General features: G+C 66.7%; 40 protein-coding genes, 3 tRNA genes and 1 pseudogene. 14 read left to right on the top strand and 30 right to left on the bottom strand.

The features are described 5' to 3' along the window. The first annotated feature begins 138 nt into the window (after positions 1 to 138). Together AC1DO7_RS15115 and AC1DO7_RS15110 are read left to right on the top strand one after the other, a co-directional pair. Positions 139 to 345 carry a hypothetical protein gene (locus tag AC1DO7_RS15115; RefSeq protein ID WP_441616841.1) on the top strand — a complete coding sequence of 69 codons (207 nt, stop codon included), beginning with the start codon at positions 139 to 141 and terminating at the stop codon, positions 343 to 345. 148 nt (positions 346 to 493) lie between these two features. Continuing rightward, complete coding sequence (locus tag AC1DO7_RS15110) at positions 494 to 1471, top strand: tripartite tricarboxylate transporter substrate binding protein (RefSeq protein WP_441616842.1); 978 nt, start codon at positions 494 to 496, stop codon at positions 1469 to 1471. Between the two features lie 12 nt (positions 1472 to 1483). Here AC1DO7_RS15110 and AC1DO7_RS15105 read toward each other — a convergent pair whose 3' ends face one another. Further along, entirely contained in the window at positions 1484 to 2455 is a 972-nt protein-coding gene (locus AC1DO7_RS15105; RefSeq protein WP_441616844.1) for an alpha/beta fold hydrolase, read from the bottom strand. Between the two features lie 11 nt (positions 2456 to 2466). Beyond that, positions 2467 to 4095, bottom strand: coding sequence for a flavin-containing monooxygenase (locus AC1DO7_RS15100; protein WP_441643243.1), 1629 nt, complete (start codon positions 4093 to 4095; stop codon positions 2467 to 2469). A gap of 246 nt (positions 4096 to 4341) precedes the next feature. On the opposite strand from AC1DO7_RS15100, the gene AC1DO7_RS15095 reads away from it, so the two are divergent. Beyond that, positions 4342 to 5010: a TetR/AcrR family transcriptional regulator gene (locus AC1DO7_RS15095; protein WP_441616848.1), complete on the top strand. Its 669-nt coding sequence runs from the start codon at positions 4342 to 4344 to the stop codon at positions 5008 to 5010. Positions 5011 to 5156: 146 nt separating this feature from the next. Further along, positions 5157 to 5342: a hypothetical protein gene (locus AC1DO7_RS15090; RefSeq protein WP_441616850.1), complete on the top strand. Its 186-nt coding sequence runs from the start codon at positions 5157 to 5159 to the stop codon at positions 5340 to 5342. A gap of 112 nt (positions 5343 to 5454) precedes the next feature. On the opposite strand, the gene AC1DO7_RS15085 is transcribed toward AC1DO7_RS15090, so the two are convergent. Together AC1DO7_RS15085 and AC1DO7_RS15080 are read right to left on the bottom strand one after the other, a co-directional pair. Beyond that, positions 5455 to 5530 (bottom strand) — tRNA-Met (locus tag AC1DO7_RS15085). A 112-nt stretch (positions 5531 to 5642) separates the two neighbouring features. After that, positions 5643 to 5873, bottom strand: coding sequence for a hypothetical protein (locus AC1DO7_RS15080; protein WP_441616852.1), 231 nt, complete (start codon positions 5871 to 5873; stop codon positions 5643 to 5645). A gap of 211 nt (positions 5874 to 6084) precedes the next feature. On the opposite strand from AC1DO7_RS15080, the gene AC1DO7_RS15075 reads away from it, so the two are divergent. Beyond that, positions 6085 to 6438 (top strand): hypothetical protein, encoded by a 354-nt coding sequence (locus AC1DO7_RS15075; protein WP_441616854.1) that lies wholly within the window; start codon positions 6085 to 6087, stop codon positions 6436 to 6438. Positions 6439 to 6546: 108 nt separating this feature from the next. Here the strand turns inward: AC1DO7_RS15075 and AC1DO7_RS15070 are convergent. After that, a pseudogene (locus AC1DO7_RS15070) lies at positions 6547 to 7104 on the bottom strand (TetR/AcrR family transcriptional regulator); the annotation flags it as partial. Positions 7105 to 7417: 313 nt separating this feature from the next. Between AC1DO7_RS15070 and AC1DO7_RS15065 the strand changes: the two are divergent. Both AC1DO7_RS15065 and AC1DO7_RS15060 read left to right on the top strand, forming a co-directional pair. After that, entirely contained in the window at positions 7418 to 9160 is a 1743-nt protein-coding gene (locus AC1DO7_RS15065) for a nitrite/sulfite reductase (RefSeq protein ID WP_441616858.1), read from the top strand. Further along, on the top strand, positions 9153 to 9692 hold the full coding sequence (locus AC1DO7_RS15060; protein WP_441616860.1) for a DUF934 domain-containing protein: 540 nt from the start codon (positions 9153 to 9155) through the stop codon (positions 9690 to 9692). The genes AC1DO7_RS15065 and AC1DO7_RS15060 overlap by 8 nt, the downstream gene beginning before the upstream one ends. Positions 9693 to 9738: 46 nt before the next feature. Here the strand turns inward: AC1DO7_RS15060 and AC1DO7_RS15055 are convergent, their stop codons facing one another. Genes AC1DO7_RS15055 through AC1DO7_RS15025 form a run of 7 tightly spaced genes read right to left on the bottom strand, consistent with a single transcriptional unit; the run spans position 9739 to position 16992 of the window. Then, positions 9739 to 11202 carry an efflux transporter outer membrane subunit gene (locus AC1DO7_RS15055; protein ID WP_441616862.1) on the bottom strand — a complete coding sequence of 488 codons (1464 nt, stop codon included), beginning with the start codon at positions 11200 to 11202 and terminating at the stop codon, positions 9739 to 9741. Continuing rightward, positions 11199 to 12116: an efflux RND transporter periplasmic adaptor subunit gene (locus AC1DO7_RS15050; RefSeq protein WP_477116288.1), complete on the bottom strand. Its 918-nt coding sequence runs from the start codon at positions 12114 to 12116 to the stop codon at positions 11199 to 11201. Before AC1DO7_RS15050 ends, AC1DO7_RS15055 begins: the two co-directional genes overlap by 4 nt. After that, complete coding sequence (locus AC1DO7_RS15045) at positions 12113 to 12325, bottom strand: DUF1656 domain-containing protein (RefSeq protein ID WP_441616866.1); 213 nt, start codon at positions 12323 to 12325, stop codon at positions 12113 to 12115. The genes AC1DO7_RS15050 and AC1DO7_RS15045 overlap by 4 nt, the downstream gene beginning before the upstream one ends. Further along, positions 12312 to 14363, bottom strand: coding sequence for an FUSC family protein (locus AC1DO7_RS15040; RefSeq protein WP_441616868.1), 2052 nt, complete (start codon positions 14361 to 14363; stop codon positions 12312 to 12314). The genes AC1DO7_RS15045 and AC1DO7_RS15040 overlap by 14 nt, the downstream gene beginning before the upstream one ends. A 56-nt stretch (positions 14364 to 14419) precedes the next feature. Next, positions 14420 to 14557, bottom strand: a complete 138-nt coding sequence (locus AC1DO7_RS15035; RefSeq protein ID WP_441616870.1) for a DUF2474 family protein — start codon at positions 14555 to 14557, stop codon at positions 14420 to 14422. Further along, positions 14557 to 15564 carry a cytochrome d ubiquinol oxidase subunit II gene (gene cydB / locus AC1DO7_RS15030; RefSeq protein ID WP_441616872.1) on the bottom strand — a complete coding sequence of 336 codons (1008 nt, stop codon included), beginning with the start codon at positions 15562 to 15564 and terminating at the stop codon, positions 14557 to 14559. The genes AC1DO7_RS15035 and cydB overlap by 1 nt, the downstream gene beginning before the upstream one ends. Positions 15565 to 15570: 6 nt before the next feature. After that, positions 15571 to 16992 (bottom strand): cytochrome ubiquinol oxidase subunit I, encoded by a 1422-nt coding sequence (locus AC1DO7_RS15025; RefSeq protein WP_441616874.1) that lies wholly within the window; start codon positions 16990 to 16992, stop codon positions 15571 to 15573. 330 nt (positions 16993 to 17322) lie between these two features. Between AC1DO7_RS15025 and AC1DO7_RS15020 the strand changes: the two genes are divergently transcribed. The 4 genes from AC1DO7_RS15020 (at position 17323) to moaA (ending at position 19394) form a co-directional block, all read left to right on the top strand. After that, positions 17323 to 17538 carry a helix-turn-helix domain-containing protein gene (locus tag AC1DO7_RS15020; RefSeq protein WP_441616876.1) on the top strand — a complete coding sequence of 72 codons (216 nt, stop codon included), beginning with the start codon at positions 17323 to 17325 and terminating at the stop codon, positions 17536 to 17538. A 141-nt stretch (positions 17539 to 17679) separates the two neighbouring features. Then, the gene (locus AC1DO7_RS15015; RefSeq protein WP_441616878.1) at positions 17680 to 18024 is read left to right on the top strand and encodes a hypothetical protein; all 345 of its coding nucleotides are present in this window, start codon (positions 17680 to 17682) and stop codon (positions 18022 to 18024) included. A 79-nt stretch (positions 18025 to 18103) separates the two neighbouring features. After that, complete coding sequence (locus AC1DO7_RS15010) at positions 18104 to 18298, top strand: hypothetical protein (RefSeq protein WP_441616880.1); 195 nt, start codon at positions 18104 to 18106, stop codon at positions 18296 to 18298. Between the two features lie 37 nt (positions 18299 to 18335). Further along, on the top strand, positions 18336 to 19394 hold the full coding sequence (gene moaA / locus AC1DO7_RS15005; RefSeq protein ID WP_441617100.1) for a GTP 3',8-cyclase MoaA: 1059 nt from the start codon (positions 18336 to 18338) through the stop codon (positions 19392 to 19394). A gap of 33 nt (positions 19395 to 19427) precedes the next feature. On the opposite strand, the gene AC1DO7_RS15000 is transcribed toward moaA, so the two are convergent. The 6 genes from AC1DO7_RS15000 to AC1DO7_RS14975 form a co-directional block, all read right to left on the bottom strand. After that, positions 19428 to 19724: a transcriptional regulator gene (locus tag AC1DO7_RS15000; protein WP_441616882.1), complete on the bottom strand. Its 297-nt coding sequence runs from the start codon at positions 19722 to 19724 to the stop codon at positions 19428 to 19430. Positions 19725 to 19727: 3 nt separating this feature from the next. Then, entirely contained in the window at positions 19728 to 21152 is a 1425-nt protein-coding gene (locus AC1DO7_RS14995; RefSeq protein ID WP_441616884.1) for an aminotransferase-like domain-containing protein, read from the bottom strand. A gap of 55 nt (positions 21153 to 21207) precedes the next feature. Then, positions 21208 to 22413, bottom strand: a complete 1206-nt coding sequence (locus AC1DO7_RS14990) for a molybdopterin molybdotransferase MoeA (RefSeq protein ID WP_441616886.1) — start codon at positions 22411 to 22413, stop codon at positions 21208 to 21210. Beyond that, entirely contained in the window at positions 22407 to 23279 is an 873-nt protein-coding gene (gene fdhD, locus AC1DO7_RS14985) for a formate dehydrogenase accessory sulfurtransferase FdhD (RefSeq protein WP_441616888.1), read from the bottom strand. Before fdhD ends, AC1DO7_RS14990 begins: the two co-directional genes overlap by 7 nt. A gap of 145 nt (positions 23280 to 23424) precedes the next feature. Beyond that, positions 23425 to 23889, bottom strand: a complete 465-nt coding sequence (locus AC1DO7_RS14980; RefSeq protein ID WP_441616889.1) for a phosphate-starvation-inducible protein PsiE — start codon at positions 23887 to 23889, stop codon at positions 23425 to 23427. 5 nt (positions 23890 to 23894) lie between these two features. Next, entirely contained in the window at positions 23895 to 26219 is a 2325-nt protein-coding gene (locus tag AC1DO7_RS14975; RefSeq protein ID WP_441616891.1) for an FdhF/YdeP family oxidoreductase, read from the bottom strand. Positions 26220 to 26597: 378 nt separating this feature from the next. Here AC1DO7_RS14975 and moaD point away from each other — a divergent pair, with 378 nt between their 5' ends. Further along, complete coding sequence (gene moaD, locus AC1DO7_RS14970) at positions 26598 to 26855, top strand: molybdopterin converting factor subunit 1 (RefSeq protein WP_441616893.1); 258 nt, start codon at positions 26598 to 26600, stop codon at positions 26853 to 26855. Between the two features lie 34 nt (positions 26856 to 26889). Here moaD and cynR read toward each other — a convergent pair whose 3' ends face one another. Continuing rightward, the gene (gene cynR / locus AC1DO7_RS14965) at positions 26890 to 27771 is read right to left on the bottom strand and encodes a transcriptional regulator CynR (RefSeq protein ID WP_441616894.1); all 882 of its coding nucleotides are present in this window, start codon (positions 27769 to 27771) and stop codon (positions 26890 to 26892) included. Positions 27772 to 28040: 269 nt separating this feature from the next. Here cynR and AC1DO7_RS14960 point away from each other — a divergent pair, with 269 nt between their 5' ends. Both AC1DO7_RS14960 and pstS read left to right on the top strand, forming a co-directional pair. Next, on the top strand, positions 28041 to 29984 hold the full coding sequence (locus AC1DO7_RS14960) for a PAS domain-containing hybrid sensor histidine kinase/response regulator (protein WP_441616896.1): 1944 nt from the start codon (positions 28041 to 28043) through the stop codon (positions 29982 to 29984). 662 nt (positions 29985 to 30646) lie between these two features. After that, positions 30647 to 31678, top strand: coding sequence for a phosphate ABC transporter substrate-binding protein PstS (pstS, locus tag AC1DO7_RS14955; RefSeq protein ID WP_441649719.1), 1032 nt, complete (start codon positions 30647 to 30649; stop codon positions 31676 to 31678). A gap of 125 nt (positions 31679 to 31803) precedes the next feature. Here pstS and AC1DO7_RS14950 read toward each other — a convergent pair whose 3' ends face one another. From AC1DO7_RS14950 to AC1DO7_RS14900, 11 genes are all read right to left on the bottom strand, one after another. Then, positions 31804 to 32034: a hypothetical protein gene (locus AC1DO7_RS14950; RefSeq protein ID WP_441616900.1), complete on the bottom strand. Its 231-nt coding sequence runs from the start codon at positions 32032 to 32034 to the stop codon at positions 31804 to 31806. Positions 32035 to 32073: 39 nt separating this feature from the next. Continuing rightward, entirely contained in the window at positions 32074 to 32349 is a 276-nt protein-coding gene (locus tag AC1DO7_RS14945) for a DUF3562 domain-containing protein (RefSeq protein WP_441616902.1), read from the bottom strand. A 94-nt stretch (positions 32350 to 32443) separates the two neighbouring features. Next, positions 32444 to 33319: a YceI family protein gene (locus AC1DO7_RS14940; RefSeq protein WP_477116287.1), complete on the bottom strand. Its 876-nt coding sequence runs from the start codon at positions 33317 to 33319 to the stop codon at positions 32444 to 32446. A 456-nt stretch (positions 33320 to 33775) separates the two neighbouring features. Further along, a tRNA-Arg gene (locus AC1DO7_RS14935) sits at positions 33776 to 33852 on the bottom strand. Between the two features lie 125 nt (positions 33853 to 33977). Beyond that, positions 33978 to 34874, bottom strand: a complete 897-nt coding sequence (locus AC1DO7_RS14930; protein WP_441616906.1) for a hypothetical protein — start codon at positions 34872 to 34874, stop codon at positions 33978 to 33980. A 339-nt stretch (positions 34875 to 35213) separates the two neighbouring features. Further along, a tRNA-Leu gene (locus AC1DO7_RS14925) sits at positions 35214 to 35300 on the bottom strand. Positions 35301 to 35427: 127 nt separating this feature from the next. After that, entirely contained in the window at positions 35428 to 36699 is a 1272-nt protein-coding gene (locus AC1DO7_RS14920) for an amidohydrolase family protein (RefSeq protein WP_441643247.1), read from the bottom strand. 33 nt (positions 36700 to 36732) lie between these two features. After that, the gene (locus AC1DO7_RS14915) at positions 36733 to 37695 is read right to left on the bottom strand and encodes an ABC transporter permease (protein ID WP_441616910.1); all 963 of its coding nucleotides are present in this window, start codon (positions 37693 to 37695) and stop codon (positions 36733 to 36735) included. Further along, positions 37695 to 38786 carry an ABC transporter permease gene (locus AC1DO7_RS14910; RefSeq protein ID WP_441616912.1) on the bottom strand — a complete coding sequence of 364 codons (1092 nt, stop codon included), beginning with the start codon at positions 38784 to 38786 and terminating at the stop codon, positions 37695 to 37697. Before AC1DO7_RS14910 ends, AC1DO7_RS14915 begins: the two co-directional genes overlap by 1 nt. After that, on the bottom strand, positions 38776 to 40350 hold the full coding sequence (locus AC1DO7_RS14905; RefSeq protein WP_441616914.1) for an ABC transporter ATP-binding protein: 1575 nt from the start codon (positions 40348 to 40350) through the stop codon (positions 38776 to 38778). The genes AC1DO7_RS14910 and AC1DO7_RS14905 overlap by 11 nt, the downstream gene beginning before the upstream one ends. Positions 40351 to 40458: 108 nt before the next feature. Further along, positions 40459 to 41466 carry a BMP family protein gene (locus tag AC1DO7_RS14900; RefSeq protein ID WP_441616915.1) on the bottom strand — a complete coding sequence of 336 codons (1008 nt, stop codon included), beginning with the start codon at positions 41464 to 41466 and terminating at the stop codon, positions 40459 to 40461. Between the last annotated feature and the right edge of the window lie 126 nt (positions 41467 to 41592).

Below are 41592 nucleotides of genomic sequence, written 5' to 3'. Positions count from 1 at the left end.
GCACTACAATGCCGCAGCACAACAAGGATACCCATTCCGGGAAACGCCCTCATCGCCGTCAGACTACACCAGCGGAGACTGGAAAGATCCTCAAGAGGCGCGGATCCGGCACAGGAAACTGACACAGGAAGCAAGGCAATGACGTTTTATCTTCTGGGGTTCCTCGCTTTCGAAGCTATCTGGTTCCTTCCGCTCAGGAAGGTTTTCCGCGCCGCGCACTTCAGCACGACGTATGCCTACCTGGCGCTGATTCCACTGGTCGGGCCCCTGCTGTGCATCTGGATCCTGGCGGCACGGCCGTGGCCGCTCAAGAACAAGCTGGTGCGAACGTTCTCGGCGTCCTGAAGCGCCGCAGCACCGGGCGCCCGCCGATCCCGGCACCATGCATGGGATCGTAGCAAGGGTATCGCCCGATTCCGCCGGAAGTCGAACGTCCATGACCATGTAGCGGGGCCAATAGCGCCCATACATGCCTTAGACAGGAGACATTTACGTGGATCGACGACAATTCCTCGCCGCCGCCGCGGCCATGGCCGCGGCTGGTGCCGCACCCGCCGTGGCGGCCAACTGGCCCAGCCGCCCGCTGCGTCTTGTGGTTGCCTATCCCGCCGGTGGCGGCACCGACGTGGTGGCCCGGCTGTTCGCGGACTTCCTGGGCAAGGCGCTCGGCCAGTCGGTGGTCGTGGAGAACAAGCCCGGTGGCGCCACGATCCCCGCCACCCAGGATGTCATCCGCGCCAAACCCGATGGCCATACCCTGCTGATGACGCTGGGATCGTCCGCCACCTCGGGCGCCCATATCAACAAGGTGCCCTACGACCCGATCACTGACCTGACCGCGCTGGCCGAGGCGGCACGCGCGCCGGTACTGCTGGTGGCGAACAAGAACGCGCCCTTCTCCACGCTGGCCGAGATGATCGCCTATTCCAAGGCCGCCAAGGCACCGGTGCACTCGGCCTCGTACGGGCCGGGCACATCCTCGCATTTCGGTCCGCTGCTGCTCAACAAGCTGTCCGGCAGCCGGCTCGAGCCGGTGCTGTACAAGGGCTCGGCACCCGCCACGCAGGACCTCGTCGGTGGCGTGGTGCCGGTGATGATCGACGGGCTGACCACGGCCGTGCCGCTGTACCAGTCCGGCAAGACCAAGCCGCTGGCCATCACCACGCCGGAGCGCTCCGACATGGCGCCGGGCGTGCCCACGTTCCGCGAACAGGGCTTCGCTGGCATGGAGCAGCTCAGCGGCTACTTCGCGCTGTTCGGCCCCAAGGCCATGCCGGCGGATGTGGTGGCGCCGGTGTCGGCGGCGATCCAGAAGGTGCTCACCGACCCGGCCTATCACAAGCGTCTGTTCGCGGTGGGCGTGCTGCCACCGCAGGCCATCACGCCACCGGTGTTCGCGGCACAGGTCAAGGCGGACTATCAGCGCTGGGGCGAGTTCATCAAGGAGATCGGCTTCAGCCTCGACGCCTGAAGCCGAACGGCGTCATGCGGGCGCGAGGGTACTGCGCGTGCGCTCGACCGCCGCCGAAAGCCAGGCCGCGGCCTGGTCAGGAATGGTGACCGGCAGCATATGCCCGCCGGGCACCAGTTCCAGCTCCAGCGCCGGCAGCTTGTCCTTCATCGCCTGGCCGTGGATGCGCCAGTCGAGCACGGCGTCGGCCGTGCCGTACAGGATGCTGATCGGCAGGGCCAGCGATGCGTAGCGCCCAGCCATGGAGGGCAGATCCTCTTCCAGGCTGTTCATGTCGGTCGACGCGGCATAGAAAGCGCCCGGCCGCAGGCCAAGCAGGCCGCCGCCGGCCGTGCCGAAATCCGCCGGCGGCCGCTCCGGGCTGAACACGAATTCGACCATCGCGCGCCCGCGCAGGATCGACCGCGGGATTGCCAGCGTCCAGGCGACCACGCGCCGCAGCGCGGCCGGGGAAACCGCAAGCGCGCGGAACGAGGCCGGCACGCCTTGCACCGGATGGGTCAGCGGCGCGATCAGCGCCAGGCCGGCCGCCGTGCCGGGATGATCGAGCGCCACGCCCAGCGCCACGGCGCCACCCAGCGAATGCCCTACCAGCAGGGGATCCTCCAGCTCCAGCGCCCGGATGAACCTGGCGATGACTTCGCTTTGCTTGCTCAGGCGCGCCGACATTCCCGCCGGCCGGGTCGAGTATCCCGAGCCGGGCCGGTCGACCAGGATCACGCGGAAGCGCGAGGTCAGTCGTTCGAGCAAGGCATACGAGAAATTCCCGGTCTGTCCGCCCAGCCCGTGCACCATCACGATGGCCGGACCCTGGCCCTGGTCGATGTAGTGCAGGCGGGCGCCATCGATTTCGATGAACTTGCCGCGCGGCGGCAGCGCCTTTTCCACCTTGCGCGCGATGAGGGCGCTAAACGCCACCAGGCCAAGGATGACGATGGCGGCAATGGCAATAACAATGGCAATGCAGGCAATCAGGATGGTCATGGTGTCGCTCCTCAGCCCTGCACCGATTCCGCCGCCCGGGCAGGCGCCGCCTGCGCGCGCGGCGCGGCAGTGCCGGCCCGCCCGAACACCATCGCATCGTCCTCCACCTTGCCGAACTTGAGCGCCATCAGGTCGAACAGGTAGTTCTGGTGGACCTTCCACGGGCGCTTGCTGCCCTGCCTGGGCAGGATGCCGTTGGCGCGCTGCACGTAGCCGGAGGTCAGCGACAGCGACGGCTCGTCGTCGCCGGACGCATCGCCGCGCCGCGGCACGCACCAGGCATGGCCGGCGGCGTCCATGTGGTTGAGCAGGCGGCAGACATACATCGACGACAGCTCCGCCTTGAGCGTCCACGACGCATTCACGTAGCCCATCGCCACCGCCAGGTTGGGCATGTCGCTATACATCATGCCCTTGTACATGAAGGCCTGCGCGGGCGTGGCCGGCACGCCGTCCACGCCGAGCTGGATGCCGCCCGCCACCTTGAGTTGCAGGCCCGTGGCCGTGACGATCACGTCGGCATCGAGCTTCTCGCCCGAGCGCAGCCGCAGCCCGGTTTCGGTGAAGGATTCGATATGGTCGGTGACGACCGAAGCCTTGCCCGCGCGGATCGACTGGAACAGGTCCGAGTCCGGCACCAGGCACAGGCGCTGGTCCCACGGCTTGTAGGCGGGCGTGAAATGCTTGCCGATGTCGTAGTCCGGGCCGAGTTGCGCGCGCGTTGCCTCGATAATCTTGCGCTTGACCAGTTCCGGCTTCTTGCGCGCGAGGTTGTAGAAGTACATGCCGAGCAGGACGTTCTTCCAGCGCGTCACGCGGTGCGCCATGCCAGCCGGCAGCTTGCGCTGCAGCCACGCGGAGACGCGATCGCTGGACGGCCGCGCCACCACGTATGTGGGAGAGCGCTGGAGCATGGTCACGTGCGCCGCGCGCTTGGCCATCTCCGGCAGCAGCGTCACGGCGGTAGCACCGCTGCCGATCACCACCACGCGCTTGTCGTCGTAGGCCAGGTCCTCGGGCCAGTGCTGGGGATGCACCACGCGGCCCTGGAAGCGCTCCATGCCCGGCCAGCCCGGCATATAGCCGTCGGCGTAGTCGTAGTAGCCGCTGCACAGGTAGAGGAAGTTGCAGGTAAAGCGCGCCGGCGCGCCCTGCGGGCCCACGCTGGCTTCCACCGTCCACCGGGACGTCCCGGACGACCACGAAGCGTGCGTGGCGCGATGGCCGAAGCGGATATGGCGCTCGATATCGAAGGCCTTGGCGGTGCCGCGGATGTATTCGAGGATGGCGCCGCCATCGGCGATCGACTTCTCGCTGCGCCATGGCCGGAAGCTGAAGCCGAGCGTGTACATGTCCGAATCGGAACGCACGCCGGGATAGCGGAACAGATCCCAGGTACCGCCGATGGCGTCGCGACCTTCCAGGATGGCGTAGGTCTTGCCCGGGCAACTGGCCTGCAGGTGGTAGGCCGCGCAGATGCCGGAGAGGCCCGCGCCTACGACCAGCACATCGAAGTGACGGGCGGGCTCCCGCTGCGCCGCCTGCTGCTCCGGAGTGGCGGCCTGCGCCCTGGGGTGCGCCTGGTCGTGCCCCTGGTCGTGCGCGTGCTCGTGCGCCTGATCCGCGTTGCCTGCTAGCATCGTTTGTCTCCTGTTGGCCAGATCCCGCCGGAAGCTTCTCGCATGGGCATTCCCTTGGTGCGTCCGTGCAGTGCTCCGACTAGACTAGGGTGTTCACCCTAATTAATCAACCCAGATTCCTCTAACCAGGGATTTCCCTTAAGCCCGCATACGCCCGGACGCTGTTCCGCCACCACCCGAGATGCCAGAAATGCAGCATACGAAACACCGCCGGCCACGCACCGCCACGCGCAGGGGCCTCGCAACATGAGCGCGGACCACACGCCGGCGCGGCGGCCCAAGACCCGCGAACGCATTCTCGAAACCTGCCTGAGCCTGTTCAACGAACGCGGGCCGATGCTCGTGACCACGGCGGAGATCGCCGCGGCGGTCGGCATCAAGGAAGGCAACCTCCATTACCACTTCAACCGCAAGGAACAGATCCTGGAAGCGTTGTTCGGTGCTTTTGAAAGCGCGCTGCGCGCCACCGCCGTGGCGGATCTTGCCAAGGGCGATAGCCCGGACCGCTTTGCCGGCTACCTGAGCGGCTGGTTCAACCTGATGTGGGAATGGCGTTTCTTCTATCGCGACTCGGCTTCGATCCGCGCGCTGGCGCCCGCGCTGCGCGCGCGCACCGAAGCGCTGGCCGATGACGGACAACGCCATGTGCGGCGCGTGTTCGACGGCATGGAAGCGGCGGGGCTGCTGCGCGCCACGCCGGCGCAGCTCGATCACCTGGTGGTCAACAGCTGGATCGTCTCGACCTACTGGATCGACTACCTGCGCTCGCGCCACGGTATCGATGCGCTCAAGCGCGAACATATCAGCTGGGGCGCATCGCAGGTGATGAGCCTGTTCGGGCCTTACCTCACCGAGACGGGGCTGGCGCAGCTGAATATCGACGCGGCGCGCGATCCGCGCACCGGCGCGCACTAGCCGCCATGCGCGTGCCGGCGAGCCATCGTCATTGACGTCAGGCAAGCGCGGCAAAGGCGCCTAAGGTTAAAACTTGCCCCGCTTGCACGCACCGGCAGGCGGATCCATTGATTCACAATTCCTTGAGTCACTTACCGGAGATGAACATGACAGTGACGCTCAGGTATTGGTCAGAAGACGGCGATGAGGAAACCGTCGATGTACCTTCCGCACGGGTCTTGTCCCAGATGGCGCCCCATCCCCCCTCGCAGGCGCCGAAGCGCACGCCCGACACCGAAGACAAGCCACCAAAGTGGACCATTCCAGACGACCCTCCGGGCGATTTCGCCTGAGAGGCATTCGAGTGGCAGGCAAGGCAAGGCGATGCGACCGAAACATCGTCGGCTGTTACGAATTGGAAAGCAAAAAGCCCGTGCGGCAAGGACCGGACGGGCTTCGGGAAAGTGGTTGCGGGGGCAGGACTTGAACCTGCGACCTTCGGGTTATGAGCCCGACGAGCTGCCAACTGCTCCACCCCGCGGGGCGAAATATACGCGGATCGGTGGCATCTGGATACCCCTTCTTGGAAATAAACCGGAAAGTGGTCGTTACGCGGGCGCCGGGCGGCTTGCGGGGCGCCCTGTGCCGGCAATTCAGCTATTGCCGTCGATCCATTGGCGTGCCCACGCATAGGCAGCCGCTGTCGCATCCGCGGGCGTGGCGTGGTTGTGCCCTACCGCCCTCGCATCCTGGACGATCGCCCCATCCTCCCAGATCGCGCACGAGGCGATGTGCAGCCCGTCCTTGATGGTCTTGCAGAACACGTGGATGACGAATCCTTTGTACTGCGCCTTGTATTCCGTGACGTTGCTTTGGTTTTGCATCTGGCTTTGCTGGTCTGGCCGCCTGTTCTCGCCCCGCGGCGAATCCTGCGGCGCATCCTAGCATGGGCACCCCGGGCCGGTTTTTCCATCGCCGCCGTCCCGCCGGCAATCATCATCGTCCTCCGCACCAGGGAGCCCGCGACCCGCTTGCCAAAACCAGGCAGCTCGTTATACTGTATATCCATACAGTACCCTGTAAGGCAACCACCTCATGTTCAGCTGCGATCCCGGCACCCTCTATCTCTACAGCCAAAGCCCCGCCGCGGCCAGGCTGTCGATTCGCTGCCCGCTCCTGACCGTGGACGATCCCCTGCTCACGGCTGACACCTGGAACCCCGAGGCCGAAGCGGCCGCACAGGCGGCCGGGGCAACGCTATACCTCTCGGGCATCGACACCTCGGCACTGAAGGCGCTTCCCTGGACCATCGACGCGCTGGCGTTCGAGCGCGACGGCGCGCGCATCAGCTTCTGCCTCGCTGAAGGCATGGAGTTTCTCAGCCCCATCACACTTCGCTTGCGCAGCCGCGGCGAACGCCACTATGCCACTTTGCAAGAGCCGGCGTGAAGTCGATCAGCCCGGCGCCCTGGCGCGACGGTGGACGCGGCGCCGCTGCAGGAATCCTGCTAGCCGGTCAGCCCGCGGCCTGCGCCCGGGCCTGGTGAATCCGCGGCGCTAGGCGGCGATGGCGCGCGGACTGGCGGCGGCCGTGGCCTGCTCGATACGCGCGAGCAGCCGCTTCCCGGAAGCCACCACGGCAGGATCAGCGGTCATCTGGTAACGCACGATCATGCCTTCGACGCAGAGCATGGCCTCCTCCGCGACTTCGTCGGGCGTCGCCAGCTTCAGTCTCTGCGCAAGCTCCGCGATATACGCCTTCAGTGACACCTTGTGCGCGGTGGCCTGCTCCAGATGTCCAGGGGCACCGGTCGAGCCGGCCTCCGCAACCACGTTGATGAACGCGCAGCCGCGGAACGTTTCCTGACCGAACCACACGCCCAGCGCATCTGCAATCGCCCCGAGGCTGGGCGCGGAAGCAAAGCGCGACTCCACCTCCTCGATGAACCAGGACATCCAGAACTCGTGGCGCCGGTCGAGAAATGCGGAGATCAGTTCATTCTTGGAAGCGAAATGCCTGTAGAGCGACATCTTCGCCACGCCCGACTCGGCAATGATCTTGTCGATGCCCGTCGCCCGAAAGCCGTCTTGATAGAACAAGCGGGCTGCCGTGTCTCCTCCGTCTCCTCCGTTTCCATTACGCGGGCTTCTCCGGCTTTCCTTATTGGGGCCCTGTCGAAGAGCTGAGTCTTTCGCGCTTCGCGGGCGGGCGTGAGATCGATCGCAAGCGTGGTGCATCCATGGCGAGAAGCCACCCGTAGCGCCGCCATCAGCGCAGGCGGCACTGCCGCACGCCCTATTCGCGCTGGTATGCCCTAATTCACCCGAACTGATCCTGTTCGGCCCGCGGGCCAGGCGCTAGCCTTGCTTCTCCTCCTATTCAAGCGTTCGGGACCTGCCGCGCGGCAGCACCTGTCGAGACTTCCCCATGTACTTGTATGACTCCATAGACCAGCAGGTGGTCGACCAGCGCGTCGCCCAGTTCTCCGACCAGACCACGCGTTTCCTGGACGGCCGGCTCACCGAGGACGAGTTCCGCGTGCTGCGGCTGCAGAACGGCCTCTATATCCAGCGGCACGCGCCAATGCTCCGCGTGGCCATCCCCTACGGCATGCTCGTCAGCCGGCAGTTGCGCAAGCTCGCCGGGATCGCGCGGCGCTGGGACCGCGGCTACGGCCACTTCAGCACGCGGCAGAACATGCAATTCAACTGGCCGCGCCTGGAAGACGCGCCCGCCATCCTGGCCGAACTGGCCACCGTGCAGATGCATGCGATCCAGACCAGCGGCAATTGCATTCGCAATACCACCACCGACCACTTTGCCGGCATCGCCCCGGACGAGATCGTGAACCCGCTGGTCTGGTGCGAGATCATCCGGCAATGGTCGATGCTGCACCCCGAGTTCGCCTTCCTGCCGCGCAAGTTCAAGATCGCCGTAAGCGGCGCCCGCACGGACCGGGCCGCGGTCGGCGTGCACGATATCGGCCTGCAGGCCGTCAGCAAGGATGGCGAGACCGGATTCCGCGTATGGGTGGGCGGTGGCATGGGCCGCACGCCGATCGTGGCCAAGCTGATCAACGAATATGTGCACTGGTCGGATCTGCTGACCTACCTGCAGGCCACGCTGCGCGTCTACAACCTGCACGGCCGCCGCGACAACAAATACAAGGCGCGCATCAAGATCCTGGTCAAGGACCTGACACCGGCCGTCTTCGCCCGGCAGGTCGACGAGCAATGGCAGCGCATCCGCGGCGGCCCCGACACGGTGAGCGCCGAGTTCGTGCAGGAGATCGCGGGCCGCTTCACCGCGCCTGGCTATGACCCCGCGGCGGCGAACGACGAAGATGCCTCGGCGAGCTTCGCCGAACAGAATCCCAGGTTCCGCCGCTGGCTGCGCAGCAACGTCCAGGCTCACCGCGTGGCGGGCTATTGCGCGGTGACTGTTTCGCTGAAGGCCACCGGCATGCCTCCCGGCGATATCACGGCCGACCAGATGGACGCCGTCGCCGACCTGGCAGACGCCTACGGCCTTGGCGAGCTGCGTGTCTCGCACGAGCAGAACCTGATCCTGGCCGATGTGCGCCGCACCCATCTGCACGAAATCTGGGAACGGCTGGACGGCCTGAATCTCGCCACGCCGAACATCGGCCTGCTCACCAACATCATCGCCTGCCCGGGCGGCGATTTCTGCTCGCTGGCAAACGCCGTTTCCATTCCGCTGGCCGAGGCCATCCAGCAGCGCTTCGATGACATGGATTTCCTGCACGATATCGGCGAACTGGATCTCAACATCTCCGGCTGCATCAACTCCTGCGGGCACCATCACGTGGGGCACATCGGCATTCTCGGCGTCGACAAGGCCGGCGAGGAGTGGTACCAGGTGACCGTCGGCGGCCGCCAGAACGGGGCACTGTCGGCCGGGCGGCACGACGAGATGGAAGGCGCCGGCGGCGCGGCCATCGGCAAGATCATCGGACCGTCCTTCGCGCGCGGGGAAATCCCGGATGTGGTGGAACTCCTCGTGCAGACCTACTTGTCGCTGCGCGACAGCGATGCCGAACGCTTCATCGATGTCGTCGAACGCACCGGCATCGAACCGTTCAAGACCGCCGTCTACAGCGACGCCCGGATCGTCAAGCGGAAACAGCAAGCGGAGAGCGCACGTGCCTGAAACCAAATCGCAAGACCTGGCGCCCAACGTCATCCGCAACGGTGCGCTCGAAACCGACAAATGGCGCGCCTTCATCTCAGATGACGGCCCGGCATCCGCCGCGTTGCCACCCGACGAGGATGGCTGGCTGGTTTCCCTCGGCGCATGGCAGGCAGCAAAGGCAAGCCTGCGGCAACGGACCCATCCGGTTGCGGTGTACCTGGTGCCCGACGCCGACCCCGAGGCGCTGCTCGATCCCGGCGCAGCCATCATCGATCCGACCGGCATTGCCCACCTGGCCATCGATTTCCCCGTCTACACGGACGGGCGCGGCTACTCGCTCGCGCAGTTGCTGCGCACGCAGTACGGATGGGCCGGCGAGCTGCGCGCCGTGGGAGACGTGATGATCGACACGGTGCACTACATGGCCCGCTGCGGCTTCGACAGCTTTGCCGTCAAGCCCAGCCACGATCCCCAGGCAGCCCTCGAGGCGCTGGGTACGTTCACGGTCCACTACCAGAAAGGCTACCGGCGGCCCGCCGCGCCGGGGTGAGCCGCGCCAATCCTCTCCATGCCGCGCGATTCCGCGCTATTCCTTGCTATTCCGCGCTGGCCACTTCCTTCGCCTGCGCCGCATGCGTACTCTGCCAGCCGCCGCCGAGCGCCTGGAAGAGGTTCACCTGGTCCGTGGCCACCTTCGCATCGGACGCCGCCAGCGCCGCCTCCGCGCGCGCCAGGGCGCGGTCCGCATCGAGACTGGCGAGATAGGGCTGGCGCCCTCCCGCATAGAGCTGCCGGTGCTCGCGCGCCACCACCGACGCGGCGTCGCGTGCCTTGCGCAGGCCCTGGTTGCGTTCGAGCTCGTTGGTGTAGCTGGCCAGCGCGGTCTGCGTTTCCTCCAGCGCCTTGAGCACGACCCCGTCGAAGCGCGCCAGGGCCGCATCCGCGCCGGCTTCCATGCCATGGATGCGCGGCCGCACGCCATTGGTCGGGAAGTTCCAGGTGATCAGCGGACCGAACCCCCAGTGCGCGGTGGGACCCGTTCCCAGGTCCGCCAGCAGGCCGGTCGCGCCGACCGAGGCACCAATGCGGATCGAGGGATAGAGATCGGCCGTCGCCACGCCGATCCTGGCCGTCGCCGAGGCCAGCTCCCGCTCGGCCTGCCGCACGTCGGGCCGCCGGCGCAGCAGCGCCGCGCCATCCCCGACCGGAATCGCTTGCCGCGGCCGGGGCTCCTCGCGGCATGCCGCCTGCGCCCCGGAATCCGCCCCGGGCGGCTGCCCCAGCATGACCGACAGCCGATAGGCCGCCGCCGCCTGCTCTGCCCTGAAATGCGGCAGCGCCGCCCGCAATCCTTCTGCCTCGCCCTGCGCCTGCGATGCGTCGCTGGGCTGGCTGCGCCCGGCAGCGACCAGGCGCCTGACCACCTCGGCGCCGCGCTCCTGCAATGCCAGCTGGCGCTGCGCCACCTCGAGCTCATGCGTGGCGGCGCAGCCCTCGACGTAGGCGCGCACGGTCTGCGCCACCACGCTCACCCGGGCGGCATCCAGCGCTGCCTGGCTGGCCTGCGCACTCGCCAGCGCAGACTCGTCGGCACGCGCGAGCTTGCCGAAGAAGTCCACCAGGTAGGAGACGGAAAGGCCGTAGTCGCCAAGATTGAAGACCGGCACCTTTTCCTTGATCAGCACGCTTTCGCCAGACAGCTGCGCGCGTTGCACGCTGGCCGAGATGCCGCCCTGCACCAGGTTCTCCGCCTCGACCTCGTGATAGTTCGCGATGGCGCGGCGCAGGTTGGCTGACGCCACGCGCAGGTCCGTATTCGCGGCAAGCGCCTTCTGCACCAGTCCATCGAGCTTCGGATCGTCGTAGAGCCGCCACCAGTCGTCCGGCAGCGGCGCAACCGAGATGGCCGGATCGCTGGTGCCGAAGAGCGGTCCATTGGCCTGCACGGCCTTCACCGCGGCCTGGTCGGGCACGCGGTAGTCGGGGCCCACCGCGCAGGCGTAAAGCAAGGGCACGGATGCCGTCATCAGCGCAAGCCGCGCGCAGGTCTGTCTGTTCATTGCTGCTTCTCCTTCAATGACGCACCCTGCCCGCCCGCCAGCGCCCGGGGCTGCTCGCGCACGCTGACCGTCGCGGTGCGCCCGGACACAAGCCGCACGTCGGCCGGCACATCGTCCAGCACCACGCGGACCGGCACGCGCTGGGCCAGGCGGACCCAGTTGAATGTCGGGTTCACGTTCGGCAACAGGTTGGAGCCGCTGGTGCGGTCGCGGTCCTCGATCCCTGCCGCAATGCTCTGCACATGGCCGTGCAGCACCGTGTGCTCGCCCATGATGCGGACATCGACAGGGTTGCCCGCGCGGATCCCGTGCAGCTTGGTCTCCTCGAAATAGCCCTCGACATACAGCGAGCCGCTATCGACCATCGACAGCGCCGGCTTGCCCGTCGTCACATAGTCGCCCAGGCGCGGCAGCCGGTCATTGAGATAGCCATCCACCGGGCTGACCACATGTGCGCGCGCCAGGTTCAGCTCGGCGAGTTCGACAGCGGCTTCGGCCTGCGCGAGGGCGGCCACGCCTTCGTCCACCCGCTCCTGGGTCGTCTCGACCACTTCCGTGGCGACCACGTCCGAGAGCGTGCGGTTGCGCGCCGCCTCCCTGCGCGCCTGCGCCAGGGTAGCCTTGCGCGCCGCAGCGGTCGCCTTCGCTTGCTGCAGCGCCAGCGTGAACCGGTCGGGATCGATGACGAAGAGCAACTGGCCGCGATGCACCTGGGCGTTGTCCTTCACCAGCACCTGGGTCACCAGCCCGGACACATCGGGCGCGAGCTGGACGACGTCGGCGCGGACATGGCCGTCGCGCGTCCAGGGCGCCACGGTGTAGTAGTCCCACAGGTGCTTGCCGGTCGCCGCCGCGGCGCCGGCGACCAGCAGGGTCAGGGCCACGGATGCAAGCGTAGTGATGTTGAGTTTCATGATGACAACTGGCGTGCCAGGGCAACCACGCCGCCCAGCACAATCAGGTAGATAGAGAAATTGAACAATGACCGGTGCCACACCAGCCGGTAGAAGCCGCTTCGGGCCAGCGCCGCGCGCAGCACCGCCGTGAGGCCCAGGGCAAGCAGCATCAGCACCAGGATGCTTGGCACGAAGACGCCATAGACATCGATTTCACTGGCCAGCATGGCGCACCTCCCGGATCAGCAGTGGAGCGGCATCGGCGCCCTTCCCGGCCGGGGCGAACAGGCTCAGGCGCAGGGAAACGAGGGCGGCGATGGCCTCCTGCGACATCGCATCCGCCGGCGAGGCAATCGCCGCGATCGCGTCGTCGATGCGGCGCGCCAGCGCGGGCGGTGCCGGCAGCGCATGCCCGGCCGCGACGCGTGAGCGGTAGTGGCGCGCCACTGCCAGCAACAGGCGCGAGACCGCCCTGCGCGCCCCGGGCTGCAGGGCCCCGACGTCGCGCTGCAGGGCGAGCGCGCTGAACCCCGCCTGCAACTCGGCAAAGCCGTCGGACGACGCCTTGTCCCGGTTGGCGGCGAGCATCGGCACCAGCCGGCTGAACCGGTCCAGCATCCGGCCGCCCAGCGTCGGGTGTGCCGCGGCTTCCCGCCGGTCTGCGCCGAGGGCAATGTCCTTCCAGCTCGCGCGGATCAGGCGGCGCAGCATCACATGCGAGCCGAACGGCCGCGTCACGAGCACCCACACCGGCGCGAACAGCATGGCGGCGAAGCTGGCCAGGCTGCTGTTGAAGATGTCGGCGAAGTTGGCGTCATAGACGCTCTGGACGTTGGCGAAGGAGGCCGAGTTGACCGAAAGCAGCACCGCGAACAGGTTGAAGCCCGGCCGCGGCATCAGGGTGCCGATCCCGAGATAGGGAATGGCCAGCATGGCGGCCAGCGAACCGAAGTCATGCGCATAGGGCAGCACGAGAAACTGGTAGAACCAGGAAATCAGCAGGCAGACACCGCTCCATTTCACGAAGCGCCATGCGAGCTTGTGCGGCTCCTCGGTGGTGGCGAAGAAGCTGCTGGTGAGCGCCGCCAGGCCGACGGCACCGGCGCCGTCCACCCAGCCGGAGAGTATCCAGAACAAGCCGGCGCAGAACACCGCGAGCGCGGCCGAGCACGCGTAGAACAGCAGCATGCCGTGGTCATGGTAGTAGGCGCGCGCGCTCAAGGCGCCGCCGTACCGCATGGCCGGCATCGCGCTGGCCGCGCGTGCGTCGCCGATGCCGCGCCGCAGCGCCTGGCAGTCCTCCCACAGGTCGCCGAGCGTATCGAGATGGCTGGCGGCGGTGGCGACCAGGCCGGCGTGCCAGCCCGGCGCGCGGTCGTACTCCTGCCACGCGGTGTGCGCAGCCGCGGGCCTGTGCGGATCCGCATCCGCGCCGGCCGCGATCCACTGCGTCAGCGCAGCCATGCGCCGCGCCAGGGACGTGGGCATGCCCTCGGGGTGATGGCGCAGCGCCCGGGTCACCTCGGCCAGGGACGACAGCACCGGCAGCAGCATCGTCATGCGCTCGTGCAGGGCACGCGCGCGCTCCAGCGTCGCCGCGCTCTCGGTGTCGTAGGCAAGCTGGGCAATCAGGTGATCCAGGGCAAGGATGTCGGCGGCAAGGTGATGGCGGCTTTGGTGTTGCTCGGCCAGTTGCGCCCCCTGCGGCGAGAGCATGTCGGCGACCCATTGCGCGGCGTCCGCCAGCCACGCTTCCGCCCGGCCGCGCAGCGCCGGCGCCACCTTCTGCGGAAACACCAGCGAGCTGACCAGGCTGGCGCAGACGATGCCGAGCACGATCTCCTCGATGCGCGCCAGGGCGACATCGAATACCTGCGTTGGCTGCGTGACCGCAGGCAAGGCGACGATCGGCAAGGTGTAGGCCGCGAGCAGGAAGATATAGCTGCGCGGCGCGCGCTGCATCAGCGAGAGATACAGGAACGCGCCGGTCCACAGCGAGATCGCCCCCATCAACATCAGCGGCGCGTTGACCAGCGGCGGCACCAGCGCCACCGCGGCGGCGGCCCCCAGCAACGTACCCGCTACGCGATAGGCGCCTTTCGAGCGCGTTGCGCCGGTCAGCGGATTCGAGACGAGATAGACCGTCGCCATGGCCCAGTAGGGTCGCGGCAAGCCCAGCGCCAGCGCAATATAGAGCGCCAGCATCGAGGCAATAAAGACCTTGGCGGAAAACAGCCACTGTCCTGGACTGGGCCAGATAGACATGACAGGAACGGGAAGCTTGGTTCAGAAGGATCGAGCGGGTCGCGCGCGGGCGCGCATCAGCTCACGAGGCCGCCCACTCGCATCAGCAGGCGCATGGCGCAGGCAAACAGGAATACCGTACCGACGCCGCCGGCCCACAACAGGATGAGCCAGCCGATGCGCGTGCCCAGGCCGGTCATGATCGTGGCTGCCATCAGTGATAGGCCTCCCCGTGCCTGACCTTCCCGCGAAAGACGTAGTACGACCACGACGAGTAGGCCAGGATCACCGGGACGATGAACAGCGTGCCCACCAGTGCGAACCCCTGGCTCTGCGGCGCGGACGATGCCTGCCAGATCGACACGCCGGGCGGGATGATGTTCGGCCACACGCTGATGGCCAGGCCCGTATAGCCCAGGAAGACGACCAGCAACGCGTACAGGAACGGCGAGACGTTCGGCTTGCGCGCGAGCGCCTTGTGCATGCCGCGCACCGCCACCAGTACCAGGACCGGCACCGGGAGGAAGAAGTACAGGTTCGGCAGCGCAAACCAGCGATGCGCGATCTCCGGATGTGTCAGCGGCGTCCAGATACTGACCGCGGCGATCATCGCCAGCATCGCATTGACCAGCAGCCCGGCGAGCTTGAGCATTTTCCACTGCAGCATGCCTTCGGTCTTCATGATCAGCCACGTGCTGCCGAGGAAGGCATACGCGACGATCACGCCGACGCCGGTGAAGAGCGGGAACGGTGCCAGCCAGTCGAGGGCGCCGCCGACGTACTCGTTGCCGTTCATGGCGATGCCGTCGATATACGCGCCCAGGGTCACGCCCTGGAAGAACGCTGCCGCGACGGATCCGCCGATGAATGCCTTGTCCCAGAAATGGCGGCTCTGGTCGCTGGCCTTGAAGCGGAACTCGAAGGCGACGCCGCGGAAGATCAGCGCCACCAGCATCAGCATCAGCGGCAGATACAGCGCGCTGAGCAACACCGCATACGCGAGCGGAAATGCCGCCAGCAACGCAGCGCCGCCCAGCACGAGCCAGGTCTCGTTGCCGTCCCACACCGGTGCCACGGTGTTCATCATGACGTCGCGGTCACGCCGGTCGCCGACAAAGGGAAACAGGATCCCGATGCCGAGGTCGAAGCCGTCCATGATCACGTACATCATCACGCCGAAAAAGATAATCACTGCCCAGATGAGGGGAAGATCGATGCCCATTGCCATTTACCTGTTGATGTATTGCGCCTTGCCCGCGACCGCGGCCGTGCCCGCCAGCACGAAGGATTCGCCCGCCGTATCCAGGCCGTGGCCATGCGGGTTCGCTGCCGGCCCCTTCTTCACCAGCTTCAGCATGTAGCCCACGCCCACGCCGAACACCAGGAAATAGACGACGACGAACAGCGCCAGCGACATGGCGACCGGGCCCAACTCATGGCGCGAGACGGCGTCATGCGTGCGCAGGAGCCCGTACACGACCCACGGCTGGCGGCCGATCTCGGTGGTGAGCCAGCCCGCCAGCAACGCGATCAGGCCGGTCGGCCCCATCACGACGGCCAGACGCAGGAAGAGACGCGTGCGATAGAGCGCAGCCTTGCGCCGCAGCAGCAGGCCGAGCACGCCAAACGCGATCATCAGTACGCCCAGGCCCGCCATGACGCGGAAGGTCCAGAACAGGACCGCCGAATTGGGCCGGTCTTCTTTGGGGAAGTCCTTCAGGCCCCGGATCTGTCCGTCAAGGCTGTGGGTGAGGATCAGGCTGCCGAGCCGCGGGATCTCGACGGCGTAGCGGGTTTCCTCGCGCTCCATGTCCGGGATGCCGAAGACGATGAGCGGAAAGCCGCCCTTGTCGTCCTTGGACGCGGTGTTCCAGTGGCCCTCGACGGCGGCGATCTTGGCCGGCTGGTACTTCAGCGTGTTCAGGCCGTGGGCATCGCCCACCACCGCCTGCAGCGGCGCGACGATCAGCACCATCCACAGGGCCATGGACAACATCTTGCGCACCACCGGCGTGTCGTTGCCGCGCAGGAGCTGCCATGCGCCAGCCGCGGCCACGAACAGCGCCGTGGCAAGGAAGGCGGCAATCCCCATATGCGCCAGACGGTACGGGAAGGACGGATTGAAGATGACGGCCAGCCAGTCGGTCGGCACCACCTTGCCGTTGAGGATCTCGTAGCCGGCCGGCGTCTGCATCCAGCTGTTCGAGGCCAGGATCCACGTCGCCGAGATCAGGGTGCCGATTGCCACCATCACCGTCGAGAACAGATGCAGGCCTGGCCCGACCCGGTTCCAGCCGAACAGCATGACGCCGAGGAAGCCGGCCTCGAGGAAGAACGCGGTGAGCACTTCATAGGTCAGCAGCGGCCCGGTGACGCCACCGGCGAACTCAGAGAAGAAGCTCCAGTTGGTGCCGAACTGGTAGGCCATCACCAGGCCGGACACCACGCCCATGCCGAAGTTGAGCGCGAATATCTTGATCCAGAAGTGATAGAGGTCCCGGTACACCGGCTTGCTGGTGCGCAGCCAGGAAACCTCGAGGATGGCCAGGAAGCTGGCCAGGCCGATCGTGATGGCCGGGAAGATGATATGGAAGGAAACCGTGAATCCGAATTGGATGCGCGCGAGATCCAGCGCTGTAAGTCCGTGCATCGATATGCTCTCCGTGATTGATCCGCCGGGTCGCGCAGTCTGGGCGCGGGCCGGCATGCCGGCAGCGCGGGACTGCATTGCGCCACCACCACACACCCCGGCAATCCCCGACGGAATGCATTGCGAGACCAGGTTGCAACGCCTCTCGACGTCATGCTGTGCAGAGTACGGAATTCACCCCCCGGCCGAGAGATACAGTTGCCGGGATAGCGTTCAGGTGCAGTTGGACGGGCCGTCCTGCGCGCGCGCAATGCCTCTGGAATCCGTTCCACCACGCCGCAGCCACCGGGCGGATGCGCACGACAGCGCACCCCCGGGAGGAACCGCGAAATGACGAGCGGCATGCGCGCTGCGGGCGATCGTGCACAGGACCTGCTCACCACCGCAGACGCGCCAGTCGCGCGGCTTGCACCCGAGGTGGGAGTCCAGACGCAGGCGCCCTTCGCCAGCGTGTTCAAGCGCTTGTGCGGCGAAACGCCATCGCGCTGGCGGCAGCGCAACGCCCGCCGCCAGGCTGCCCGAGACCAAACTGTTCTGTTGAGTTAGCTGCTGCTTTGTACGTGATCGCGCCGGGCCCTGTCTCCTACCATCTGGGTAACAGATCAGCGAGAACGGCATCAACGCCGCGGCAGACATCTCCGATCGCAAGCGCTGTTGACACGTTGGACCAACCGATTCGAGACCATCATGAAAGCCACCACACTCAATAAGCTCCTCGTCACCGCCCTCCTGAGCGCAAGCGCCATCGCCGCCCTGCCGGCCCACGCACAGGGCCCGAAGGACAGCGCCGGCGCCGGTGACAAGTACGGCTATGTCATGCGCCAGGGCAAGGCGGATCCGTTCACCGAAGGCCGCAACGTCAACACTGCGCGCAGCAGCTTCACCGACGGCGCCCGCGCCCAGGGCACGCGCGACCCGTACACCGACGGCGCCCACGGCGCCGCGGCCCTGGAACTCGCCGGCATGGACCGTACCGGCGTCTCCGCGCCGCCGAGCCATGGCGCATCGGCCGGCACCGATGCGGCCGCCTGAGCCGGCATGGCGACGGCTCCGGTCACGGGGCCGTCTTGCACGCACCGAATCCGACACGGCATCCAACGAGGAACCCATCATGAAGTCCGCACTTGTACTACTCGGCGCCGCTAGCGCGCTATGCATGTCCCTTCTCGCCCATGCCGGTCCCGACTGGCAGGTCATCGAGAAAGCGCGGGCCGACCAGCGCGCCCGCCAGAACGCCGCGCACTCCTGCGCGACAAGCGCGCCGCAAGCCACGGCGCCGGCGGCAGGCGGAGCCAGGGCCAGCTGAGCCTAGCCCGATGGAACACGCCACTCACGCGACCACGATGCCTGAAGCGCAGGATCGCGAGGCGCAGCCGCCGTGCACCGATCGCCTGGGCCGCCCGCTGCGCGACCTGCGGCTGTCCGTCATCGACCAGTGCAATTTCCGCTGTACCTATTGCATGCCGAAGGCGGTCTATGGCCCGGACTTCCCCTTCCTCACCGCGGCGCAGCGCCTGTCGGACGCGCAATTGCTCGCCATGGCGCGCGCCTTCGTCGGCCTTGGCGTCGAGAAGATACGGCTTACCGGCGGCGAGCCCCTGCTGCGCAAAGGCATCGAATCGCTGGTGGAGCAGATCGCCACGATGCGAACGCCAGGAGGCAAGCCAGTCGAGGTAGCCATGACGACAAACGGCAGCCTGCTTGCCACCAAGGCGCGCTCGCTCAAGGACGCGGGCCTGCGGCGCGTGACGGTCAGCCTGGACAGCCTTGACGATGCGACCTTCCGCCGGATGAACGACGTGGACTTCCCGGTCGCGCGGGTGCTGCGAGGCATCGAGCAGGCAAGCGCGGTCGGACTGACGCCGCTCAAGGTCAACTGCGTGGTCGAGAAGGGCACCAACGATGGCGAGATACTGCCCCTGGTCAGCCACTTCCGCCACAGCGGCGTCACGCTGCGCTTCATCGAGTTCATGGATGTGGGCGGCGCCCAGTCATGGGACAGGTCCAGGGTCGTGACGTCCGACGAGATACGCAAGACCGTCGAAGCGGCCTATCCCCTGGTGCCCGTGGCAAGGCTGGCGTCGGAAACCGCCACCAACTACCGGCTCGCCGATGGCAGCCTGGCGGTCGGCTTCATCTCCAGCGTGTCGCACCCGTTCTGCAGCGACTGCACGCGTGCCCGGGTGTCGGTGGACGGCAGGCTGCACCACTGCCTCTTCGCGACGGAGTCCGTCGATCTCAAGCCCTTCCTTGCCGGCACGCTGCCGGCCCGGGCTCTCGAACAAGGCATCCGGGCAGCGTGGGAAAACCGCGCCGACCGCTACTCGGAGTTGCGCGCGCACCGGCTCAGCACCGGGAAGAAGCGCTACCCCACCGTGCGCATGTCGCTCGTGGGCGGTTGAGCCTGGCCCGCCCGCCGCCTCGGCCGCCGGGGTTCAGCGGGCAAACAGTTGCGCGCAGACTTGCACCCCGGCCGGGGTGAGCCTGGCCGTCCCGCGTCCATCCTCCCCGATCTCCGTGTCGGCAAGCTCGACCGACCGGAGTTGCGTCAGCACGCGCCGCAACACGCTCATCTGCAACGCTGCCTGCTTGCTGATCTTGGCCAGCGACCACGGCCGCCCCGCCGGATCGCGGGCGGCCGCGTACAGGATCTGGAGAACGGACACGAGCGCCGGGTCCAGGTCTTCGGGGGCTGCGGCAGCGCCGCCTTCATCGATGGTTGAGTCCGACATCACTTATTTCTGCCGTTCGCACAGGGTTTCGACCAGCTTGCCGAGCGTCACTACGGCCGCCTCGGTCTCCGTGGTCCACGGCGCGCTGTAGTTCAGGCGGATAAAGTTCTTGAAGACCGGGCCCGGGGAAAAGATATGACCCGGCGCAATCGTGATCTTCCGCTCCAGCGCCAGGTGATATAGCTCCATCGCATCCACGCATGCCGGCAGCTCGACCCACAGCACGTATCCGCCGGCCGGCCGGGATGTCTTGGTGCCCGGCGGGAAGAAGCGGCGCACCGCCGCTGCCATGATGCTGGCCTGCTGCGCGTAGGCCTTGCGCACGCGGCGCAGATGGAAGTCGTAGCCGTCGTTCTTGAGGAACTCCGCGATGGCCAGCTGCGGGATCGCCGGCGTGGTCAGCGTGTTCAGGAATTTCAGGCGCTCCACCTGGTCGCGATACCGGCCTGGCAGCGCCCATCCGATCCGGTAGGCATTGGTCAGCGTCTTGGAAAAGGAACAACAGTGCAGCACGATGCCTGCGGTGTCGTAGGCCTTCAGCCCGCTGGGGTGGGCGTCGCCGTGATAGAGCTCCCCGTAGACATCGTTTTCTATCACCGGCACATTCTTTTCCGTCAGCATTGCCACCAGCTGGCGCTTTCTTTCGTCCGGCATCTCGAACCCCAGGGGGTTCTGGAAGTTCGGCATCACCATGCACGCCGCAATCCCCTTTTCGTCGATCAGCCGGGCCAGCTCCGCGATATCGATGCCCTCGACCGGATCGGTCGCGACTTCGATGGCGCGCATGCCGAGACGTTCGATGGCGTGCAGCATCGCGTAGTAGGTCGGCGATTCCACGGCGATCGTGTCGCCGGATTTGGCGACTGCCTGCAGGCAAAGATTGATGGCCTCGGTCGCGCCGATCGTGATGATCAGTTCGTTCGGATCCACGGCATAGCCATTCTCCAGGTAACGGCGCGCGATCTGCCGGATGAGCGCGGGACATCCTGGCGGCAGGTCGTCGAGCAGGTTCCACCTGGCATACCGGCGCGCGATATTGTTGGCATACTGGTTGATCCGCTGCCAGGGAAACAGCGACGGATCGGGATACGGCGAGCCCAGGGGCACGGCTTCGTCGGAGCGGATCGAACGCAGGGTCGACAACACCAGGGCGCTGACGTCCACGGCCGATGGCCGTGTGCTCGGCCTGGAAGCCCGCAGCTCCACGGCCGGCTCCTCGGGCCGCGCCCTGACGAAGTAGCCGGACTGGGGGCGGCTTTCGATGATGCCGCGGCTCTCGAGCAGGACGTAGGCGCGTATCACCGTCGTGATGCTCAGCCGGTGGTGTTGGCTGGTCTGGCGTACCGACGGGATGCGGTCGCCCGGCAGCAAGCCGCCCTGCCTGACCAGCCCTTCGACATCCGCGGCGAGTTTCTCGTACAGTTTCACACCGCTAGCCTTTCACAAATCAACATGGATCGGGATCGCCGGCCGCGCCGCAGCGCTAGCAGAGCCAGCGATTCAGATCATAGAACGGAACCAGGTCGTGCGGGCGAACCTCGGTTTGCGGCGACACCCGGACAAAGCCGGAGGCGCCGCCCAGCGCCGACACCGACGCCGCGCCCTGCTGCTCGCTGAGCCGCGCGCGATCCATCCCGCACAGCCCGGCGACGCGGGCGGCCCTGAGGAATTCGTCGCGGCCAGCGGTCTTCTCGGCGGCAAACTGCGCATGCACGAAGCCGACCGGGGGGCACAGTTCGGCCCGCCCCTGCAGCTTCCTGAGCATCGGCGTCACCAGCAGCGCAAAGGTCGTATACGCCGCCGCCGGGTTACCCGGCAGGCTCACCACCGGCTTGCCCCTGAGGCGGCCGAGGGAGATCGGCTTGCCGGGTTTCATATTGACCTTCTGGAACAGGAGTTCCCCCCCGGCCGACACCAGCGCGGCGTTTACCAGGTCCTTGGCGCCCGTGGAGGCGCCGCCGGTGACCAGCAGGATATCCGCCTCCCTGGCAAGTTCGAGCAAGGCCTCGTGGACTGCCGCCTCGTCATCCGGCACATGGTTGCGCGAGCGGACCACCGCGCCAATGGACTGGACCAGGGCCTCCAGCATCGGGCCGTTTACGTCCCAGACCTGGTGCGCGCCGTGCGGCTCGTCGTTCGCCGCCACCTCGTCGCCGGTCGTCAGGATCGCCACCTCCGCCAGCCGGAAGACCGGCACGCTGCCGACACCCTGCGAAGCGAGCGCGGCGATATGGCCCGGCTGCAGCAAGGTGCCCGCGGACAACAGCGGCTGGCCGGCCCGTACATCCTCTGCCTGCCTGCGTATGTGCTGGCCCGGCGCCGGCGCCCTGGTGAACGTCACCGAGCCATCCGCCGGCGCGGCATCCTCCTGCGGGACCACGGTATCGGCGCCGGCCGGGATCAGGGACCCGGTGTACAGCCGGATGGCATGCCCCGCCTCCAACGGCTGCGGCACCATGCCCGCGTAGCAGACCTGCTGGATGGGCAAGGGCCTGCGCCGGCCATAGTCGGCGTGGCGGATCGCATAGCCGTCCATGGCGCTCTTGTCGGCCGGCGGGGCATCGCACTGGGCTTGCATATCGCGAGCCAGGATCCTGCCATTTGCCAGGCTGAGCCAGGCCATTTCAACCTCGGCGACAGACTCGACGCTCTGGGCGAACAGCGCCTGCGCCTTATCGAACCCTAGCATGACCCACCTCCGTTATCGCAAGCGGCGGCAACGCCACGCAGGGCGGGCTCGCCTGGCATCGCCGTGTACTGGACGTAGCCGTCCTTGCGGCAAAAGCTCAGCAACTGCAGCCCCGCCTGCCCGGCGATCTGGATCGCCAGGGAGGTCGGCGCCGAGATGGTCGCCAGCAACTGGATGTTCATCCGGGCTGTCTTGCGCACCAGCTCGTAGCTGGCCCGGCTGGAAAGGAAGACAAAGCCTTCATCCGTTGCCACGTCATGCATCGCCAGGTAGCCGATCAGCTTGTCTAGCCCGTTGTGGCGGCCGACATCCTCGAATACATGGAGGACCTCGCCGGCCGGGTTGCACCAGGCCGCCGCATGCACGCCGCCGGTACGCTTCATCAGGACCTGCCACGACGGCAACTGCGAGGCGGCCCGCTCGATGATTTCCCGCGTCGGCGATATCCTCGTGCGCGGCGTCTTCATGAACTCGGGCACCAGGTCCAGCAAGGCAATGCTCTCGATGCCGCATACGCCGCAGCCGGTCCGTCCGGCGAGCGTGCGGCGATGTTCCTTCATGGCGGCAAACGCGCGCTGGCTGATGCGCAGATGCACCTCCACGCTGGCCGGGCCGACGAGCGGCTCGACATCGTAGATCTCGGCGTAGTCCTGCACCAGGCCTTCGGTCAGCGTGAAGCCGACCGCGAACTCTTCCAGGTCCAGCGGCGTGGCCATCATCACCGCATGCGAGATGCCGTTGTAGACCAGGGCGACGGGAACCTCCTGCGCCACGCTGTCGGTGGCCGGCATCGCCGTGCCTGCCCGGTGCCTGACGATCGTCCGCTCTTCGTATCCCGGGTGGATCGCCTCTTCACTACTGTGCATATCAACCTCGCCATCACAAGGGACCGTGCGGCCAGTCGCCGGACACGCACGGTGCATGGAGAAATACCGGGAGCAGTCCCGCCGGCGCGGCCGGCACGGTTTCCCGGCCGATCCGCAATGCGCGTCCTGATCCGCCTGCCGGGTCCTAGTCCGGGCTTCCCGCCTCGCCGTCGTCCGTGCTCGGGAAGCGCGCCTGGCCGTAGCGCAGGATCAGGACGCCGCACGCCAGCATGGCGATGCCGCCGCACAGCGCCAGCAGGTGCAATTCCGTCGCCTCGTTGTAGCGCAGGATCACGTCGCGAGCGAGCGAGACCATGGCGATGTAAAGCGGGAATCGCACCGGCAGCTGGCCCAGCTTGAGGTAGCGGGCCACCATGGCAAGCACCTCGAGATACAGGAACATGACGAGAAGATCGGTGATCGACACGGCGCCCGTGCCGGCAATCTTCCAGCCCTCCTGGACCATGGCGAACGACGTCGCCAGCCCGATGACGACGAGTCCGACCAGCTCGACCACGCCGAGCAGCGACTCCAGGTGCGTGCGCACGGCCGCCTGCAGCGACGATCCGCCGTGGCGCTGGCGCAGTGCATGATCCTCTGAACGTGTCATAAGCTTCATGCCGCGGCAAGCCGCTGCACGGCCGGTGTGAGCAGCACGGGGATCGACTTCGATGTCGGCGTGCCGGAACCGTCGCCGCAACTCTCCAGCGGCACCAGCGGATTGGTTTCCGGATAGTAGGCACCCAGGCAGCCCTGCGGGATGTCGTACTCGACCAGCCGGAAATCCTCCGCCCGGCGCTCGACGCCGTCGTCCCAGACGCTGGTGATATCGACGTGCTGCCCCGCGGCCAGACCCAGCCGCGCCAGGTCCGCGGCGTTGATGAATACCACCCGCCGCAACCCGAAGACGCCGCGATAGCGGTCGTCCAGGCCATAGATGGTGGTGTTGTACTGGTCATGCGAGCGCGTGGTCATCATCACCATCAGCGCATCGCCGTAGCGCGCGCGCGCGCGGCTGATCGGCGTGTCCTTCTCGATGCTGTTCACCACGAACTCGGCCTTGCCCGACGCGGTCTTCCAGACGCGGTTGCGCGATGCCGGCGTCAGGTGGAAGCCGCCCGGGATCGCCACGCGCGCGTTGTAGTCCTCGAAGCCGTCCAGCACCTTTTCGATGGCGTCGCGGATGCGTGCATAGTCCCCGGCGTACCACATCCAGTCGATCTTGCCGGAGCCGAGCGTGGCCTGCGCCATGCGCGCAACGATCGCCGTCTCGGACAGCAGGTCCGGCGATGCCGGCTCGTTCATGCCGTAGGAGATATGCACCATGCAGACCGAATCCTCGACGGTCACGCCCTGGGCCACGCCGTCCTGCAGGTCGATCTCGGTCCGTCCCAGCGTGGGCAGCAACAGCGCTGCCTTGCCATGCACCAGGTGGCTGCGGTTGAGCTTGGTGGCGATATTGACGATCAGCTCGCACTTGCGCAGCGCATCCCAAGTGCGCGGCGTGTCCGGCGTGGCGATCGAGAAGTTGCCGCCCAGCCCGACGAACACCTTGACCCGGCCATCGAGCATTGCCGAGATGGTATTGACCACGTCGTAGCCGTGCTTGCGCGGCGGCTCGAAGCCGAAGGTGGCACCGAGGCGGTCGAGGAACGCGTCGTCAGGCTGCTCCTCGATGCCGACCGTGCGGTCGCCCTGCACGTTGGAGTGGCCGCGCACCGGCATCAGGCCGGCGCCCTCGCGCCCGATGTTCCCGCGCAGCATCATCAGGTTGGAGAGTAACTGGATGGTCCCGACCGAGTTCTTGTGTTGCGTGAGGCCCATGCCCCAGCAGGCAATGACCCGCTTGCCGTTGACGTAGACGTCCGCCAGCGCGTCGATGTCCTGGCGGCTCACGCCCGACTCCTCGACGAGTTCCGCCCAGCTCTGCGCCCGCAGATCGTCGGCGAACTGTTCGAAACCGTTGGTGTGTTCGTGGATGAAGCCGACATCGATCACCCGCTGCGCGCCGAGCACGACCGCGTCGTCGTCGAGCTCGATCACGCGCTTGGCGAGGCCCTTGATCAGGGCAAAGTCGCCGCCCAGCCTGGGCCGCACGAACATCGACGCGATCCTGGTGCTGGAGCCGGTCAGCATTTCCACCGGATGCTGGGGGCTGGAGAACCGCTCCAGCCCGCGCTCGCGCAGCGGGTTGATGGAGACGATGGTGGCACCCCGCCTGGCGCATTCGCGCAGCTCGCCGAGCATGCGCGGATGATTGGTCGCCGGGTTCTGGCCGAAGATCAGGATCGTGTCGGCGTGCTCGAAATCGTCCAGCACCACGGTGGCCTTGCCCACGCCCACCGTGACCGGCAGCCCGCGGCTGGTGGCCTCGTGGCACATGTTCGAACAGTCCGGGAAGTTGTTGGTGCCGTATGCCCTGACAAACAATTGGTAAAGGAACGCGGCTTCGTTGCTGGCGCGGCCCGAGGTATAGAAGGCAGCCTGGTCCGGGTCATCGAGGGCGTTCAGGTGGCGCCCGATGATGGCGAAGGCGTCGTCCCACGAAACGGCCGCGTATTTATCGGTCTGCGGGTCGTACGCCAACGGATGGGTGAGGCGGCCGTGCTGCTCGAGCTCGAAGTCGGTCTGCTGCATCAGCTCCGCCACCGTATGGCTTGCGAAGAATTCGGGCGTGACGCGCTTGCTGGTCGCCTCCGCCGCAACCGCCTTGACGCCGTTCTCGCAGAACTCGAAGGTCGAGGCGTGTTGCTTGTCCGGCCAGGCACAGCCCGGGCAATCGAAGCCGTCGGCCTGGTTCTGCTTGAACAGCGTCTTGTACTTGCCTCCGGCAACCCTCTCCTTGATCAGGTTGATGGCCACGTACTTCAGTGCCCCCCACCCGGCGGCAGGGTGAGTGTAGGGAGCGATGTGGCCCTTTTCGGGTGCAGGTGAGCTCATGGCGGTAATGTCCTCAAGAATGGCATCGGCGGCCGCGGTCGGATCCGGGGCGACGGCACGCTCTGCATGCAGTACAGCCAGAGTAAGTGCGGGAGGCGTCGCGGGGTACGCACAGACCGACACCCGTGCGAGCAGTACAGTCGGCCCGCACCGGAACTGTGCTTCGTCTTGTCCGGGGGGATTGTGTGGGCCGCGTCACCCGCGACCGATCCGAAGTCGATCCTGTCGCGGCGCGCCGGGCCACAAACTGTTCTGCGCCGGTGGGCGTGGCACTGTACCCATTGCCCCGGGGCTGCCCCTTCTACCATCAGGCCGACGCTCCCCACGCGCACGCCGCCGGACAACACCGCCACGGGCGCGACCTGATTCGAGAGACCCATGAAACTACATCTGAAGTACTTCGCAAGCATCCGCGAGGCCGCCGGACTAGGCGAGGAAACGCTCGACGCGCCGGCAAGCGTGGCCACCGTCCTGGATCTGCGTGTTCATCTTGCCAGCCGCGGTGGCGCCATCGGCGACGCGCTGCGTGACGACCGCCCGGTCCGCGTGGCCCTGAACCAGGCCGTCTGCACGATGCAGAGCCGGCTCAGGAGCGGCGACGAGGTGGCACTGTTTCCTCCGGTTACCGGCGGGTAGGGCCAGGTCACCGGCCGCCGCGCAGGCGTTTGGCTCAGCCAGGCAACGCCTCCAGGGCAAAGTCGATGAACGCCCGCGCGGCGGCGCTTCGGTACGCGCCCTTGCGCTGGAGCAAGGCGGCTTCCCGCGATGGCAGGGGCGGCTCCAGCTTTATCTTGCACAAGCCGCCACTTTCCTGCGCGATGGCGGCGGGCAGCACCGTCATCAGCCGGCCGCGCTGGACCGCCTCGATCACCGCGTTGACCGAGTTTGCCTCGAGCGCGATCCGCGGCACCACGCCGATCCGGCCCAGGTAGTTGTCGACGTAATGGCGTGTCGCGAATTCGGTGGTCAGCAAGGCAAAGGGCTCGCCCTCCAGTTCGTTCAGCGTCAAAGCCGTACGCCTGCCGGCGTAGCGGTGCCTCGTGCCCACCACCAGCGCCAGCGCCTCCACCAACAGGGTCTGGACTTCGATATCCACCAGGCGCACATCCCTGAATGCGATCCCCACGTCGAGGCGATCCTCCGCCAGCAGCTGTTCGATCTGCTCCTGCGGCATTTCCAGCACACTCAGCGCGACGCCGGGATAACGCTCGTTGAAATCCATCACCAGGGGTCCGACCAGATAGGGGGTGAAGGTCGGCGTCATCGCCAGCCGCAGGCTGCCGCGCGTCAGTTCCTGCACATCGTGCACCGCCCTTTTCCCCGCTTCGAGATCCTGCAGCGCACGGCGCGCATAGAGCAGGTACGCCTGTCCCGCGTCAGTGGTCCGGATGCCGCGCCCGGACCGGTCGAACAGCTGCACGCCCAGGGTTTCTTCGAGCTGCCGGATCTGCTGCGAAAGGGTCGGCTGGGAGACATGCAGCACCTCGGCCGCCCGGGTGAAGTTGCCGCTCTCGGCGACGGCGAGGAAGTAACGGATATGACGGAGGAGCATCGGATTCCATTATTGGACTTGCCTATGAAAAGCATGATAAGCCGGTGTCGGATCCAATGGCAAAACATGCCCATCCCGCACCCGCCGGGACCCCGCGCGCAACGAAGTCCCTGCCGGCCTGGCTGTTCCGACCCATACCGGCTACAGGCTGCACACGCGCCCCGCCACGCGCGGCGGCTCCCGGCAAGTTCCGCGGCGCTCCCGGCTTTCGCATAGAACGCCGGCTGCGTGTATGCTTTGAAGACCACACCTTGTTCGCGCCATCGGTCATGAACGCCCCCGCCCCTGCCGCCCCTTCGCAAGCCCCCCGCCCGCACGGTGCTTCGATCTCGCCCGATGTCAGCTTTCGCGAGGTCGTGGAGAGCATCGTGGACTATGCAATCTTTACCCTCGACACGGCCGGGCGGGTCACGAGCTGGAATGCCGGCGCGCGGAAGATGAAGGGCTACGCCGACAATGAAATACTCGGCGAGCATTTCTCCAGGTTCTACACCGAAGAGGCAATCGCGCGCGGCTGGCCGGAGCACGAACTGCGCGTGGCCCGGCTGGAAGGCCGGTTCGAAGACGAAGGTTGGCGGGTCCGCGCCGATGGCACCCGTTTCTGGGCCAACGTCATCATCACGGCCATCCGCGATGCCGACGGCCAGGAAAGCGGCTTCATCAAGGTCACCCGCGACCTGACCGAACACCGGCGGACCGAGGAGGCCCTGCGGCAAAGCGAGGAAATCCTGCGCTTGCTGGTCGAAGGGGTCAAGGACTATGCGATCTTCCTGCTCGACCCGCACGGCTGCGTGATCAGCTGGAATTCGGGCGCCACGCTGATCAAGGGCTACACCCGCCAGGAAATCCTGGGCCGGCATTTCTCGCTCTTCTATCTGCCCGAGGACATCGCCGACGGCAAGCCCGAGCGCGAGCTCGCCACGGCGCGCCGCGTGGGGAGTGTCGAAGACGAAGGCTGGCGCGTGCGCAAGGACGGCTCGACCTTCTGGGCCAATGTCATCATCACCCCGGTCTATGACTCAACCGCCGTCCTGCGGGGCTTTGCCAAGGTCACGCGTGACATGACCGAGCGGCGCCGCACGGAAGAACTGGAGCGTTCCAGCCGGCGCATGACAGAGTTCCTCGCCACCCTTTCGCACGAGTTGCGCAATCCGCTGGCACCCGTTCGCAACGCGCTCAACGCGATGAAGCTGCTGCCTGATGGCCGCCACGTCGTCGAACGCTGCCACGCGTTGATAGACCGCCAGATCACGCTCCTGACCCGGCTCGTGGACGACCTCCTCGACGTGGGGCGCATCAGCTCCGGAAAAATCGAACTGCGGCTGGCCCCGGTGGAGTTTCGCGAACTGGTGTCCCATGCCATCGAGGCCACGGCACCGGTGCTCGAGGCGCGCGCCCAGACCGTGCGCGTCGATCTGCCGCCTGTGCCCGTCGTCCTGACCGCCGACCGCACGCGGCTGGTGCAGGTACTGCAGAACCTGCTGGTCAACGCATCGAAATTCTCGCCCGAGCACTCCATCATCGACGTGGCAGGCACGTTGGGTGAGCGTCATCTCATGTTCAGGATTTCCGACCAGGGGGCCGGCATATCCGCCGACGCGCTCGATAGCATCTTCGACCTGTTCGTGCAGGTCAACCGATGGACAAGCAACCATAGCGGGGGGCTGGGCATCGGCCTGTCCCTTTCCCGCTCATTGGTGGAGCTGCATGGCGGCACCATTTCCGCCGCCAGCGCCGGGCTGGGCAAAGGCAGCACCTTCACCGTCCGCCTGCCCTATCATTCCCCGCCGGCCAGCGCGGAGCGGGCAAGCGCATCACGCGCGGCGGCGGCACGCGAGGCGTGCCTGCGCGTACTTGTCATCGACGACAACCAGGACTCGGCCGACAGCCTGTCCATGCTGCTGACGCTGCGCGGCCATGAGGTGGTGACCGCCTACGATGCCGAGCAAGGCATCCTCGCGTCCGCCAGATGCCACCCCGATCTTGCCCTCATCGATATCGCCATGCCCGGCATGGACGGCCTGGCGGCGGTGCGCGCGCTGCGTGAGTTGCCAGCATGCGCACGCACGCGATTCGTCGCCATGACCGGCTTTGGCCAGCCCGAAGACCGGGAGCGCACCCGTGCCGCAGGCTTCCACTTGCACCTGGTCAAACCGATCGATCTGCCCACGCTAGTCGAACTGCTGGCACAGACGGGGCAGCCGCCGGCCTGAGTGGCGAGCGCCACCGCGCAGCCGCCTGGCGTTGTCCGCGGTGACGCGAGACCGTCGACATGCCTGACGATGTGGCCAGCCGCGCCATTGCACGGGGCGCAGCCCTCGCGACGCTCGCCAGACAGGTCCGTCCTTTGGTCCTGACCCAAGGCACCGGACATGCCCCCCCTTGCCAGCGAAGCGCAGCCTGATCTGGCGTCAGCATGCCAAGCCAGCAGCCAGTGGCGACTCTCCTTATCTGATAAGGCCGACTTAGAACCGCACGGGACATCGCTGTCATGAAATTGAAATATTCAATTCCATGAATTTTATTCTGAAAATTATCTTCAATAGCGATATCAGCTCATCCGTATATGCTTATAAATTCCAAAGAGGAAGTAATGTCTCCTGCAAGGCTTCCATCCTGGATAGGCATACCGCGGTCGGCACATCCAGGCGCTTCGAATAGCGTACCAAACGAATGGCGTGCCAAAGCCATGCAGGGCACGGTCCGAGTCATTCCCATACCAGGAAAATCGCACGCAACTCAAAAAATGCGCTTCAGGTTTGCGGGCAAGAATCTATGCTTGATAGCTAGTCAATACGAGGAGAGAGGAGCGTAGCCAGCGGGGCTCAATGAATAGTTCGACTTATCCAGGAAATGAACATGAATTGGGGAAAAAATGAGTGGTAGCCGGATCTGCTGGAGCGTGTGGCATCGTGTGAGCGTCGCCTGTGCCATCGCGGTATTTTTCATGTCCGCACGAGCCGGCGAGATAACCGGTGCCGGCTCGACCTTCGTCTATCCCATGCTCTCCAAATGGGCGGCCACGTATTACGTCAAGACGGGACAGCAGGTGAACTATCAAGCCACCGGGTCTGGCAACGGCATCAAGCAGATCAAGGCCGGCAGCGTCGACTTTGGCGCCTCCGACATGCCGCTCAAGCCAGATGAGTTGCGCGCGGCAGGTCTCGTCCAGTTTCCGCTTGTCATCGGCGGCGTGGTGCCGGTGATCAATCTGGACGGGATCGCACCAGGCCAGATCCGCCTGACCGGCCCGCTGCTCGCGGATATCTTCCTGGGCAAGGTAGTCAACTGGAGCGACCCTGCCATCGCCGCGATCAATCCAGGCATGCGCTTTCCCCCGCAGAAGATCGTCGTGGTCCATCGCAGTGACAGTTCGGGCACCACATTCAACTGGGCTGACTACCTGTCCAAGGTGAACGGTGAGTGGAAAGCCAGCGTCGGCGCCGGGACCACCGTCAAGTGGCCCGTGGGGATCGGCGCCAACGGCAATGACGGTGTCGCCATCTATCTGAAGAACGTCAAGGGCGCGATTGGCTATGTCGAGCTAGCCTATGCCTTGCAGCGAAAACTCCCCTACGCATCCGTGCAGAATCGCGGAGGCAACTACGTTGCGCCCACGCGCGAAACGTTCAGCGCCGCGGTGGCATCTGCCGCATGGCAGAAGAGCGCGGACTTCTACCAGGTGGCAACCGATGCGCCAGGCCTCAATGCGTGGCCCATTGCCGGCGTCGTGTTTGTGATCATGCCCAGGACGTCAAGGAGCCCGGCGACGGCGAAGGACGCCCTCGCCTTTTTCAGGTGGGCGCTGAACGAAGGGCAGGCAGACACCGGCGCCGAACACTATGTTTCACTCCCGCCCGACCTGGTCAGGCAAGTCGAGTCCTACTGGGATGAGAACATCAGGTAGGCGGTGGGGTTCCGGTCTCGACCAGAACGCCCGCAAACCCGAGACGGTCGTAGTGCGCTAGCGCGGCTCGCCGGTCGGCGAGCGTCATGACGTCCAGGCCGTCCGCCGTCGCCGGCATACTTGGCCTATCGTTGCTTTGCCGAAGCCTCGAACCTGGCCAATACCCGAGCCTGGACAGCATCCATGATGGTGAGGACCTGGTCATCGACGGACGCACTTGCTGTCACACCAGTCGCATCCTTCGGCTTTGAGCCGACCGGATAGAAAACGAATACCGTGTCGAACCTGCCTGCCGACACTTTCTTCAAGCGCCGGTTGAGTGCCTTCAGGTACTGTTTCTTGATTGCCTTTGACATAGGGTTCCGGACGCTCCGTGCTGTTGCAAATGGCGAGGCTCAAGCGCCCGTGACGCGTTGCCCTCGTCGTCGAAGTGCTTCTTTGACTCTCTTCTCCGCCAACAGTAGAACATAGTCCGGGAACTTCGCATCGGTCGAAAGTGCGTCCCACGCGCTCCAGAATTCCCATTGAATAACTTCCCTCGGCACATTGTGGCACCGGGCGATCCGGTCAATTGCCTCCACCACGGACGAAGGGCGCGCCGGGCGGCCGTCGCCAGGACCAGGAGCGCTTACCGAGGGATCTGTCGGCGCAGCCTCGACTGAGTGATGCATGATTACCTTCCGCAGCGGAACGTCAGCTTGAGTCTAGACGCCGCAGGGCCCGTACGCATGCAGGATTTCAGCCGCCCCGGTATTGCCAGGCCCGTCAGGGCCCATGCACGAACTCCACCTGAATCACCATGTGCACGACGTCGTCCACGGCGGGGAACCATGTTGCAAAGCCGAACTCCCGGCGGCTGACGTCTCCGGCCGCGGAAAAGGCAAGCGTGCCTTCGCGATGCGGATCGCCGGCGGGGGCGTCCGGTGTCACGAGCAGGCTGATCGGACGCGTGATGCCGCGGATCGTAAGGTCGCCGAGCAGCCGCCCGCCGCCATCGCCGGTGCTGGCAAAGCTGGTGCTGACAAAGCTGATCTCCGGATAGCTGGCGACATCGAGCATGCCGCCGCCCCGGATAATCGCGGACAGGAAGCGCGGGCGCGCCTCGACGCTTGCGGCATCGATCGTCACCGTCACGCGGCCCGACTCAAGACCTGATCCTGTGCCTTCGAGTTGCGCGCTCATGCGGTGAAAGCGCATGCGGATCCTTGAGTGCGTGAAGGCGACGACATCGAGTGTGACGCTCGATCGCTGCGGCGCAAGCACGTACCGATCGGGGTGCCTGTCGGTCTCGGCCTGCTGTGCCTCGCCGACGGCAATCGCCAGCACCGCGAATGTCGCGAGCATGAGCCTGGCGACCGCATGCACGCGGGTGGCGCGGATCCGGCGTGGCGAATCGTGCACGATGCCTCCCCTGAAGAAGGAATGTGGCCCGCCTGGGTAAACGCGTGGCGGCCGGCATTTATTCCAGGCCCGCCGCCCGGTCGGGAAGCCGGGCGCTGCGCGATCGAGCAACGCACAAGGGCCTGTCAAGCCTGCGCGAAATCCCGGGCCGCAGGCGCCCGCGACGAGATCAGGAAGCTCCGTGTCGGGAAGCCCGGCAATCCCCAATGAGGCGAGCGGGGTTCCATATTCTCCGGACATCCGCGTGGCAGCGACGTTCTCCGCATATGTGCGTTTCCGCACAGTATGGTGCCCAGTGCTGCGGCCGTCTTCCGCTATGGTAGACATTGCACGGTGCGCCCGGTATGTCGCGCCGCTTGCCGGAAGCTGCCAGGTATTAAAGGCGAATCCGCCAGCCGATGAAACCCGCCGCCTGGCGTCCTGCAAAGAGCGTAGCGCAACGCAGGTCGCGATCATGGTGGCTCTTAGCTCGTCCCTTCCGTGCAGTCGCCCGCAAGACCAAGGCCTCGTTCTTCCGGACCAATTGGCGGACGATGGTCACGCGCTTCGTCCTTGGTTTCCGATGGGCCTGTCGCATAGGGTTGCTATACGCGGGATAGCCTCGGATCTCCGGCATGATGCAGGCCAACTGCCATGAAGCTGGCAGCGGAGCCCAAATGAAAAAGGGCTTCCATTTCTGGAAGCCCTTTTAATAGGTGGTGCGGCTGGCAGGATTCGAACCCACGACCCCTTGGTTCGTAGCCAAGTACTCTATCCAACTGAGCTACAGCCGCACGCGAGGTCGCCATTGTAGCGCAGCGGCGCATGAATGCAAGCGTTTTTTACATCCGTATGGCACACCTCTCCCCAGGCCGTCAAACAGCCTGCCCTGCCTGCCTGCTGCCTGCGAGAGACCTGCCTACCAGCGATAGCGCGCGCCCAAGGTGCCGCCCGGACTGCGGCCGGCCTTCAGCTTGAGCCATAACTTGACGCCACCGTTGGTGCTGCCGTGCGCGCCCACATTGAGCGACAGCAGGCCACGCAGCATGTCGGGATCGATGCGCGTGCCATTGATATTGATGACCTGCTTGCGGTCCTGCCATAGATCCGCTTCGACAAAGGGATAGATGCCGTTGGCGCCGGTGAGCCGCGTGGGCTGGGTGCGGTACAGCCGCACCATCACCTCGGCGGCGCTGGCATCGCCTGGCTGGACACCGAGGAAGCCAGAGCCACCCCTGTCGGCGCCGGACTGGTAGGCGATCTGCACGCGTGGCTGGATCGTGAGGCCGCCGGCCTGCGGCAGCACGGTATCCAGCGCCAGCGCCAGGCTCTGCACGCGGTTGCCGACATAGCCAGTAGCGCTCGTGACATCGTCCAGGTGCAGCGATACCGCGGGCCGCGCGGGTCTTGGAGCGGGCTCCGTGTAGACGATGCCGGCGGCCGCGGCCAGCGGGCCGGGCGCATCGTTGTAGGCAGTGGAAGGCGGCCCGGATGAGAGCGCCACGGCGGGCCGGCCCCAGCCGCCGAGCGAGGCCGCCAGGCTGGGCTGGGCGGCAGTGGCGCCTGCCGGCAATTCCGTGGGGACTGCGGCTGACGCGCCCGACTGCTCGTCCGACGCGGCAGGCTTCATGACAACCACCACCACGACAGCTTCGTTGCTGGCTACCTGGGTGGGTGATTCGGATTCGAACGGATCCCAGGCGAGGCCGGCGCCGCCGCCGGCCGGGCGTTCTTCGGCCTGCGCCAGCGTGGCGACAAGGAAGGCAAGTACGGAGCAACAGCGCAGGCAGCAGGCATGAGGATGGAGATGGGACACGCTCGTGCAATGCCCGGAAGCAGCGCTGCCCGCACCGCCTCCTGTGCTGCTCGGAGATGACACGCCCCTGGCCATGACTGCACCCCTGGCTCGAAAAAAGCTACGACTTTCGCTTGAGCATAGGTCAAAGCCGGCGCAAGCGTTAGGATCTGCACGCTTACCTTCGTGCGGCGCCGCACGACCTGGGTTTCGGCGGCCGGGCCTGCGCGCCCGGGGCCGGCAGTTGCACCGGTCGCGGGATGGCATCGCCACGGCTTTCGCCACCCCGATGCCGCGCCACAAAGGACGCGCCATAAAAAAAAGGCCGCTGCGTAAGCAACGGCCTTTTTTATCGAGTCTTGGTGCCCAGAAGAGGACTCGAACCTCCACAGTGTTGCCACCGCTAGGACCTGAACCTAGTGCGTCTACCAATTTCGCCATCTGGGCTTCGTTTTGCTGCCTGAATTGCTGCAGCGCTGCGAAGAATTGAATTATGCCGAGTGCGGAATATCCTGTCAACTGCCCCTCGGTACTTTCTTTCAAGAACGCGTCTTGCCCCGGGTGGCGCGCGCGGTCATGGCTGGAAGCACACCTGCCCTGGCCGGCCGGCCAGATGCAACGTGGCGGTAGCCGGGCGCGTGCTGGCCACCACCTTGCCGCCGCGCAGCACCAGCAACCGCGTGGCGCGCAGCCGGATCGCCTCCACCGGATCGCGCGCCTGCAGCAACACAAGGTCGGCACGGCAACCGGGCGCGATACCGTAGCCTTCCAGGCCCAGGATGCCGGCAGGTGTCTTCGTGACCGCATCGAAACAGGCGCGCATGGCATCCTGCCCGGTCATCTGCGCCACGTGCAGGCCCATGTGCGCCACCTCCAGCATGTCGCCGGAGCCCAGCCCGTACCACGGGTCCATCACGCAATCGTGGCCGAAGGCAACCGGCACGCCCGCGGCCATCAGTTCCGGCACCCGGGTCATGCCACGGCGCTTCGGGTAGGTATCGTGCCGGCCCTGCAGCGTGATATTGATCAGCGGGTTGGCGATGGCGGCCACGCCGGCTTCGCGCATCAGCGGGATCAGCTTGGACACGTAGTAGTTGTCCATCGAGTGCATCGAGGTCAGGTGCGAGCCGGTGACCCGGCCCTGCATCCCCAGGCGCACCGACTGCGCCGCCAGCGTTTCGACATGGCGCGACAAGGGATCGTCGCTCTCGTCGCAATGCATGTCCACGCGCAGGCCGCGCTCGCAGGCCAGTTCACACAGGATGCGCACGGATTCCGCGCCATCGGCCATGGTGCGCTCGAAATGCGGAATACCGCCGACCACATCCACGCCCATGTCGAGCGCCCGCCTGAGGTTGTCGAGCGCGCCAGGCGCGCGCAGCACGCCGTCCTGCGGAAACGCCACCAGTTGCAGGTCCAGGTAGGGCTTGACCCTCTCGCGCACGTGCAGCAGCGCCTCGGTGGCGAGCAGGCGCGGGTCGCAAACATCCACGTGCGAGCGGATCGCCAGCAGCCCCTTGGCCACGGCCCAGTCGCAATAGGCGAGCGCGCGCTCGACGATGGCCTCCTGCGTCAGCAGCGGCTTGAGTTCGCCCCATAGCGCAATGCCCTCCAGCAAGGTGCCGGACTGGTTGATGCGCGGCTTGCCGTAGGACAGCGTGGAATCCATGTGGAAATGCGCATCGACGAAGGGGGGCGTCACCAGTTGGCCGGCAGCGTCGACCTCGGTGGCCGCGTGCGCCGTGAGGGCCGGCTCCGCGGCCTTGATACGATCGCCGGCGATGCCGATATCGATGCCGGTGCGCCCATCCGGGAGCGAGCAGTTGCGCAGGATCAGGTCGAGCATGATGGGCTCTTTTTCTTGGTGTTTCCGTGTGGATCAGCGTTCGCCCTTGCGATAGGGCTTCATCAGCGCCTGCGGATAGGTGGCGCGCCGCGCCACCAGCACCAGCGCGAGAATCGACAGTACATAGGGCAGCATCAGGTAGAGCTGGTAGGGCAGCGGCGGCAGCCCGGGCAGGCTGGCACCGCTTTGCTGCAGGCGCAGCTGCAACGCATCGAATGCCGCGAACAGCAAGGCGCCCGCCAGCGCCCGGCCGGGACGCCACGAGGCGAACACCACCAGCGCCACGCAGATCCAGCCGCGGCCGTTGATCATATTGAAGAAGAACGCATTGAAGGCCGACAGCGTGAGGAAAGCACCGCCCACCGCCATCAGCGCCGAGCCGGCCATCACCGCGCCGATGCGCATGGCGCCCACGCGGATGCCCTGCCCTTCGGCCGCGGCGGGATTCTCGCCCACCATGCGCACCGCCAGCCCGAGCGGCGTGCGATAGAGCAGCCAGGCCACCAGCGGCACCAGCGCCAGCGCCAGCAAGGTCAGCGCCGTTTCCTCGCCGAGCACCGGGCCGAGCAACCCGCCCAGCAACGGCACCTCCGCCATCCAGCGCATCGGCCCGAAGGGCGTGATGGTCGGCGGCGTGGACACCGAGGCAAAGCCGAGCCGGTAGGCGTAGTAGGACAGGCTGGTGGCCAGCATCGTCACGCCGAGCCCGGCCACGTGCTGCGACAGCGCCAGGCTCACCGTGAGCCAGCCGTGCAGCAGGCCGAACACCAGCCCCACGCCCGCCGCGGCAGCCACCCCGCCCCACAGCGGCATGCCGTGGTAGACGGCCAGCCAGCCGCCGAAGGCGCCCGCCACCATGATCCCCTCGATGCCGAGGTTGAGCACGCCGGCGCGCTCGCACAGCAGCACGCCGAGCGTGCCGAAGATGAGCGGCGTGGCCACGCGCAGCACCGCGATCCAGAATGGCGCGGCAGCCAGGATATCGAGCAGTTCCATCAGGCCACCTTGCGCACGGCGTCGAAGCGGATGCGGTAACGGGTGAGCATGGTCGCCACCAGCATGGCCAGCAGGGCCACCGCCACGATCACGTCGGCAATCGCGTTGGGCACGCCCACGGCGCGGCTCATGCCGTCGGCTCCGACCAGCACGCCGGCCACGAAGACCGAGGCCGCCACCACGCCGAGCGGATGCAGCGCGGCCAGCATGGCGATCACCACGCCCGCGTAGCCGTAGCCAGGCGAGATATCGAGCGTGAGATAGCTGGTGCGGCCCGCCACCTCGATCACGCCCGCCAGCCCTGCCAGCGCGCCCGACAGCAGCGCCGTCCACATCGTCACGCGCCGCACCGGCACCCCGACGAAGGCCGCGGCGCGCGCGTTGGCGCCCACCGCGCGCATCTGCATGCCAAACACCGTGAAGCGGTTGACCGCCCACAGGATCACCGCCAGCGCGCACGCCAGCAGCAAGCCGCTGTGCACGCGCGTGCGCTCCATCAGCTTCGACAGTTCCAGCTCCGGCACCAGCGGCACGGATTGGGGCCAGCCCATCGCCATGGCGTCCTTCATCGGCCCGTCCAGCATCATCGACACAAGCAGCAGCACGATGAAGTTGCCCAGCAAGGTGGTCACCACCTCGTCCACGCCGAGCCGCGTCTTGAGCCACGCGGCGCCGAGCAGGAGCAAGGCGCCCGCCAGCATGCCCGCCCCCACCATCAGCGCGAAGTGCACGCCGGCCGGAAGCTGCTGGGCCCACGGCGCGGCCGCGCCGTCGACCTGCCCGCCCACCGCCACCGCCGCCAGCGCGCCGAGATAGAGCTGCCCTTCCGCGCCGATGTTGAACAGGCGGGCGCGAAACGCCACCGCTACCGACAGCCCCGTGAGGATCAGGGGCGTGGCGCGCGTCAGCGTTTCCGACCACGCGAAGCGCGAGCCGAAGCCACCCTCGAGCAACAGCGCATAGGCGCGCCCCACCGGTGCGCCGGCCCAGCGCACCAGCACGGCGCAGATCAGCAAGGTGGCGGCGATGGCGATCACGGGCGCGGCCAGCATGGCGACACGCGAGACGCCGGTCCGGGGTTCAAGCCGCATGCAGCGTCTCCCCATGCGCGCCCGCGCCAGCGGCATCGCCCGCGCCGGCCATCGCCAGGCCGAGCTCGCCCAGCGTCCAGGCAGCCGTCGGGCGGGCCGGCGTGAGGCGCCCGGCATGCATCACCGCGATGCGGTCCGCGAGCGCGTGGAGTTCGTCGAGGTCCTCCGAGATCAGCAGCACGGCCGCGCCTTCGCGCGCCGCGTCGAGCAGGCGGGCGCGCACATAGGCCACCGCGCCGATGTCGAGCCCCCAGGTGGGCTGGCTGGCCACCACCAGCAGCGGCGCCTTGCCCTCCCCGCGCACCGAGAGCGCACGGCCCAGGATCAGCTTCTGCATATTGCCGCCGGACATGGTGCGCGCCGGCACGTCGATGCCGGCCGTGCGCACGTCGAAACGGGCCACCAGCTCGCGCGCGAAGCGTTGCGCCGCCGCGCGGCGGATCACGCCGGCCCGTGAAAAATGCGGCTGGCCAAGCTGTTCGCTGGCTGCGTTCTCCCATACCGCCAGATCGCCGACGACGCCAACCGCATGCCGGTCCTCCGGCACGCGCGCCACCCCCGCGCCGATCCACGCAGCGGGCCGCGCCGGCATGGGCTTGCCGGCCAGGGTGACGCCACCTTCCGATGCGGCGAGGGTACCGCTGAGCAGCTCGGCCAGTGCGGCCTGCCCGTTGCCGGACACGCCCGCGATGCCGACGATCTCCCCTGCGCGCACCTGGAGGCTGAGCTGGCTGAGCAGTGCGCGCCCGTCCGCCGCGCGCGCGCCGGCCTGCCGCAACGCCAGCACCACGTCGGCTTCGTCCGCGCCGCCTTCCAGTGGCACCCGCTCCGGCATGGACACCACGCGGCCCACCATCAGCTCGGCCAGTTCGGCCTTGCTGGTTTGCGCGGCGGCGCGCTGCGCCACCAGCCGCCCGCCGCGCAGTACGGCGATGCGGTCCGAGACGCGCAGCACTTCGTCGAGCTTGTGGCTGATGAAGATCACCGACAAGCCCTCCGCGATCAATTGCGCCAGCGTGGCGAACAGCGTCTCGGCCTCGTGCGGCGTCAGTACCGCGGTGGGCTCGTCCAGGATCAGCACGCGCGCGCCGCGGTACAGCGCCTTGACGATCTCCACGCGCTGACGCTCGCCCACCGACAGCTCGCCCACGCGCGCGCCCGGCCGCACGCCCAGGCCGAAACGCTGCGCCAGCGTCAGCACCTTCTCGCGCGCGGCGCGCCGCTCCAGCCGCCAGTGCCACAGCGGCTGCGTGCCGAGCAGGATGTTGTCCAGCACCGAAAGGTTGTCGGCCAGCGTGAAATGCTGGTGCACCATGCCGATGCCCGCCGCCAGCGCGGCGCGCGGCTGGCCGGGCGGCAGGCGCTGGCCATCGACCTCGACCGTGCCCGCATCGGCCACGTAGTGCCCGAACAGGATGCTGACCAGCGTGCTCTTGCCAGCGCCGTTCTCCCCCAGCAGGGCCAGCACCTCGCCACGCTGCAGATCGAGCGAGATATCGTCGTTGGCCAGCAGCGTGCCGAAGCGCTTGGTGATGCCGCTCAGGCGCAGGATGGGGGTGGTCATGGGCGATGGATGAATATCAGGTCGGGCATTGAAAGCAGGGACGGCCCGCTCCCCTCTCCCACCCGGCCGGAGAGGGAAGCAGGCAAGGGCAGCCCATTGAAAGCGCCCTCACTGCGACGACTTCGGCTCCGTCTCGACCACCTTGACCGCGAACTTGCCGTCGAGAATCGCCTTCTCCCTGGCCTTGACCTTGCCCATCACGTCGCCCGGCACCTTGCCCTCGAAGGTGCCCAGCGGCGCCAGCTCGGCGCCCTTGAACTTCATCAGGGAGTAAGGGCCGTAGTCCTCGTTCTTGAACTGGCCGGACTTGACCTTTGCGAGCGCCGCGCCCACCGTGGGCTCCATGTTCCACAGCGCCGAAGCCACCACGGTGGCAGGATACTGCGGCTGGGTGTTGATGACGTTGCCGATGGCCAGCTTGCCTTTTTCCTTGGCGGCGTCCGAGACGCCGAAGCGTTCGGCGTAGAGCACGTCCGCGCCCTTGTCGATCATGGCGAAGGCGGCTTCCTTGGCCTTGGGCGGGTCGAACCACGAACCGATGAAGCTGACCGTGAACTTCACCTTGGGATTGACCTCGCGCGCGCCTTCCATGAAGGCATGCATCAGCCGGTTCACTTCGGGGATGGCGTAGCCGCCGACCATGCCGATATGGTTGGTCTTGGTCATGCCGCCCGCGATCATGCCGGTGAGGTAGGAAGGCTCCTGGATATAGTTGTCGAACACCGAGAAATTGGGCGCCTGCGGCTTGCCGGAGGAACCCATCAGGAAGGCGATCTTCGGGTAGTCCTTGGCCACCTTGCGCGCCGCCGCTTCCACGGCGAACGACTCGCCCAGGATCAGCGCCGAGCCCTGCTCGGCATACTGGCGCAGCACGCGTTCATAGTCGGCGTTGGAGACGCTCTCCGAGAACACGTAGTCGATCTCGCCGCGCGCCTTGGCCTCGTTGAGCGCCTTGTGGATGCGCGACACCCACTGCTGCTCCACAGGCACGGTGTAGACCGCCGCGACTTTCACCTTGGCCTGCGCCATGGCTGGCTGCATGCCGGCGAGCGTGCCTGCGCCGGCCATGGCCGCCGCGAACTTCAACCAGGTCCTGCGCTTGCCCTCAAACCTCATGGCTTTCTCCCCTTGTTGACAACTTCATGGCCAGGCCGGCCGGTTCCAGCCCGCAACCGCGCAGCAGCAGCCGCACCAGGTGGTCGGTGGCCTGTTCGAAATCGCGCTGGCCCAGGTGGCTCACCC

It is taken from the genome of Cupriavidus sp. 05N40 (assembly GCF_056397305.1).
The sequence above is the reverse complement of the archived record's forward strand: the minus strand, read 5'-3'. Positions and strand labels throughout refer to the sequence as shown.

Coding starts and splice junctions, on each gene's coding strand:
- AC1DO7_RS15115 (WP_441616841.1), top strand. CDS start 139: ATGACGTTTTATCTTCTGGGGTTCCTCGCTTTCGAAGCTATCTGGTTC.
- AC1DO7_RS15105 (WP_441616844.1), bottom strand. CDS start 2,455: ATGACCATCCTGATTGCCTGCATTGCCATTGTTATTGCCATTGCCGCC.
- AC1DO7_RS15100 (WP_441643243.1), bottom strand. CDS start 4,095: ATGCTAGCAGGCAACGCGGATCAGGCGCACGAGCACGCGCACGACCAG.
- AC1DO7_RS15095 (WP_441616848.1), top strand. CDS start 4,342: ATGAGCGCGGACCACACGCCGGCGCGGCGGCCCAAGACCCGCGAACGC.
- AC1DO7_RS15090 (WP_441616850.1), top strand. CDS start 5,157: ATGACAGTGACGCTCAGGTATTGGTCAGAAGACGGCGATGAGGAAACC.
- AC1DO7_RS15080 (WP_441616852.1), bottom strand. CDS start 5,873: ATGCAAAACCAAAGCAACGTCACGGAATACAAGGCGCAGTACAAAGGA.
- AC1DO7_RS15075 (WP_441616854.1), top strand. CDS start 6,085: ATGTTCAGCTGCGATCCCGGCACCCTCTATCTCTACAGCCAAAGCCCC.
- AC1DO7_RS15065 (WP_441616858.1), top strand. CDS start 7,418: ATGTACTTGTATGACTCCATAGACCAGCAGGTGGTCGACCAGCGCGTC.
- AC1DO7_RS15055 (WP_441616862.1), bottom strand. CDS start 11,202: ATGAACAGACAGACCTGCGCGCGGCTTGCGCTGATGACGGCATCCGTG.
- AC1DO7_RS15050 (WP_477116288.1), bottom strand. CDS start 12,116: ATGAAACTCAACATCACTACGCTTGCATCCGTGGCCCTGACCCTGCTG.
- AC1DO7_RS15045 (WP_441616866.1), bottom strand. CDS start 12,325: ATGCTGGCCAGTGAAATCGATGTCTATGGCGTCTTCGTGCCAAGCATC.
- AC1DO7_RS15040 (WP_441616868.1), bottom strand. CDS start 14,363: ATGTCTATCTGGCCCAGTCCAGGACAGTGGCTGTTTTCCGCCAAGGTC.
- AC1DO7_RS15035 (WP_441616870.1), bottom strand. CDS start 14,557: ATGGCAGCCACGATCATGACCGGCCTGGGCACGCGCATCGGCTGGCTC.
- cydB (WP_441616872.1), bottom strand. CDS start 15,564: ATGGGCATCGATCTTCCCCTCATCTGGGCAGTGATTATCTTTTTCGGC.
- AC1DO7_RS15025 (WP_441616874.1), bottom strand. CDS start 16,992: ATGCACGGACTTACAGCGCTGGATCTCGCGCGCATCCAATTCGGATTC.
- AC1DO7_RS15020 (WP_441616876.1), top strand. CDS start 17,323: ATGACGAGCGGCATGCGCGCTGCGGGCGATCGTGCACAGGACCTGCTC.
- AC1DO7_RS15015 (WP_441616878.1), top strand. CDS start 17,680: ATGAAAGCCACCACACTCAATAAGCTCCTCGTCACCGCCCTCCTGAGC.
- AC1DO7_RS15010 (WP_441616880.1), top strand. CDS start 18,104: ATGAAGTCCGCACTTGTACTACTCGGCGCCGCTAGCGCGCTATGCATG.
- moaA (WP_441617100.1), top strand. CDS start 18,336: ATGCCTGAAGCGCAGGATCGCGAGGCGCAGCCGCCGTGCACCGATCGC.
- AC1DO7_RS15000 (WP_441616882.1), bottom strand. CDS start 19,724: ATGTCGGACTCAACCATCGATGAAGGCGGCGCTGCCGCAGCCCCCGAA.
- AC1DO7_RS14990 (WP_441616886.1), bottom strand. CDS start 22,413: ATGCTAGGGTTCGATAAGGCGCAGGCGCTGTTCGCCCAGAGCGTCGAG.
- fdhD (WP_441616888.1), bottom strand. CDS start 23,279: ATGCACAGTAGTGAAGAGGCGATCCACCCGGGATACGAAGAGCGGACG.
- AC1DO7_RS14980 (WP_441616889.1), bottom strand. CDS start 23,889: ATGACACGTTCAGAGGATCATGCACTGCGCCAGCGCCACGGCGGATCG.
- AC1DO7_RS14975 (WP_441616891.1), bottom strand. CDS start 26,219: ATGAGCTCACCTGCACCCGAAAAGGGCCACATCGCTCCCTACACTCAC.
- moaD (WP_441616893.1), top strand. CDS start 26,598: ATGAAACTACATCTGAAGTACTTCGCAAGCATCCGCGAGGCCGCCGGA.
- cynR (WP_441616894.1), bottom strand. CDS start 27,771: ATGCTCCTCCGTCATATCCGTTACTTCCTCGCCGTCGCCGAGAGCGGC.
- AC1DO7_RS14960 (WP_441616896.1), top strand. CDS start 28,041: ATGAACGCCCCCGCCCCTGCCGCCCCTTCGCAAGCCCCCCGCCCGCAC.
- pstS (WP_441649719.1), top strand. CDS start 30,647: ATGAGTGGTAGCCGGATCTGCTGGAGCGTGTGGCATCGTGTGAGCGTC.
- AC1DO7_RS14950 (WP_441616900.1), bottom strand. CDS start 32,034: ATGTCAAAGGCAATCAAGAAACAGTACCTGAAGGCACTCAACCGGCGC.
- AC1DO7_RS14945 (WP_441616902.1), bottom strand. CDS start 32,349: ATGCATCACTCAGTCGAGGCTGCGCCGACAGATCCCTCGGTAAGCGCT.
- AC1DO7_RS14940 (WP_477116287.1), bottom strand. CDS start 33,319: ATGTCCGGAGAATATGGAACCCCGCTCGCCTCATTGGGGATTGCCGGG.
- AC1DO7_RS14920 (WP_441643247.1), bottom strand. CDS start 36,699: ATGCTCGACCTGATCCTGCGCAACTGCTCGCTCCCGGATGGGCGCACC.
- AC1DO7_RS14915 (WP_441616910.1), bottom strand. CDS start 37,695: ATGGAACTGCTCGATATCCTGGCTGCCGCGCCATTCTGGATCGCGGTG.
- AC1DO7_RS14910 (WP_441616912.1), bottom strand. CDS start 38,786: ATGCGGCTTGAACCCCGGACCGGCGTCTCGCGTGTCGCCATGCTGGCC.
- AC1DO7_RS14905 (WP_441616914.1), bottom strand. CDS start 40,350: ATGACCACCCCCATCCTGCGCCTGAGCGGCATCACCAAGCGCTTCGGC.
- AC1DO7_RS14900 (WP_441616915.1), bottom strand. CDS start 41,466: ATGAGGTTTGAGGGCAAGCGCAGGACCTGGTTGAAGTTCGCGGCGGCC.